Raw genomic sequence first — 51,530 nt, forward strand, 5'->3', positions numbered from 1 at the left:
CTACGTGCCGAACGCGTACGTCGCGGGCGGCCGGGTCACCTCGATCGACATCGCGCCGGACTGCAACGCCCTGCTCTGCCGGGCGTACGTCACGCCGGCCGGGGGCGGCGTCTGGGGCACCCTGAACGTCCTCGCGCCCGAGCCGAAGTGGTTCTACCTGGGCGGGCCGCTCGGCATCAACGCCGCCGGCTCGGTCAAGATCGACCGTAACGACAAGACCGGCCTGACGATCTACGTCGGCACGGGCGAGGCCAACACCTGCGCCTCCGGCTGCGTCGCCGGCGTCGGGCTCTACAAGTCCACCAACGGTGGGGTCACCTGGAAGGGCCCACTGGGCAAGGACGCCCTGGCCGGCAAGGGGATCGGCGAGATCACGATCAAGCCCGGCGACCCGAGGACGCTCTACGTCGCCACCACCACGGCACTGCGCGGCATGTCCGGCTCCTGCTGCACCGGCGTCACCCGGCCGGTGCCCGACGCCGAGAAGTGGGGCCTCTACAAGTCCACCGACGGCGGCGCGAGCTGGAGGTTCATCCACAACGGCTCGGCCGACGCCACCCAGTGCACCGGCAACGCCGCGGAGTACGCCAACACCGCCGCCTGCTCGCCGCGTGGGGTGCGCTACGTTAAGCTCGACCCGCGCGACGCGAACGTCGTCTACGCCTCCTCGTACGCCCGGGGCGTGTGGCGCTCGGCGGACGCCGGCGCCACCTGGACGCAGATCAAGCCGTCGCTGAACCCGGCCGTCTTCCAGACCCGGGCCGCGATCGACGTGACCGCCCTGCCGAACGGCAAGACCCGGATGTACGTCTACGAGGGCAACATCGGCAACCCGTACTCGCGGCTGTTCCGCAGCGACGACGTGGCCGGCGGCGCCCCCGCGTTCGCCGACCTGACCAGCGCCAACCCGGCAGACCCGGGCTTCGCGACCTACAACCAGTGCACCGGCCAGTGCTGGTACGACGTCTTCGTGCACACCCCGGCCGGGCATCCGGACATCGTCTACACCGGCGGCGCCTACGTCTACGGCGAGACCGTCGCCCACAAGCGGGCGGTGGTGCTGTCCACCGACGCCGGGGTCAGCGGCACCGACATGACCTACGACGGCACCGACGAACTGCACCCCAACGGCCTGCACCCCGACCAGCACGCGCTGGTCACCAACCCGCGCAACCCGTACCAGTTCTTCGAGGCCAACGACGGTGGCGTGATGCGCTCCAGCGGCCAGTTCGTGGACCGCTCGGCCTGGTGCGACAACCCGGACCGCAACCTGACCACGCAGGCGCAGAAGGACCGCTGCAAGCAGATGCTGTCGCGGATCCCGTCGAAGCTGGACGGCATCAACAAGGGCATGAACACGCTGCAGTTCATCAGCCTGTCGGCCAGCCCCCACGACCACACCCTGCTCCAGGGCGGCACCCAGGACAACGGCACCTGGGAGAACAAGGGCCAGCGCACGCGCTGGGAGAACACGATGATCGGTGACGGCGGCGCGTCCGGCTTCGACGTCGGCAAGCCGGAGTTCCGCTTCCACACCTTCTACGACGCCTCGCCCGAGGTGAACTTCGACAACGGGGACGTGGGCAGCTGGATCTCGATCTCCGACCCGATCTTCGGGCACCCGGGCACCCTGTTCTACGCCCCGGTGATCAGCGACCCGAAGGTCAGCGGCACGATGTTCGCCGGCACGTCCCGCACCGTCTACCGGACCAAGACGTTCGGCCTGGGCGACCGGAGCCTGGCGGAGGCCGACCGGATCTGCAACACCTGGACCGGCACCTTCGAGGCGCAGTGCGGCGACTTCGCGCCGCTGGGCACGGTCAACCTGACCGACGCCGCGTGGGGCGACCGGGCCGGCGGCGCCGTCTCGGTGGTCGAGCGGGTCGCCACCGACTCGTCCACCGCGTACGCGGCCACCAGCACCGGCCGGGTGTTCGTGTCCCGCAACGTCGACGCCGAGCCGGCCTCCGCGGTCACCTGGACGCGGATCGACACCGCCGCCACGCCCAACCGCTTCGTCACCAGCATCCACGTCGACCCGGCCGACCCGGCCCGGGCGTGGGTCTCCTACAGCGGGTTCAACTCGAACACCCCGGCCACGCTCGGCCACGCGTACGAGGTGAAGCTTGGTGGTGCCGGCGCGACCTGGGCCGACCGGTCGTACGACTTCGGCGACCAGCCGATCACCGACCTGGTCCGCGACGACGTCACCGGCGACCTCTACGCGGCCACCGACTTCGGTGTCCTGCGGCTGGCCAGGGGCAGCACGACCTGGGTGAAGGCGGCCCGTGGCATGCCGAACGTCGAGGTCGCCGGGCTGACCGTCGTGCCCGGCAAGCGGGTGCTCTACGCCGCCTCGCACGGCCTGGGCGCCTGGCAGCTCGCGCTCTGAGGAAGTCGACCATCGGCAACGACCGGGTGAGGGGCCGCGCGAGCGGCCCCTCACCGCTGCCCGAGGCGGCCGGCCGGGCCTGGCGCACCCTCGGCGCGGCGTTCGTCCTGCTCGTCTTCGTCCCGCCGCTGCTGCTGCTGATCTCCGGCTCGCTCACCGAGCCCGGCCTGCCCCCGCCGCCCACGCCGCGGCTGGTGCCGGAGCCGGTGTCCACCGTCGGCTACCAGCAGGCCGTCGAGTGGGGCGGGCTGCTGCGGGCCTCGCTCAACTCGGTCCTGGTGGCGGTCGTCGCGGTGCCGCTGAGCGTGCTCGTCGCCGCGCTGGCCGGCTTCGCGCTGGCCCGGCTCGCCCCGCGCACCACCGGCGTCGTCGTGGCGGCCTCCCTGGTCGCGCTGATGGTGCCGGCCACGGCGCTGCTGGTGCCCCGGTTCGCGATCTTCCGGATGCTCGGCCTGACCGACACCCTGGTGCCGTTGATCGCCCCGGCGTTGCTGGGTACCTCGCCGCTCTACGTCCTGGTCTACTACCTGGCCTTCCGGGCGCTGCCGGCGGACCTCTACGACGCCTGCCTGGTGGAGGACCTCTCGCCGATGCGCACCTGGTGGCGGGTCGCCCTCCCGCTGGTCCGCCCCGTCACGGCCGGCCTCACCGCGCTCACCTTCGTGCTCACCTGGTCGAGCTTCCTCGACCCGCTGGTCTACGTCTACGACCGCGACCTGTTCACCCTGCCCCTGGCGCTGCGCTCCCTGTCGGTGCTGGACCCGACGAACTTCCCGGTGTTCCTGGCCGGCGCGGTGCTGGCCACGGTGCCGGCGCTGGCCGTCTTCGTGCTCGCCCAGCGGCGCTTCCTCCACCACGACGACCCGACGGGACGAGACTGACGATGCGACCGGAGACAGAACCGACGATGAGACCGAAGGCGCTGCTCGCCCTGCTGCTCGCCGCCGTGCTGGCCGCCACCGGCTGCGGCTCCGGCTCCGGGTCGTCCGACGACGGCCCGGTGCGGCTGCTGGTCTTCGGCGCGCCCGAGGAACTCGCCGCCTACCGCACCCTCGTCGAGGCGTACGAGAAGGCGCGCCCCGGCGCCGACGTGCAGCTCGTCGAGGCCAGCGACCGCAAGGACCTGCTGGCCCGGCTGGCCACCTCGGTGGCCGGCGGCGCCCCGCCGGACCTGTTCCTGATGAACTACCGCTTCTACGGCCAGTTCGCCGCCAAGGACGTCATCGAGCCGCTGGACGACCGGCTCGCCGCCTCCGACGCCGTCGACCCGGCCGACTACTACCCGGTGGCGTGGAACGCGTTCCGGTGGAAGGACCGGCAGCTCTGCCTGCCGCAGAACGTCTCCAGCCTCGCCGTCTACTACAACCGCACCCTCTTCGCGAAGTACGGTGTGCCCGAGCCGAAGGCCGGCTGGACCTGGAACGACCTGCTCACCACCGCGTCCGCGATGACCCGCGACTCCCGTGGCGTGGTCGTCAAGGCCACCGAGAGCGAGGGCGCGGCGCTGCGCCCCGCCGTGCACGGCCTCGGCGTCGAGCCGTCCATCATCCGGCTCGCCCCGTTCGTCTGGTCCAACGGTGGCCAACTCGTCGACGACCCGGCGAGGCCGACCCGCCTGACCCTGGACACCCCGCCCGCCCGGGAGGCGCTGAAGAACCTGGTCGACCTGCGGCTGGCGTACGGGGTGGTGCCCACCGACGAGGAGGTGGAGGCCGAGGACGACGAGTCGCGGTTCGCCAACGGCCGGCTCGCCATGCTGATGAGCTCCCGCCGCTCCACCACCACGTTCCGCTCCATCACCGGCTTCGAGTGGGACGTCGCCCCGCTGCCCGTCTACCGGGAGCAGGTCGGCGTGCTGCACTCCGACGCGTACTGCATGACCCGGGGCGCGAAGCGCAAGGACGCCGCGTGGCGGTTCCTGGAGTTCGCGATCGCCGAGGAGGGCCAGCGCATCGTCGCCGCCACCGGCCGCACCGTCCCGTCCCACATCGGAGTGTCGCAGTCGCCGGCGTTCCTCGGCCCGGCCCAGCCGCCGCGCAGCGCGAAGGTCTTCCTCGACGCCATCCCCACCGTCCGGGCGCTGCCCACGGTCTCCACCTGGCCCGAGATCGAGGACGTCACGTACGGCATCCTGGAGAACGCCATGCACCGGGGTGACCGGCTCGACGACGTGATCCGCGACCTCGACCAGCAGACCCGCCCCCTGTTCGCCCGCGGCGAGCACGGGTGAGCGACCCCGGCCTCGCCCTGGCGGGGGTCTCCGCCGCCTACCGTGGGTCGACGGTGCTGCACGAGGTGGACCTGACCGTCGCCCGGGGGGAACTGCTGGTGGTGCTCGGCCCGTCGGGGGCCGGCAAGTCGACGGTGCTGCGGGTGGTCGCCGGCCTGGAACCGGTCACCGCCGGCCGGGTCCGCATCGCCGGCCAGGACGTCACCGCCGACCGTCCCGGCCGGCGCAACGTGTCGATGGTCTTCCAGTCGTACGCGCTCTTCCCGCACCTGACCGTCGCCGAGAACATCGCCTTCGGCCTGGAGGTGCGCGACACCCCCCGGGCGGTCGCCCGGGACCGGGCCCGCGTGGCCGCCGAGACCGTCGGCTGCGCCGCCCTGCTGGACCGGCGGCCCGGGCAGCTCTCCGGCGGGGAGCGGCAGCGGGTGGCGCTGGCCCGCGCCCTGGTGCGGGAGCCGGACGTGTTCCTGCTCGACGAGCCGCTGTCCAACCTCGACCTGGCGCTGCGGGTGGAGATGCGTGCCGAGCTGCGCGCCCTGCACGACCGGCTGGGCGCCACGATGGTCCACGTCACCCACGACCAGACCGAGGCCCTGGTGCTCGCCGACCGCATCGCCGTGCTGCGCGACGGGCGGATCGAGCAGGTCGGCACGCCCGACGAGATCTGGCGCGCCCCGGCCAGCACCTTCGTCGCCCGTTTCGTCGGCTCCCCGGCGATGAACCTGCTCCCGGCCGAGGGGGTGCTCGTGCCGTCGGGCACCGCCCCGGTCCGGGCCGCCGAGGAGCTGGAGATCGGCTTCCGGCCCGAGGCGGTCACCCTCGGCGCCACCGACGGCACGGACGCCACCGTCGACCGGGTCGAGGTCGTCGGCGAGGACGCGTACGCGTACCTGACCCTCGCCGGCGGGCACCCGGTCGTCGCCCGGGTGCCGGCCGCGCGTCGGCCCGAGCGCGGCGCGGCGGTACGCGTCGGGGTGCGCTGGGCCGACGTGCACGTCTTCCACGCCGCCTCCGGCCGCCGGTACGCCCCGTGACGACGACGGACCGCCGCTCCCGCCGGCAGTTGGCGCTGATGCTGGCGCCGTACCTGGTGGGCCTGGTCGGGTTGGTGCTGCTGCCCGCCGCGGTCACCCTGGGGCTGGCCTTCACCGAGTACGACCTGCTGCGCCCGCCGCGCTGGGTGGGGCTGGCCAACCTCGCCGCGCTGGTCGACGACCCGGTGTTCCGGGTGGCGCTGACCAACTCGCTGGTCTTCGCGCTGGTGGCCGTACCGCTGCGGGTGCTCTTCGCGCTCGGCCTGGCGCTGCTGCTGCACCGCCGGGCGCTCGGGGTCGGTCCCGCCCGCACGGCGGCGGTGCTGCCGACGGCGGTGCCGGAGATCGCCTACGGGCTGCTCTGGCTGTGGCTGCTCAACCCGCTCTACGGCCCGATCAACCAACTGCTGCGCACCGGCGGGGAGAACGGCCTGACCGCGCTGGGCCGCACCCCGCCGCAGTGGCTCACCGACCCGACCGACGCCCGGGCCGCGATCATCCTGATGAGCCTGTTCACCATGGGGGAGACGTTCGTGGTGCTGCTGGCGGCCCGCCGCGCGCTGCCCCGCGACGTCTACGAGATGGCCGCGATCGAGGACGCCACCGGCTGGGACGTGTTCCGCCGGATCACGCTGCCGCTGATGGCGCCGGTGCTCGGGCTACTGGCGGTGCGCGACGCCATCCAGAGCCTGCACTTCACGTTCGTGCCGGCGTTCGTGGTCACCGACGGCGGCCCACCCCCGTACGCCACCACCTACCTGTCGCTGTTCGTCTACCGCACCGGCTTCGAGTACCTGCGCTACGGTTACGCCGCCGCGGCGACCCTGGTGATGATCCTGCTGACCGTGGCGGCGGTGCTGGTGCAGTGGCGGCTCATCCGCCGCTACCGCGCGTTCTACCGGGTGTGAGGAGCCCGGCGCGACCCCGAAATTCCCAGGCGCCGGCCCCGGGCGCCGTGACATGATCGCGCACTGCGCAAGCCGGGTGCAGGAGCGTGGGGAGGACGGCATGGAGTACGAGGTACGCCGGATCGGGCCGGAGTCGACCGCCGGGGCGGCGGCGGTGCTCGCCGACGCCTTCGACGGCTACCCGTGGATGGCCTGGACGGTGGCGGCCGACCGGCACCGGGAGCGGCTGGAGGCGATGTTCGCCGGCACGGTCGACGCGGTCGGGCTGCCCTACGGCGACGTCTGGGCAGCGGTGGGCCCCGACGGCCGGCCCGCGGCGGTGGCCGTGTGGCTGCGCCCGGACCGGCCGGTGCCGGACGAGGTCTGGGCCGGCGTCGCGGCGCGCAACGCCGAGTTGGCCGGCGACCGGCACGCGGCGCTGCGCGCCGCCGACGCGGCCTGTGCCTCGCTGCGGTCGGTCGAGCCGGCGTTCCTGCTGGCCACCGTCGGCGTGCGCCGGGTCGACCAGGGCCGGGGGCTGGGCGGCCGGGTGCTGCGGCCCGGCCTGGCCGAGGCGGACCGCGCCGGCCTGCCGGCGGTGCTGGAGACCTCGTCGGAGCCGAACGTGCGGCTCTACCAGCGGCTCGGTTTCGCCGTGACCGGGCAGGTCCAGGTGCCCGACGGCGGTCCCCACGTCTGGGCGATGCGCCGGCCGGCCGGGCGGGCCGACACCGGGACGCGGGTGTAACGGGCGCTGGCCCGGGTAGCCGCCGGGAATGGAGCTGGTCGAAGAGTCGCCGTACCGCTTCCGGATCGACCGGCACGACCCGATGCGGGTGCCGGGAGTGGTCTTCGCGTCCCGGTCGTTGCTGCCCGACGCCGGGGCGGACAAGTCGCTGGAGCAGGTCGCGAACGTCGCCACGCTGCCCGGCATCGTGGACGCCTCGTACGCCATGCCCGACGTGCACTGGGGCTACGGGTTCCCGATCGGCGGGGTGGCCGCCACCGACATCGCGCACGGCGGCGTCGTCTCGCCCGGCGGGGTGGGCTTCGACATCTCCTGCGGGGTCCGGCTGCTCGCCGCCGACCTGGACCGCGACGGGCTGCGGCCCCGGCTCGACGCGCTGATGGACGGGCTGGGTGAGGCCACCCCGCGCGGGATGGGCAAGGGCGCGGTGTGGCACCTGTCCTCCCGCTCGGAACTCGACGCGGTGCTGCGGGGCGGCTCCCGGTACGCGGTCGAGCGCGGCTTCGGCGTCGAGCGGGACCTGCACCGCTGCGAGGACTACGGCGCCGTCGGCGACGCCAACCCGGCCCAGGTCAGCGAGCGGGCGATCGAGCGCGGCGCGCGCCAGGTCGGCAGCCTGGGCTCCGGCAACCACTTCCTCGAGGTGCAGGCCGTCGAGGAGGTGTACGACGACATTGCCGCCACCGCCTTCGGGCTGCGTCCCGGCCAGGTCTGCGTGATGATCCACTGCGGGTCACGGGGGCTGGGCCACCAGATCTGCACCGACTACGTCCGCGCGATGGAGAAGGTGATGGACCGGCACAACATCCACGTGCCGGACCGGCAGCTCGCCTGCGCCCCAGTCTCCTCCCACGAGGGCCGTGCCTACCTGGGCGCGATGGCCGCCGCCGCGAACTACGCGCGGGCGAACCGGCAACTGCTGACCGACGCCGCCCGGAAGGTCTTCGCCCGGGTGACCGGCAGCCGGCTGGACCTGGTCTACGACATCTCGCACAACCTCGCCAAGATCGAGGACCACGACGTCGACGGCGAGCGGCGCGCGCTCTGCGTGCACCGCAAGGGTGCCACCCGCGCGCTGCCCCCGGGCCACGCCGACCTGCCCGACGACCTCCGCGACGTGGGACAGCCGGTGCTGATCCCCGGCTCGATGGGCACCGGCTCGTACGTGCTCACCGGCGTGCCGGGGGCACCCGCGTTCGCCTCCACCTGCCACGGCGCCGGGCGGGTGCAGAGCCGCAAGCAGGCCGTGAAGGCCGAACGCGGCCACGACCCGCGCGGCCAGCTGGAGGCGCAGGACATCGCGGTGCGCGGCGCGTCCAGGCGCGGCCTGGCCGAGGAGATGCCGACGGCGTACAAGGACATCTCGGCGGTGGTGGCGGCGGCCGAGGGCGCCGGGCTGTGCCGGAAGGTGGCCCGGCTGGTGCCGCTCGGCGTGGTGAAGGGCTGAGCCGGCGGCTCACACGTCGAGGGTCACCGCGCAGGACCAGCCCCCGCCGTCGCGGCCGAAGCGCAGCTCGTGCAGGGAGACGGCCTTCGGCACCGCGCCGACGAGTTCCACGGCGTCGGTGTCCGCCGTGCGCCAGCGGACCACCAGGCCGCCGGCGCCGTCGTCTGCCACGTCGGTGTGCAGCGGCAGCTCGCCCTCCGTCTCCAGCCGGAAGATCACCTCGTCGAGTACGGCCACCAGCAGGTCCTCGTCGTCGCCGGCCGGCGCACGGAACTCGCGCTCGCCGCCCGGCTGGGCCCCGGCGGGGTCGACGAACGTCCCGACCTGCGCGGCGACCGCCTCGGCCACGCACTCCTCCCGGGTCGGCGCCCACGCCTCGATGCGGACGTCGGCGGTGTGCGGCACGCAGCGGTGCCCGCGCTCGGGTCGTCGCTCCATGCCCCGATCATCCGTCACCGGCCCGCCGCGCGCGGGCGGGTCCGCGCAGGCCGAGGCGGGCTCAGCGCAGGTCGAGGCGGGCTCAGCGCAGGTCGAGGCGGGCTCAGCGCGGGCCGAAACGGGCTCAGCGCGGGCCGGGGCGGGCTCAGCGCAGGCCGAGGCGGGCGATGGGCTCGACGAGTTCGCGCTCCTCGTAGGCGAGGTGGGACAGCAGCGTGTCGCTGAGCAGGTCGACGGCCGCGCGGAGCTCGGCCATCCCGTCGGAGACGGAGACGAACGCGACGAGGGCGCGGTCGACCCGCTCCAGGACGTCGTGGATGGCGTGGTGCTCCTGCTCCAGCCGGTCGATCACCGGCGCGAGGCGGGGGTCGCCGGCGCGCAGGTGCGGGAAGATCCCCCGGTCCTCGAGGGTGTGGTGGGTGGTGACGACCCGGCAGTACGACTCGCAGTAGGTGCCCAGCGTCCACTTGTTCTGCCGGATCGTCATGGTGTTGATGTGCGAGCGGGCCGTGCCCGCGTCGAGCAGCCCGGCGCCCACCTGCTCGACGAGGTCGTGGAGGCGGGCGAGTTCGGCCCGCAGCCCGTCGTGCACGTCGACGAGGTGCTGCGCGCCGGCCTGGTCGTGCGGGGTGTAGGTGCGGGCGGGGTCCGGCGCGGGGCCGGTCGGCCGGGTGGTCTCGTCCCAGACCCGGATCGCGCTGCGGCGGACGCCGTCGTCCGGCGTCGGCACGACCGCGAAGGCTCCCGCCCCGGCGGGCGGGCGCTCGCCCGGCGGCTCCGCCGGGGCGGTCACCGGCACCGGTCCCGCCGTGTCGGGCGCGGTGGCGGCGGTGCGCTCGGCGGCCACGAGGTCGCGTACGGCGGGGGCGACCTCGGCGGCGAAGCGCCGCAGGTCCTCGGGGTCGTCGCTGCCCAGGATGAAGGTGCTGACCCCGTCGCCGAGCGCGAGGTCGGCGAGTTCCTCCGCCCACTGCTCGGGCGGGCCCTGCAGCGGGCCGCGGCCGACCGGGGTGAAGCGGCCGGTCACGTTGAGCAGCCGGCGGACGTCGCCGGGGGACCGGCCCGCCTCCCGGGCCGCCTCGTCGATGGCGGTGTTGCCCCGGGCGAGGTCGCCGGGCTGGAGGTAGCCCAGCGACGGCAGCCACCCGTCGGCCCGGCGCCCGGTCAGGGCCAGCATGCGCGGCTTGTACGCGCCGAGCCAGATGCCCACGTCGTGGGCGGGCGCGGGGCCCCGCTTCGCGCCGACCACCCGGTGGAACTCGCCGTCGACGCGGACGCCGCCGCGCGCGTCGACGTCCCAGACCTGGCGGATGACCTCGATCGCCTCCTCCAGGGCCCGCACGCCCTGCCCGGGGGAGAGCCGACGCCCGCCCATCGCCTCGATGGCCTCCCAGAACGCGCCGGCGCCCAGGCCCAGCTCGACCCGGCCGCCGGAGAGCAGGTCGAGGCTCGCCACGCTGCGGGCCAGGACGGCCGGCGGGCGCAGCGGCAGGTTCGTCACGTTCGCGGCCAGCCGGACGCTGCTGGTCCGGGCCGCCACGAAGCTCATCAGCGTCCACGTGTCCAGGAACGCCGGCTGGTACGGGTGGTCCTGGAAGGTGACCAGGTCGAACCCGACCTGCTCGGCCAGCACGGCGAGGCCCACCACCCGGCCCGGGTCGGCGTTGCCGGGCGTCAGGAACGACCCGAAGGTCAACGGGTGCCCGTAGTCGCCCATGTCGGCCTCTCCCCCTGTCCCGCGGCTGCGCCGAGCCGCAGGGCAGATGGTATGCCGGGCGCGGACGTCGGCCGCCCCCGACCGACGATCCCGAGGGGCGGGGCGGGCCCCGGTGGCCCGGCGGAGGGCTGCCCCGCGGCGGGGCGTTGACGCCGGTAGATAGGCCCCCTATGGTCCTTACGGACCGGACCGTTATGTGCCCCTCCCCGAGCCCGTGCTCGTCGCGCGACGGGTCGGTCCCGGAGTCCCGGGGGAGGAAGTCAATCGCCCGGGTGCTTCCGCTGCAATTCCGGATCCGACCGTTACGGCTCGACCGCCGGTGCCTCCGGCGGTCGCGGGAAGAGGAGCAGGCGCCCATGACGAACCGCCGCACGTTGATCCGCTACGCCGCCGCCCTCGCGGTGGCACCGGCCGTCCCCGCCGCCTGGCCCGCGTCGCCCGCGTCGGCCGAGCCGGCCGCCGGGGTGACCGTCGACCCCTTCGGCATCCCGCTGCGCGACGTCCTGCTCATCGGCGGGACCGTCGCACCCGGCCCGGACGGCAGGCCGGTGCTCTGGTCCGCCGTCTCCGGCGAGCCGGCCCGGCTCGCCGCCATCGACCCGGCGACCGGCCGGACGGTCTCCGACCAGGAGCTCACCGGCGCACCCGGCTCGTACGCGGTGGCCGCCGCGCCCGACGGCACCGTCTACGTCGGCGCGTACAGCACCGGCGACCTGTACCGCCGCCGGCCCGGCCCGGACAGCCCCGTCGAGAACCTCGGCCGGCCGCTGCCCTCGGAGACGTACATCTGGCGGATCGCCGTGGACGACGCGGGCGTCGTGTACGGCGGCACCTTCCCCGGCGCCCGGGTCTTCGCCCACGACCCCGCCACCGGAACGACCCGGGACTACGGCCAGGTCCTCCCCGGCGCGCAGTACGTCCGCAGCCTCGCCGTCACCGCCGACAAGGTCTACGCCGGCACCCAGCCGGACGCCCACCTCTTCGAGATCGACAAGGTCAGCGGCGAGATCCGGGAGCTGCCCCTGCCCGACGGGCTCGGCGCCGGCACCGGCCAGACGGTGTACGACCTGAACGCCCACGACGGGCGGGTGTACGCCCGGTTCGGCTCCGCCATCAACGGCCGGCTCGGCGTGTACGACATCGCCCAGGGGCGGTGGACCGACCTGATCGACAACGTGGCCGGGCTGGACGTCTCCGCGCCCGGCCCCGGCGGCCTGGTCTACCTCACCCGCGCCGGCCGGCTCACCGGCTACCACCCGGACACCGGGACGTTCACCGACACCCCGCTGGTCTTCCCGGGTCGAGTGGTCAACAACCGGGGCATCGGCTGGGTCACCCTCGCCGACCGGGACTGGCCGGGCCGCACGCTCGTCGGGCTGCTCTGGCGGGGCGACATGTTCCGCTGGAACCCGGTCACCGGCCGCGCCGACGTGGTGCAGACCGACGTGCCCGGCGAGCCCATCCCGATCGCCGCGCTGCACGTCGGCGCCTCCGGCACGGTCTGGGTCGGCGGCTACCTCAACGGCGGCCTCGCCCGCGTCGACCCCGACACCGGGGTGTCGACGTTCCAGCGCTTCGCCCAGGTGGAGAGCGTGCTGGAGACCGGCGGCCAGGTCTGGCTGGGGGCGTACCCGGACTCGCGGCTCTACCGGTACGACCCGGCGAAGCCGTGGAGCAGCCCCGAGTACTCGCCGGGCCTGCCGGGCAGCGCGGACAACCCGGCGAAGCTGCTCGACCTGAAGGCCGCCGACCAGGTGCGGGCACGGGCGCTGACCGACGCCGGGGACGCGGTGGCCTACGGCACCATGCCCAACACCACCCTCGGTGGGGCGTTGGCCGTCGTGGACAAGGCCACCGGCGCGGCGCGCGTGCACCGGCCGGTCGTGGCCGACCAGTCGATCGTCAGCCTCGCCCATGTCAACGGCCTGATCGTGGGCGGCACCTCGATCTCCGGCGGGTACAGCGTCCCTGCGCCCACCCAGACCGAGGCGCGACTGTTCGGCTGGGACGTCGCCACCGACAGCGAGGCGTTCCAGTTCGTCCCGGTGCCGGGCGCGACGGCGATCCCCGCCCTGACGGTGGACCGCAGCGGCCTGCTGTGGGGGCTGGCCGGCGGTCAGCTCTTCGCCGTCGACCTGGCCACCCGCTCGGTCACCCAGCGCATCCAGCTCGCCCCGGGGGTCGCCGACAGCCGCGCCAAGCTCGGCTACGACGCCCCGCGCCACCTGTTGTACGCGCTGGTCCGCGGGCGGCTGCTGGTCCAGGTGGACCTGGCCACCGGCGCGACGCGGCAACTGCTGGACCAGCCGACGGAGTTCCTCGCCGTACACCCGGACGGGCGGCTCTTCGTCGGGGCCGGCGAGCACCTGCACCGGGTCACCGTGACGGGCTGACCCGCCGGACGCGGACGGCGGGCCGGCGATCGAAGGAGATCGCCGGCCCGCCGCCGGTCGTGCCGGTGCCTAGAGCTGGATGCGGACCAGGTTGCGGCCGCGCAGCGCGTAGAGCGCCGAGCCGTCCGGGGCGGCGGTGAGCAGCGCCCCGCCGCCGTACCACTGCGCGTTCAGGCCGGTGACGAACGGGGTGACCGTCATCGTCGCCGGGTCGAGCTGCCACACGTCCTTGCCGTTGGTGCCGTAGATCGTCGCGCCGACCTGCACGAGGGTGCTCTGACCGGAGGCGACGGTGGTCGTCGACACGACCTGGCGGGTGCGCTGGTCGACGGCGAAGAGCACGCCGGTCTCGGTGAGGCCGATGATCCGGTCGCCGGTAACCGCGAGGTCGACGATCTGCTTCGCGCCGGGGACCGGGGTGATCTCCCAGGTCTTCGTCCGGCTCGCGAGGTCGAAGCCGGCGAGCCGGGCCTCGGTGGCGCGCGGGGTGGTGCCGAAGCCGCCGTTGACGCTGCTGCCGAGGAAGGCGGTGCCGTGCTTCACCGCCACCGACCGGATCGACTGGTCGGCGATGACGTCGCGGTGCACGTCCAGTGCACCGGTGCGGGGATCGTAGAGGCTGACCGCGCCGCCGTACCGGCCGTAGTCCGGTTCGGTGCCGACGACCAGCAGGCTGTCGGCGGGGGACCAGGTGGCGTCGAGCGGCCGGGTCTGTTCCGCGCCGATCGCGGCGACCCGGCGCGGGTCGCCGTCGGGCGCCATCCGGAAGAGGTACGCCAGCGTGTAGACCGACATCCAGATCTCGCCCGCGACGGGCGTCATGGCCTTGGCCTCGCCGGGCAGGAACCGCCGGGTGGAGGTGCCCGCCGCCAGGTCGTGCACCTGCACGCCGGCCTTGCCGGAGACATACACCCGGGGGCCGTCGGTGGCGATCGCCATGGCCAGTTCCGGCGCCGGCGGCATGCCGGCCTGGGTGAGGTCGACGCCGGTCAGCTCGCCGGTGTTCAGGTCGTAGGTGACCACGGTGTTGGTGACGACGCCGCGCAGCTGGTCGCCGGTGACGAAGATCCGGCCGAAGGAGGCGCCGTCGTAGGGCACGGCGAGGGTGCTGAGCTGCCCGGTGTCCCGGTCGTACTTGCGCAGTGTGCCGGAGGGGCGGGTGCCGAGGTAGACGTCGTTGCGCGCCGGGTCGACGGCGATGGCGGTGATGAAGCTGTCCGGCGTCTGCACCACCTCGTACCTCGACGGGTTCGCGGTGTCGATCAGCAGCATGGTGCCGGTGGGGGAGAGGGCCGCGGCGAGGAGGCCGTTCTCCAGGGCGAGGGTGCCGACGAAGGTGCGGTCGGCGAACTCGGGCGGCAGGAGTTCCCGCTTCGCGCCGGTGGCCCGGTCGATCGCGATCAGGTGGGCGTGCGCCCCGACGCCGGCGTAGATGGTCGTCGCGTCGACGGCGATGCTGCGCACGTACTGCTCGCCGGGCACCGCGACGCCGTAGTCCCGGGTGGCGCCGGTGGCGGGGTCGTAGGAGAAGACCCGCCCGCCGGGGTAGGTGCCGCCGTAGACGACGCCGTCGGGCGCGGTGTCCAGGGCCCAGATGTACCGGTCGGGGGAGACGTCGGCGACCTTGGTTACCCCGGTGCCGGTGGTGTCCACCCGGTACAGGTCGCCCGGCTCGTAGGTGCCGACGTACAGGTCGGTGCCGACCGAGGTGGTGGCCCAGGCACCGCCGCCGGTCGGCAGCTCGTAGCGCTGGTCGACCGTCTGCGCGGCCAGGTCGTAGCCGCCCACCACGACCGGGTTCACGCCGCCGGTCGCCGTGTAGATCGTCCCGTCGATCAGCTCGGAGCCGTTGACCGAGGTGACCTCGGAGGCGGGCCCGAGGTCGGTGACGGCGCCGGGCGGGGGTGCCTCGGCGTGGGCGGGCCCCGCCGGTACCGCCAGGGTGGCGGCGGCCAGCAGCAGGGCCGCGGTGAGCGCGGTACGTCGCAACACGACCTCCAGAGTCTCAGGTTTCGGTCCGGGCTCTAACCGTCACAGCCCACCACGCTGATCGCGCCGTGTCGAGCCCTCGTCGCGGAATCCGCACCGTGTGGGCGCGAGCATTCATCGGTACCTCTAGAGTTCCGGACGCCACCGTAATAGGGTGCCGGCATCGTCGAACGTGGAGGTCGCGTCGTGTCGCCGTTACGTCGTCCCCTTGTGCCCGCCGTCGTCCTGGCGCTCGCCGCCGCCCTGCTGCCCGCCGCCCCCGCCACGGCCGCGCCGGCCGCCCCCACGCCCGGCGCGGTCACCGACTTCGGGGTCCAGCAGACCGCCCTCACCGTCTTCGAGGGCCACTACGGCACCGGCGCCGCCGGCCGGCCCGTCGTCTACGGGGTCCAGATGGGCTCGCCCGGGGTGCTCAGCGTGGCCGACCCGGTGACCCGGGAACTGCTCGACACCGCCTACCTGCCCGACTCCTCCGGCGCCTGGGGCATCACCCAGGCCGGCGACGGCACCGTCTACGCGGGCAGCTACCCCAACGCCCACCTCTACTCGTACGACCCGGACACCCGGGCCACCGTCGACCTCGGCGCACCCGTGCCGGGGCAGACCGTCCTCTACGGCCTGCGCCCCGGCGCCGACGGCCGGGTCTACGGCGGCACCTACCCCGGGGCGCACGTCTTCTCCTACGCTCCGGGCGAGGGGTTCCGCGACCACGGCCGGATGTACCCCGGCGAGCAGTACGTGATCGACGTCGCGGTCGACGCGGCGCGCAACGTGCTGTGGGCGGCGGTCGGCACGGGTGGCCACCTGATCCGCCTCGACCTGACCACGGGGGAGAAGCGGGACATCTGGCCGGAGGCGCTGCGCGGCGACCCGAACCACCCGTACGACATCAACCTGGTCGGCGGGAGGCTCTTCGTCAAGCGCAGCAAGCTCCAGGCGCTCGTCCTCGACCCGGACACCGGCGCCGTCCTGGCCGACGGCTTCACCATGGGCTCCCGGGGCACCTCGCCGCTCGCCCCCGACGGCCGGTCGGTCTACTTCACCTCCGGCACCGACCTCTGGCGCTACGACCTGCCGACCGACACCGCCGGGCCGGTGCGCGACGGCGCGGGCGCGCCGGTGCGCAGCGACGGGGCGGGCATCGGCTTCGGCTTCCTCGACGGCCAGCTCTACGCCGTCGTCGGCAACTACGCCGGGCAGGCACTGCGGTACGACCCGGCGACCGGCACCAGCGAGCGCTACCGGCTGCCGTTCCCGCCGCAGGCGCTGGACATCAACAACATCACCGCAGGCCCGGACGGCCGGATCTGGACGAACCTCTACATCAACGGCAACCTCGCCGTGCTCGACCCGGCGACCGGCGCCGCGACGAACGTGGGCCGGCTCGGGCAGGCCGACGGCTTCGGCTGGCACGACGGGAAGATGTACCAGGGCGTCTACCCGTACGGCGGGGTGCTCGTCTACGACCCGACCCAGCCGTACCGCCTCGGCACCAACCCGCGCGAGCTGTTCCGGCTGCAACCCGAGGGCCAGAACCGCCCGATCGCCTTCGCCTCCGCCGGCAGCCGGGTCTACGTCGGCAGCACGCCCGACTACGGCCTCTGGGGCGGCGCGCTGACCGTGTACGACACCGCGACCGGCGCCCGCACCACCCGCCGGGACATCGTCGCCGACCAGGGCGTGATCAGCCTGGCCGTGGTCGGCGACCGGCTCTGGGCCGGCACGACGATCAGCGGCGGCGGGGGCACCGTGCCGCGCGCCACGGAGGCGAAGCTGTTCACCGCCGACCTGGTGACCGGCGAGAAGACGGCCGAGTACACCCCGGTGCCGGGCGCCGACGCGATCACCTCGGTCGTCGCCGGGCCGGACGGCATGATCTGGGGACTCGCCGACGGCGAGGTGTTCGTGCTCGACCCGGCGACCGGCGCGGTGACGCACCGCGTCGACGTGCCCGGCGGCTACTCCGGGGTGGCCGACGAACTGGTCGTCAGCGCCGCCGACGAGCACGTCTACGCCTCGCTCGACGGCTACCTGCTGAAGATCGACCCGCTGTCGAAGGCGGTGCGGGTGATCCGGGACGCCGAGACCTACCGGCTGACCCAGGACGGCCAGGGCAACCTGTGGTTCCGCAACGGGGTCAAGGCGCCCAACCGGGCGGTCCAGTACGGCTCGCACCTGCTGCGGTACGTGCCCGAGGCGGACGCCTGCCCGCGCTCCGACCTGCGCCGTCAGGTGTACGCGGGCGACGCGGCCGCCGTGCCGAACCGGTACGCCGACGGCGGGTGCACGGTCAACGACCTGATCCGCGACGAGGCCGACTGGGGCAGCCACGGCGCGTTCGTCGCGCACGTCGCCTCGGTCACCGACGGGCTCGTGGGAGCCGGCGTGCTGGACGACGCCGAACAGGACGCCATCGTGGCGGCGGCCGCCGCCTCTTCCGTCGGCCGCTAGGCGGTCTACGCGGCGTCCTGCGGGCGCCGTGGGCGGGGCCCGGGCGACGCCGTCCGGGCCCCGCCGTGCTCGACCCCGACGGGCCGCCGCGTGGCCCCGCCGTGGCGGTCGGGGAAGTCCCGGAGCCGCCCCGGAGATCCGCCGTAGCCACTGGCCGGCACCCCGATAGGAAGGCACGCTACAGGTGCCCAATCTACTGGAGGTGCCGCCGTGTCGACCCGACGACGATCCCGGGGCCGCGTCCTCATCGGCGTGCTCGCCGTGGTGCTCGTGCTCTGCTGCGGCGGGGCGGCCGTGGGCGGCTGGGCCCTGGCGCGCGGCGGCACCGACACGGTCGGGCAGGTCGACTTCGTCCGCCCGCTGGCCGTACCGCCGCTGGCGACCTCGCGGGTCGACGGCCAGGGGCGGCGGGTGTTCGACCTGCTCGCCCGCCCCGGCCGGCGTGACTTCCGCGGTGACGGCCGGTTGACCCGCACCGCCGGCTTCGACGGCGACTTCCTCGGGCCGACCCTGCGCGCCAAGCGCGGCGAGCGGGTGGTGGTGAACGTGGTGAACCGGCTCGCCGAGGAGACCAGCGTGCACTGGCACGGCATGCACCTGCCGGCCCGGATGGACGGCGGCCCGCACCAGCCGATCCGGCCCGGGGCCACCTGGTCGCCGACGTGGACGGTCGACCAGCCGGCCGCCACCCTCTGGTACCACCCGCACCCGCACGGCGCGACCGAGGAGCACGTCTACCGCGGACTCGCCGGCATGTTCATCCTCGACGACGACCGGGAGGCAGCCCTGCCGCTGCCGCGCCGCTACGGCGTGGACGACGTCCCGGTGATCGTGCAGGACCGCAACTTCTCCCGCAGCGGCGAGTTCAGGAAGACCCGCAACGTGATCGCGGGCATCGGGGTGCTCGGCGACACCCTGCTGGTCAACGGCACCGTCGGGCCGTACCTGGACGTGACCACCGAACGCGTCCGGCTGCGCCTACTCAACGCCTCCACCGCCCGCACGTACGACTTCGGCCTGGCCGACGACCGGCCGTTCGCGCTCATCGGCAGCGACGGCGGGCTGCTGCCGCGCACCGCCCGGGTGAACCGGGTGCAGCTCTCCCCGGGCGAGCGGGCCGAGATCGTGGTGGACGTCCGCCCGGGGGAGCGGGTGACCCTGCGCAGCACCCCGCCCGACCTCGGCGCCGGCGCGCTGGCCGACCGGTTCGCCGGCGGCGCGGACCGCTTCGACGTGCTGCAACTGCGCGCGGCCGGCACCCTCGCGGCGTCGCCGCCGGTGCCCGACACGCTGGTCCCGGTCGACCGGCTGGACCCCGCGTCCGTTGGCGAGACCCGCCGGTTCACCCTCACAGGCCGCGGCATCAACGGCCGCTCGATGGAGATGGACCGGATCGACTTCGTCGCGACGAAGGACGCCACCGAGGTCTGGGAGGTGGTCAACCAGGACGGCGCCCCGCACAACTTCCACGTGCACGACGTGCAGTTCCAGGTGCTGTCGGTCGGCGGTCAGGCCCCGCCGCCCGCGCTGGGTGGCTGGAAGGACACCGTCTACCTCGCGCCCCAGCGGCCCGTCCGGCTGGTCCTGCGCTTCACCGACCACACTGACCCGGACGTGCCGTACATGTTCCACTGCCACCTGCTCTACCACGAGGACGCCGGCATGATGGGCCAGTTCGTGGTGGTGGAACCGGGCCAGCGCGCCGGCATCCCACCCCGGCCCGGCACCCACGCCGGGCACGACTGAGTCTGTCGCACCCGCTGGTTAACCTGCCGGCATGATCATGGACGACGCGGACGCCACCACCGTACGGTTTCTCCGGATGATGCGGGCCACCCTGCGCGAGGAGAAGGCCGGCGAGGACACCCTGGGGCGCACGGTCGAGCTGGCCCGGGCCTGGGGGACGAGCGAGGCCGCCGACGCGCACCTGCGCGCGGCGCTGCGGCGGCTGCACGGCGAGTCCCCGGATGCCGACGACCCCCGGCAGGTGGCCGACGAGTGCGCCGGCCTCGACCCGGACGGCGTGCCGGACCAGGCCACGGCCGCGAAGGGCCGGGCAATCGGCCGGTTCGCCGCGAACGCCCGCCGGCTGCGCGAGGGCGAGATCGGCCCCGCCGAGTTCGACCGGATCGTGGGGGAGGGCCGGGAGGGCTGACGGTCGCGGGCCGGCGGCGTACGGTCGGGCGAATGCGGATCACCAAGTTCACCCACGCCTGCGTCCGGCTGGAGCACGACGGCGGCGTGCTGGTCATTGACCCGGGCACGTGGAGCGAGCCGCGCGCCCTGGCCGGCGCGGACGCCGTGCTGGTCACCCACGAGCACACCGACCACGTCGACGTGCTCCGGCTGGCCGGCCTCGGCGTGCCGGTCTTCGCGCCGGAGGGCGCGGCGCTGCCCGGCCCGGTCCCGCTGCCCGTGACCCGGGTGGGCGCCGGGCAGCGGTTCACCGCGGCTGGCCTCACCGTGACCGCGCTCGGCGGCCGGCACGCCACCATCCACGGCGGCCAGCCCGACTGCGCCAACCTGGGCTACCTCGTCGGCGACGACGTCTACCACCCGGGCGACTCGCTGCACCCGCCGGACCGGCCCGTCCGGACCCTGCTCGTCCCGGCGCAGGCGTCCTGGCTGAAGCTGACCGAGGCGATCGAATTCGCCCGGGCCGCCGGGGCGGAGCGGGTGTTCCCGATCCACGACGCCCAGCTCAACGACCGGGGGCTGGCCAGCGTGAACGGCTGGTTCGCCGAGACCGTGCCCGGCTACCGCCACCTGGCACCAGGGGAGTCCGCATGAGCGGCCGTCCTCTCGCCTGCCCGCCGTCCTCGACCCGGGAGCGGGCGCCCTGGCCGGTGGTCGGCCGAATCGCTCCGGTGCCCCCGTGCGGTCCACCGGCCGACTGCTATACGGTCGCCAGGTGAGGATCGAAGAGCACTGGTGGAACGGCGACACGTCCCAGCGCGGGCGCCGCGACGTGTACATCCGCACGGACGGGCAGCGCTGGGACGTGCAGGTGCAGATCGGCGGCGCCTCCGGCCGGTCCCGGGTGCAGGAATGCCCGGGCCGGGCATCGGCGGTCATCCTCGCCGGCGCCTGGCGGGGCAACCATCCCGCCTGGCGTGAGGTGTCCGCCTGACGGTGCCGGCGTACCGGGGCCGAGGTCGACGTCGACGAGGGGCGGCCCGTGGTGACGCCGCCGGGTCATGAGTGGGCGTTGACCCGCCCACTCCCGCCGGCGGCTGGTTACGCTCGGGTCGTCGTCGAGGTCGGGGGAGCAGCATGAGCAGCCAGACGGTCCCCACGGTGATGCCGGCGGCGTTCTTCGGGCACGGCAGCCCGATGAACGCCCTGGAGCTGAACCGGTACACGTCCGCGTGGCGCGCCTTCGGCCGGTCGGTGCCGCGACCCCGCGCGATCCTGGTGGTGTCGGCCCACTGGTACATCGGCGCCACCGCCGTCACGGCGATGCCCCGACCGAAGACGATCCACGACTTCTACGGCTTCCCGCAGGAGCTGTTCGACGTCCGCTACCCGGCGCCGGGCCTGCCGGGGCTGGCCGAGGAGATCAGCGACGTCGTCCACCCCACGTGGGTCGGCGCGGACGTCGACTCCTGGGGTATCGACCACGGCACCTGGTCGGTGCTCACCCACGCCTTTCCCGACGCCGACATCCCCGTCGTCCAGTTGAGCATCAACGCGTTCAAGGATCTGGACTACCACCTGGACCTGGGTGCGAGGTTGGCGCCGCTGCGCGAGCGCGGCGTGCTCGTCGTGGCCAGCGGCAACGTGGTGCACAACCTCGGCGGGGTGGATCCGCGCATGGTCGACGAGGGCTTCGACTGGGCGCACCGGTTCGACGAGGCGGCGAGGGAGGTCATGCTCGGCGAGCCGACCGAGGCGCCCGCGCTCGACGCCCACCGCGACTTCGGCCTGGCCGTGCCGACGCCGGACCACTTCATTCCGCTGCTCTACCTGGCCGGCCTGGCCGGGGCCGCCGGCAACGGCTCGGAGGTGCTGGTGGACGGGTACGCGTACGGATCGCTGTCGATGACCGCGTACACCGTCGGGCTGACCTGCCAGGGGCCGGGCTCGGCGGCCGGCGCGCCGCTGCTCCCGGCCGACGTACCCCCCGACTCCTCGAACATCTGACCACCCGGCCTCAGCACTCGAAGCCGCCGGCGAGCCGGTCGGGTCCTTCCTCAAGACTCGGCGCGGGCCAGCAGCAGGCCGAGCGCCACGAACGAGCCGGCGAAGCCCCGGCGCAGCCAGCGGGTCACCGCCGGCCGGGCCAGCACCGCCCGGCCGTCGCGTGCTGCTCACCCCGGCCCACCAGTTCCCGACCGGCGTGGTGCTCGGCGGCGACCGCCGCCGCCAGCTCGCGGCGTGGGCCCGGGCCGGCGGCCTGGTCGTCGAGGACGACTACGACGCCGAGCACCGCTACGACCGGCCGCCGGTGCCCGCCCTGCGCGCCGTGCTGCCCGACCACGTCGGCTACGCCGGCAGCGTGTCGAAGCTGCCCGCGCCCGCCCTGCGGATCGGCTGGCTGCTGGTGCCGTCACGCCACCGGGACGCGGCGGTCGACGCCAAGCGCAACGCCGACCTGGGCAACGCGGTGCTGCCCCAACTGGTGCTGGCCGATGACATCGGGTGCGCTGGAGCGGCAGCTGCGGCTGCTGCGTCGACGGCACGTCCGGCGGCGCGACGCGATGGTGGCCGCCGTCGCCCGGCACCTGCCGGGCGCGACGGTGCACGGGGTGGCGGCCGGGCTGCACCTGACGGTCACGCTGCCCGGCGCGGTGGCCGACACGGAGGTGGCGTCGGCCGCGTTGGAGCGTGGGGTGAAGGTACAGCCGCTGTCGTGGCACTGCCAGCGTCCCCCACCCGCCGGGCCTGGTCCTCGGCTACGCGGCCAACACGGCCTCGGCCATCGAGGAGGGCGTCGGGATGATCGCCGCGGCCCTGGGAGCCGGCCGGAACTGACCGACACCGGCAGCGAGCGGACGCGCCCGGCAGTGCGGTCGCCCGTCGACCGGAGACGACCCGCCGTGTGCGGACCCGCGCCGCCGTGGGCCTGACCCGGGGGGTTTGTCCGGTGCCCGTACGGGGACACGTCCCTGCCACCGCCATGCGTGAGAAGGAGTAGGCGTGCGTTCCTCAGCCGGCCTCGACGCCGTTTCCGGCCCACGCGGGTCATGACGTCGCCGTGTCCGCCCGACGAGTGACGGGAGCGCGGCGTCTCCGCTCGGTGACCGAGCAGTCCCGGGTCGCCACGGAGGAGCTCTTCCTCGACGTGGTGTTCGTCTTCGCGTTCATCCAGGTGACCACCCTGATGACGGCGGAGGCGGGCGAGCTCGGCGTGCTGCACGGCCTGCTCGTTCTCACCATCCTGTGGTGGTCCTGGTCGCTGTTCGCCTGGCTTGGCAACCGGGCCCAGGCGAGCTACGGCATGTCCCGGCTGGTGATCCTCTCCGTCACACCGATCATGTTCGTGCTGACGGTGACGATCAGCGAGGCCTTCACCGACGTTCCGGGCGGCACGGACACGTCGCTGGCGTTCGTGGCCTGCTTCGCCGCCGTGCGGGTGCTCTACCTGGCGCTGCGGATCTACGCGACCCCCGGCCTGCGCCGCGTCGACCTCGCCGCGCTCACCGTGCCGATGGTCGTCGCGGTCGCCCTGCTGCTGATCGCGGCGCTGCTTCCCCGGTCGGCCCTCGGCGCGGACCAGGCAAGGGCCGGGCAGGTCGTCCTCTGGCTACTGGCGATCATCGTCGACTACGGGGCCGGGCAGGTGCTCCGGGTCCCCGAGCGCCAGATCTTCTCCGCCCGGCACTGGGCCGAGCGGCACAACCTGATCATGATCGTGGCGCTCGGCGAGGTCCTGGTGTCGGTCGGCATCGCCGGAGGCGATGAACCCGGCTCACCGGGTCTGATCATCGCCTCCGCGCTCGCCGTGGTGGTCGCCGGCGCCCTCGAATGGATCTACTTCGACCTGTCCGCACTCATCGGCGAACGCGCGCTGCGGGGCGCGGACCAGGCCCGCCGGGTGACCCTCGCCAGAGACGGCTACACGTACCTGCACCTGCCGATGATCGCCGGGATCATCCTGCTCGCGCTCGGGCTGAAGCACGTGCCGTCGCTGGTCGGCGACGCCCACGCCTACCGGCGGGGTGACCCGCTCGACAGCCTGGGCCGGTACGCCATGTACGGCGGGGTGGCGCTGTTCATGCTCGCGCACGCCGCGTTCCAGTGGCGGCTCAGCCGCGCCGCCCGCGCCCTCGTGTGGCCGCGGGTCTTCGCGGCGATCCTGCTGGTGGCGCTGATCCCGGTCATCGCCCGACGGTCGGCACTCGCGGCGCTGGCGTGGCTGAGCGTGATCTGCGTCGTCACGGCGGTGATCGAGTTCTTCCTGTCCCGCCCCGAGCGGCGGCGGCTCCGCGAGGCGCTGTCGGAGGAGGACGAGTGCCCGAACGGTGAGCCGCCCACCTGATCGGTGCGGGAGCGCGGGCGACGGGCCGCATCGGTGGCCCGTCGCCCGACGCCGCGTCCGTCAGAGGGACTTCGCGACCTCGACCAACTGGTCCAGCGCCGCGCCCCAACCCTCGATGAAGCCCATCTCCTCGTGCGTCTTCTTCGCCGCGGCGTCGGCGTGGATCGCCGTGGCGGTGTACTTCGTGCCGTCGCCGGCGCGCTCGAGCCGCACGACCGCGGTGAACGGGAAGTCGTTCTCCCCGGTGGGCTGCGGACGGAAGCCGGGGCCGAGGGCGGAGGTGAAGACGAGCGTCGAGTTCTCCTCGGCCACCAGGATGCACCCGGTGCTCGGGTACTCCTCGCCCTCCGGCGAGCGCATCACCGTGTTGAACTTGCCGCCCGGCCGCACGTCGATCTCACAGGACGAGGTCGACCAGGGCTTCGGGGCAAACCACTGCACGATCAGCTCGGGAGTGGTCCAGGCCTTCCAGACCAGCTCGGGCGCGACGTCGACGGTGCGCTCCAGGACGAGGTCGAGCTTCGGGTCCACGGTGTACGCGGTCATTTCTGCTGCTCCTTCAGGTCGTAGAGAAGTGCGTCCAGTTGATCGAGGCGCCGGGTCCACACTGCGCGCTGCCCGGCGAGCCAGGCGTCGACCCGGTCGAGCGGCTCCGGCGCGAGGCGGTAGGTCCGCACCCGCCCCTTCTTCTCCGACGTCACCAGGCCGGCGTGCTCGAGGACGCGCAGGTGCTGGGTGAACGACGGCAGTGCCATGTCGAACGGACGAGCCAGGTCGCTCGTCGTCGCCGGGCCCCGGCCGAGGCGCTCCACGATCTGGCGGCGGGTGGGGTCCGACAGCGCGTGGAACACGTCATCCAGGGCGACGCCGACCTCCTCATCCCGGTCGCCAGATCGCTTAGGCATGTACCTAAGCATGATGCTGTAGGAAGCTTAGGTCAACACCTAAGTGAAATTGTTCGGGTCCGTCTCCGCTGACACTGGATCGAGGTCGCGTGCGGATGGGCCTTCGGCGCGAGCTGTGGATGGCCGACACCCCGGCGCCGCCCGAGGTGTCGGCGCCGCTCATGTCCGATGTGCTCGGTGTCACGCTAGCGTCTGCGTACGCCGACACCACCGCCACCGCTCCCGGACAGGAGAGCGCCATGCCCACACCGCTCAAGGCCGCCACCGCCCTCGTCACCGCGCTGCTGCTCGTCCTCACCGCGGCGGCCCCCGCCCAGGCCGCCACCCCGTACACCAAGACGCCCGTCTCCGGGTCGCTGCGCGCCTACAACGTCTCCGGCGTGTACGTCGCCGGCGTCTCCTCCGGCGGCTACATGGCCACCCAGTTCCACGTCGCCTACTCGTCGCGGATCCGGGGCGCGGCGGTCTTCGCCGCCGGGCCGTACCACTGCGCGCAGAACAACGTCGTCCAGGCGCTCAACGGCTGCGGCGACAACCTGTACCCGACCAACGTCACCGCCCTGCAGGCCTACACCCGGACGTGGGCCGGCTACGGCTGGATCGACCCGGTCGGCAACCTCTCCGGCGACCCGGTGTACGTCTTCCACGGCAACAACGACACCGTCGTGAAGAAGTCCGTCACCGACGACCTGGTCCGCTACCGGAATGCGGGCCAGTGCTCCGCCCTTCATGGCGGGGGTGCAAGGCCCGCGCTGAGAGGGCCGTCAAGGCCCGAGCAGTGCCTTACCGGGACGGTTCTGCTGATCGATGTACTGCTTGGCGAGGCTTAGCGGTGCGCCGCCAACGGAGCCTGCGAAGTACGAGCCCGACCACAGCTTGTTGGCTCGGTAGTAGTGGTGTGCGAGGTCGGGGAATTCCTGCCGCAGGCGGCGGGATGACACTCCTTTGAGGGAGTTGACCAGGCGGGTAACAGCGATCTTGGGCGGGTAGTTGACCAGTAGGTGCACGTGGTTGTTCTCGCCGTTGAACTCGACCAGCTCGGCCTCGAAGTCCGTGCACACGTCCCGCATGATCTGTTCCATCCGGGACAGGTGCCGGTCGCCGAACACCTTGTGCCGGAACTTCGTTACGAAAACCAAGTGAACATGCATCGCGAAAACACAGTGTCTGCCAGTGCGAATGCCTTCGAGCTGAGCCATAAACCAATGGTACGGTGGCGTCGTGCAGCTCCGGTACAACTACCGCGTGTACCCGACGCCCGGCCAGCAGATCGAGCTGGCGAAGGCGTTCGGGTGCGCTCGCGTGGTGTTCAACGACGGGCTGCGCGTACGGCAGGAAGCCCGCGAGCAGGGCTTGCCGTACGTCTCGGACGGGGAACTGTCCCAGCAGGTCATAACGCAGGCGAAGAAGACCGAGGCCCGCGCCTGGCTGGGCGAGGTCTCGGCGGTGGTGCTGCAACAGGCACTCGCGGACCTCAACACCGCGTACCGCAACTTCTTCGCCTCGATCTCGGGCAAGCGCAAGGGCCGCAAGGTGGCACCACCGCGGTTTCGGTCGCGCAAGGACAATCGGCAGGCCATCCGGTTTACGGCCAACGCCCGGTACAAGATTCTGGACAACCGTCGGCTGCGGCTGCCGAAGATCGGGGACGTGGAGGTGCGCTGGTCACGGCCCCTGCCGTCAGAACCGTCCTCGGTCACGATCATCCGGGACGCGGCCGGGCGGTACTTCGCGTCGTTCGTCGTGACCACGACCGCGGACGAGCCGCTGCCGGAGACGGACTCCGAGGTCGGCATCGACCTGGGGCTGACGCACTTCGCGGTCCTCTCCGACGGCACGAAGGTGGCCGCGCCGAAGTTCCTGCGCCGCGCGGCCCGCAAGCTCAAGCGGTTGCAGCAAGACCTCTTCCGCAAGCAGAAGGGCTCGGCCAACCGAAAGAAGGCCGTCGTCAAGGTCGCTCGCGCTCATGCGCGGGTGGCCGACACCCGGCGGGACTGGCAGCACAAGCTGTCCACGACGATCACCCGCGAGAACCAAGCGGTATACGTCGAGGACCTGTGCGTGGTCGGTCTCGGCCGGACCCGGCTGGCGAAGTCCGTGCACGATGCGGGCTGGGCCAGTTTCATCGCGATGTTGGAGTACAAGGCAGCCCGGTACGGACGAACCTTCGCCCGGGTAGACCGGTTCTTCCCCTCCACCCGCATGTGCTCCGACTGTGGACGCATCAACAACAAGATGGCGCTCAACGTCCGATCGTGGGACTGCCCCTGTGGCAGCCACCACGACCGGGACGTCAATGCCGCCATCAACGTCAGGGCCGCTGGACAGGCGGACCTCAACGCCCGTGGAGCGCACGTAAGACTGACATCCGTGCCGGCGGCGCGCAGAGAAACGGGAACCCACCCAGACGCCACGCGGCATACGCGCAGCGTGGAGGGAATCTCCGCTCTTTAGGGCGGAGAGGATGTCAATACCAGCACTTCGGCGCCGACGTGCAGTACGACAGCGGCTCGTCGGCCGGCCACGCCTGGGTCACCCCGTACGGGACGCTGGGGTGCACCGCCACCGCCTCGCCCTTCCTGAACGACTGCGGCACCGACCCGCAGAACGCTCTGCTGCGCAAGCTGCTCGGCAGCGTGCAGGCGCCGAACACGGGCCCGCTCGGCGGCACGCTCATCCGGTTCAGCCAGAACACCCACGCGGTCAACGGCTGGGCCAACGGCCTGAGCATGGACGCCAACGGGTTCGCCTACGTCCCGGCGTCCTGCGCCGCCGGGCAGTCGTGCCGGCTGCTGGTCGCCCTGCACGGCTGCCTCCAGGGCTACGGTGCGGTCGGCACCGCCTTCGTCGACCGGGCGAACCTCAACCAGTACGCCGACACCAACAACCTGATCGTGCTCTACCCGCAGGCGCGGGCCACCGCCGGCACCAACCCGAACGGGTGCTGGGACTGGTGGGGCTACCTCGGCGCGACCAACTACCCGATCAAGGGCGGCGCCCAGGTGGAGACCATCATGAACATGGTCCGCCGGCTGGACGGCTGAGCCGCCCCTCACACGCCTGAGCGGGAGCCTCGCACCGGGCTCCCGCTCAGGCCGGCTCGTCGGCGGGCGCGTCGCTGCCCACCAGGCGCGCGTCCGCCGCGGCCTGACCGTCGGCGTCCCGCGCCTCCTCGCACACCGTGGCGGCGTCCACCCAGTGCCGCCGCGCCTCGGCGGCGTCGCCGAGGGCCGCCGCCGCGTCGCCCAGGTGCAGCAACGTCCGCCCCAGCCCCGCCGTCGGCTGCCCGTCGCGCAGCCGCCGGCTCTCCGCCAGCAGCTCGTACGCCTGCCGTGCCTGACCGGGGGCGGAGGCCAGCAGCGCCGCTCCCGCGTTGAGCAGCGCGGCGGCCCGGTTGGTCGGGTCGGCCACGGACTCGTACTCGCGCAGCGCCGCCCGCCACGACTGCGCCGCGTCGAGGTGCTCGCCGAGCCCGGCGTGCACGAGCACCAGGTTGGTCAGCGCCGCCGCGTAGCCCCGGGCGTCGCCGAGCGCGCGGAAGGCGTTCGCCGCCCGCACCAGGTGGTGGTGCGCGGTCTCCAACTCGCCCCGCGCCAGCCGGGCGGCACCCATCCCGAGGTCGGTCAGCGCGTGCCCGGCCCGGTCCGCGCCGGAGCGGTGCCGCCGGGACAGCTCCAGGTGCTCCACGGCGTCGTCGAGCTGCCCCAGGTCCAGCAGCACCAGGCCGAGGTTCATCCGCGCCTGCGCGGTGCCGCGCCGGCCCCGCTCCGCCACCGCCAGGCTGAGCGCCGTCGCCGCCCCCTGCGGGTCGCCCCGGCGGCGGCGCAGCACCCCCAGCTCGTTGTGCGCCCAGCCGGCGATCTCCGGCCGGTCGTCGGCGGTGGGCGTGGCCAGCACCGTGCGGCACACCTCCTCCCACTCGCCGAGCCGCTCCGCGTGGGCGAGCCATCCGCACAGCGCCACCGCCAGCCGGAACCACCAGCGACGCACCCGCCGCGGCAGCGTCTCCGCCGCGCCCGCCGGCACCTTCACCACCGCCAGCAGCAGCTCCTGGTGCAGGTCGAACCAGCCGTACGGGTCGTCGTCCAGGGCCAGCGTCGGCTCCCGGTCCGGCGGCGAGCCGGCCACCGCGAGGCTCGCGGCGTGCCGCTCGGCGCGGCGGGCCAGGTGCCGGGTGAGCCGGGCCTGCGCGGCCACCCGCCGCCGCGCCGGCTCCGCGTGGCGCAGGTGCATCCGGGCGTACGGGCCCAGCAGCGGGCGCACCTCGTAGCGGTCGCCGGGCGCGCCGGTCACGAACCCGCCGGTGGCCAGCTCGTGCAGCAGCGCGGCCACCCGGTCCGGGCGGCGGCCGGCGAGCGCCGCGATCGTCGGCCGGTCCAGCGGCACCGGGCTGAGCGACATCAGCCGCCACAACCGCCGCGCCTCGCCGCCCAGCGCGTGGTACGCGGTGTCCCGCCCGGTCACCAGCAGGGTCGCCGGGGACGCGGCGACGTGCTGGTGCGGGGGCGTGTCGACGGCGCGGCGCAGCGCGTCGAGCACGTCGGCGTGCCGCCAGCCGTGCTGTGCCGTACGCCGACCCAGCTCCGCCACCGTGCGGGGCTGCCGGCCGCACAGCTCGACGAGGGCGCGTACCGCCGGGTCGGTGCGCGGATCCGGGCGGTGCGGCCGGGCGACGGGCGCGGCGGCGCCCGCGGCGGCGAAGAGCTCGACCGCGTCGTCGGCGTCCGGCTCGGCGAGGCCGTGCGCCACCACCCCCTCCAGGGCGTCGAGCGCGGGCGTGCCGACCAGCAGCAGTCGGCAGGCCCGCGCGGTCGGCGGCAGCAGCGGCCGGACCTGGCCGGGGTCGTCCACGTTGTCCAGCACGACCAGGATCTGTCGGCCGTCGAGCTGCCCGCTCAGCTCGTCGGCGGCGTCGGCGAGGTCGTCGGCGTGGCCCGACGCCGGCGGCCGGGTGCCCAGGATCCGGGCCAGCGCGGTGAGCACCTGGCGCGGGCCGTGCGGCCGGCCGCCCCGCCGCAGGTCCAGGTAGTACTGGCCGTCGGGGAAGTCCTCCCGGCACAGGTTGGCGGCCTGGATCGCGCAGGACGAGGTGCCCACGGCCCGCCGGCCGACCACCGCGACCGCGTGCTCCTTCGTCAGCAGGTCGATGATCGCGTCGACGTGCCCGGCCCGCCCGGTGAACCCCGCCGGCCAGGGCAGGGTGGGCGCGCCGACGGCGGGCGGGGGCTCGCCGTCGTCCTGCGTCGCGGCCTGCTGCCGCTGGCGCCGCCACTCCACGATCACGGCGGCGGCGAGGCCGAGCACGATCACCCCGGCGCTCGCGGAACCGAGCTGGGCGACCGACAGCTCGGAGAGCAGGTTGCCCGTGACGTTGCCGAGCACCGCGCTGACCGTCCCGCCGACCACGCCGCCGATCGCCAGCAGCAGGCTCAGCCGCCGCGCCCGGCGGGAGCGGCCGGCGGGCCCCTGCCCGCTCACCGGACGCCCCCGGCGACCAGGCCGGCGACGAGCTGGCGGCGGGCCAACACCACCAGCAGCACCGGCAGGATCGAGGCGATCACCGAGCCGGCGGCGAGCGCGCCGCTGTTGGCGACGAAGCCGCGGGTCTGGCCGGCGAGGAACAGCCCCAGCGGCACCGCGCCCGGACCGCTGAACAGCAGGCCCACCACCAGGTCGTTCCACACCTGCACGAACTCCAGCACGGCGACGGCGACGACGGCCGGGCGGTTGTGCCGGGAGAGCAGCCGCAGGGTGCCCCACCAGTGCCGCCCGCCCACCCGGGCCGCCCGCACCTGCTCGGCGGGCAGGTCGGCGAAGGCGTTGCGCAGCACCAGCACGGCGAACGGCACGCCCAGCGCGACGTGCACCAGCGCCAGGCCGCGCGCCGTGCCCGAGGACAGCGCCACCCCGAGCACCTCGTTGACGGGCCCCGCGATCACCTGCACCGGCACGATGCTGGCGGCCATCAGCAGCAGGCCCGTGCCCTGGGCGGCCGGCCCCGTCAGCCAGGCGAGGGGGTACGCGGCGAGCAGCGCGACGCCCAGCACCGCGGCGGTCACCGCCGTCGCCAGCACCAGCGTGAAGCCCAGCGTGCGCCACAGCTCGACGCCGGTGAGCAGCTCCCGGTAGGAGGCGAGGCTCGGTGGTCTCGACCACCAGCCTCCGGCCGCGGCGTCCACCGCGCCGTGCAGCGAGGTGGCGAGCAGCACCCCGAGCGGCACCAGCCAGGCGACCGCCGCGCCCGCGACCAGCAGCCGGGTCGACCGGCGTGGTGCCGGCGCCGCCGGGTCGGGCCCGACGGGCGCCGGGTCCCGGGGCGGAGGCCAGGCCTGCCGTACGAACAGCGCCGCGACCAGCACCCCGGCGGCCACCGCCACCAGCCAGACGACGCCGAGCGCGGCGCCCTCGCCGGTGGTGGCGCCGTTGGAGGTCTGCCAGACCCGTAACGCCAGCACCGACGCCTCGTCGCGCACCGAGCCGGGCGCCAGCACCAGGATCAGGTCGAACGTGCGGGTGGTGCCGAGCGCCACCAGGGTGAAGACCACCGCGACCGTACGCAGCAGCAGCGGTCGCCACTGCGCGTCCCAGAGCACGTCGCGGCGGTTGCCGCCGTACGCGCGGACCGCGTCGGCGAGGCTCGACGGCACCGCGTCGAGGGCGGCCCGGAACACCAGCACGGCCAGCCCGACCCAGGCCCACACGAACGCCGACATCAGCGCCACCGTGACCAGGCCGGGGCCGAGCAGGTGTGGCGCGTCCGCCGCCGACCGGCCGGTCAACTTCGCGGCGACCAGGGTGGCCAGCCCGCGCTCCGGGTCCGGGTCGTACATGAGCCGGAACGTGACCCCGGTGACCACCAGCGGCAGCGCGGTCGGCACCACCAGGATCAGCCGGACCAGCCCGCCCTCCTGCGAGCGGCGGGAGGCGGCGGCGAGCAGGTAGCCCAGGACGGTCACCACGGCCGGCACGACCAGCGCCCAGAGCACCGTGCGACCCACCACCGCGCCGGTGCCGGGCGCGGCCAGCGCGGTGCGGTAGTGCTCCGCGCCGACCCACCGGCCGTCGGTCGTGACGCTGGCGTGCAGCGTACGCAGCACCGGCCACGCCACCAGCCCGCCGAGCAGCAGCAGGGCGGGCAGCAGCAGCGTCGAGGTGGCCCCCGCCGCAGGGTAGGCCCGCCCGCGCCGGGGCGGCCCGACGTCGTCGAGGACCGCCGGCTCGCCCAGCACCCGGCTCATCGGCCCCTCCCCGCGGAGCGGGCCCCCGTGGCCAGTTGACCGGTGGCCCGCCGGACCGCCTCGCCGACGGCGACCCCGTCGGTGACGTCGGCGAAGAAGTCCTGCATGATCCGCCAGATGCCCACCCCGTCGGAGCCGGTGAACGGGCCGGGCAGCCGGTCGGAGAGGTCGAAGCGCACCACCTCGGCCGTGCGCAGCTCGGCGGCGAGGCGGCGGCGCACGGCGTCGCGGTAGCCCGCCAGCGGCACGGACACGTTGGGGGAGAGGTAACCGCCGGCGCGCAGCCACGGCTCGAACGCCGTCCCGCCGCTGAGCCAGCGCGCCAGCTCCGCGCCGCGGGCCGAGCCGGCGAAGGCCACCGCCGCGTCGCCGCCGACGATCAGCGGTTTGTCGGCCAGCCGGGCGCCGGGGAACCGGAACGTCTCCGGCCGCTCCGGGCCCCGGCGGAACCGGCTGGCGACGTCGTCGACGAAGTCGGCCTCGAAGAGCATCGTGGCCCGCCGGTGGTACACCACCTGGATCACCGACTCCTCGTACTGGGTGAGCAGGGCGCGGCGCCCGCCGCCGGGGAACGCGCCGTCGACGCGCCACAGCTCGGCGAGCCGGTCCAGCGCGACCTGCACCGGCCGGGCCCGCCAGTCGGCCTCACCGTGGGCCAGCGCCTCGTAGAAGCCGGGCGGAGCCACGTCGGCGAGGACGTTCTCGAACCAGTCGGTGAGCACCCAGCCGTCGGCCGCGCCGACGGCCAGCGGGGCGGGGCCGTCGCCGGCCCGGGCGCGCGCGCCGAGCCGCCGGGTGAGCGTGACGAGCTGGTCCCACGTGCGTGGCGGCTCGGGGAGCATCGACGGGAAGTACCAGAACAGCGACTTGTGGGCCGCCTTCACCCAGACGCCGTAGCGCCGCCCGTCGGCGGAGAGCAGGTCGGCCATGCCGGGCGGGAGGGCGTAGCTGGCGGCCGGGGTGAGCTCGCGCAGCCAGCCGCGCCGGGCGTACTCCACGACCAGCCCCGACCTGGGCAGGATCGCCACGTCGGGGCTGGTGCCGGCGAGCTGGCGGGCGCGCAGGAACGCGTCGATGTCGTTGCCGGCGCTGATCACCTGCACGCCGGCGTCGTAGCCGGCCACCACCTCGCGGAACCGGGCGAGCTCCCCGCCGCTCCACACCACCGCGACCTGGACCGACGGCTCCGCCCGGGAGCAGCCGGCGGCGGCGGTCGCGCCCGCCGCCGCGGCAGCCCGCAGCAGGGCACGGCGGCGCAGCCGCCCCGATGCGGTCACGCGACCACCTCGGCGGCGACCGGCACGTCGGCCAGCGCGCCCGGATCGCAGGTGCACACCAGCACGGCCGCCCCGGAGGTGTCCGGCGGGGACAGCCGCCCGACCAGGTCGGTGAGCCGCCCGCCGCCGGCCGGCCCGGTCGGCAGGTCGATCACCAGCACCTCGGGCAGGCAGGCCACCGCCCGGGCCAGCGCCACCCGGAACCGTTGCGCCTCCGACAGCAGGTGTGGCCGCAGCTCCAGGGTCGGCGCCAGCTCCAGCCGGTCGACCACCGTCGCCGTCCAGTCGTCGGCGACCTCCCGCACCCGCTCCCGCCGGCGCTGGCCGTAGGCGATGTTGCGGCGCACGGTCAGGTGGGGCAGCAGCGCGCCGCCGGCCGGGACGTAGGCGATCCGGCGGCGCGGCGGCGGCATCCCGGTGACGTCCCGACCGCCGACCAGGACCTGACCGGCGACCGGCGCGGCCAGCCCGGCCACCACCCGGGCGACGGCGGTGCCGACCGGCGGGTCGGCCACCAGCGCGACCGAGGCGCCCGCGGCGACGTGGAGGGTCACCGGCGCGGCGTCGGGCACGGCGACGAGTTCGCGCAGTCGTAACGTGGCCATCACCTCCGGTGACCCGGGCAGTCACCCCCAGGGTGGCACAAACCGGCGACCCGCGGTGCCCCGCAACCCTCCCCTGTGGAGTCACCGCGGGTTCATGCCACCACCTCCGGCGGCACCGCCTCCAGCACGTCGAAGCGCAGCCCCAGGGACGGCGGGGTGAGCAGCAGCTGCCGTCGCCGCTGGGTCCACAGCACCGGTCGGCCGTCGGTGGCCCGGGCCAGCATCGCCCGCCGCTCCACCCGTACGCCGTCGGCCGGCACCGCCGCCGGTTCCAACTGGTGGGTGGGGTGCGTCCCGCCGGCGGCCGGGTCGACCAGCAGGTCACTCTCGGCCTCGGGCAGCAGCACCGCCGTGGGCCCGGACAGGTCCACCCCGCGCCCCTGCACGTACCGGCGCCGGCCGGCGACCTCCTCCACCACGTACGGGTGCCAGTGCCGGGGCACCCTCGTCATCGGCCGGTACGCGAACCCGGGCCGGCCGGAGGCGTCCAGGTGGGCCGGGGGCTCGGCCGGGGCCTCCTCGTCGCCGAGCACCCCGCGCCCGCGCAGCCGCTGCTCCACCGCCCAGACCAGGTTGGCGTCCTCGTCGGTGCCGATCACCACCTCGTCGAGCACCGGGCCGACCAGCGGTGTGGCCGCCGTGGCCCAGACCACCAGGGAGCGGCTGTCCAGCCCGTCGGTGGCGAAGAGGCTCCAGTCGGCGGGCGGCGTCACCGGCCAGTCCTCGCCGAACGAGTCGTGCACCACCACCTCGTCGAGGGTGACCACGTGCCCGGCCAGACCGGGCACCGCGAAGGCGAACCAGTCGTCGGAGTGGTTGACGATCAGGTCGATCAGCAGCAGCGTCGCCAGGTGGGAGCGGTCCGGCGGGTAGCCGGCGACATCCACCGCGGCGTCCTCGATCTGCCACCAGCGGGGCAGCGGCGCGCCCGGGTAGCGGACCCGCCGGGGCACGGTGGTCGCCGCGTCGACCGGCACGGGCGGATCGGGCAGCGGGCGGTCGGCGTCCACCGCGTACCAGTCGAGGTCGCCGCCGTCGTGCCGGCGCAGCGCCAGGGTCACCCCGTCGGCGGTGAAGTCGGCGTCGTAGGCCAGCTCCGCCGGATCCCACAGGTCCACCGGCTCCGGCTCCGGCGGGCGCAGCCCGGCGAACCACGCCACCGGCAGGCCCAGCTCGCCACGCCGCCGCCACAGCTCGCGGCCGTCCACGCCGGTGCCGTCCAGCACGTCGTACGGCACCGGCAGCGCCGTGAGCAGCAGGGCCGGGTCGGCCGGCAGGGGGGTCCCGGCCGCCCCGGCCGCCGCCGCGACCGACCGGCCCGCCGCGATCCGCCGGCCGGGCGTCCACCAGTCACCCGGCTCGGACTCGACGATGGCCTCGGCGGGGGTGGTGCGCGGGTCCAGGTGTGGCTGCCCGCCCAGCGGGTCGACGGGAGTGAGCCGGGCCCGGTAGCTGACCCGCACCGGGGAGGCCGCGTCCTCGCCCTGGTGCTCGCCGAGCTGCCACTGCCGGCCGAGCAGCCAGGCCGGGTCGGCGACCTCGGCGGCGAAGCCACGGGTCAGATCCGACCCGGCCTGGTCCGCCTCCAACCGTCGTACCGTGTCGAAGACCAGTGCCATCGCCGGTTCACCTCCGGGTCGCGTCGAGCGGGACCCCCGTGGGTCCGTCGGCGGGCAGCAACCCGGCCGGCAGCAGCCCGCGCAGGCCGGGGGTGAGGTCGGCCGGCCGGGCGACCCGGGCCCGGGCCAGTTCGCGGACGTCGGCGAGGAGCTCCACCAGGGTCTCGGGGTCGAGTGGCCGCGACAGGTCCGGCGGCACGGCGAGCAGGATCGCCTGCGGCGCCCGGGCGGCCGGGGCGTCGAAGCCGAAGGTCGCCGCCGTGGCCTGCGCCGCCTCCGGGACCACCTCGGTGAACCGGTCGAGCACGGCCACCGCGACCGGCGCCCCCGGCGGCGTGACGGTGAGGTCCAGCGTCGGGTCGGCGTACGCGACGACCAGCCGTCGCCCGTCGGGGCCGCTGCTCTGCCACGGGTCGCCGGGCTTGTTGCTCCAGCCGGTCAGGGCCGGCCCGGCGGCGGCGGGCGTGCCGTCGGCGAGCTGGTGTGCCTCCAGCCTGGCGAGCGGCTCCCGGACGGCGGCGACCACCGGCAACCAGTCCGCGTCGAGCGTCCCGTCGCCGGTCAGCGCGGGCAGCGCCGAGCGGGGCAGCCGGGCGGTCACCGCGAGCTGGCCGGTCGGGCTGACCAGCGCGGCGAGCTGCCCGACCAGGTCGTCGCGCGTCAGCTCCGCCGCCGGGGAGGGTGACCCCGGGCCGGCCGGCGCGGTGTCGGCGGCGGCGTCGAGCCGCGCGTCGAGCAGCTCCCGCACCCGGACGGCCTGCGCCACCAGCCGCCGCTGCGCGGCCTCCGCGCCCGACGCCGCCTCCGTCGGCGCCGGGTCGGGGGCGAGGCCCCAGGCGCGGGCGGCGGTGACCAGGCGGGCCAGCACCGCCGGGTCGGCGCCGCCGATGCCCCCGTCGCCCGCGGTCAGCGCCAGCTCGGCGGCGACCCGGGCGGCCAGGGCCGCCGCCGTGTCCCGGACCCGGGCGTAGCGGGCCAGCAGGTCGGCGTGCGCGGTGGCGGGCGGGTCGGCGGAGTCCGGCCGCTCGGCCGTCGCGTCCGGGTCGGCCGGGCGGCGCCCGATCAGGGCGACCAGCCGCGCGGCGGCCTCGTAGCGGGCGACGCCGTCGCCGCCGGTCAGCGTGGCCGCGGCCGGCTCCGCGCCGAGCGCGGCGGCACCGGCGTCGACGGCGAGGCGCTCCAGGTCGGTGCGCGCCAGGGCCAGCGCGTCCGCCGGCCCGAGCCCCAACGCGTCGAGGGTGACGGTGGCGACCAGCCCACCGGCGGCGACCTCGAACGTCCAGTCGGGGCCGACCTGGGTGGCCAGGAACGCGGCGGTCGCCGGGTCGGCCAGGGCCGCCGGGGCTAGGGTGGCCCGGTCGGTCGGGTCGGCCGGCAGTGCCGCGTCGGCGACGTGCGGCAGGACGACGACCACGCCGGTGCCCACCGCCCGCCCCTCCCGGGGGGTGCGCAGCAGCCCCAGCCGCGGCGGGCGGGTCAACCCGGCGGCGGCGTCGAGCGCTGCCCCGGCCACCTCGGCCCGGCCCTCGGTGACGTGGTGCACGGCCTCGGCGACCAGCAGGTCCCCGTAGGCGTCCATGGCGACGCGCAGCCGGTCCAGGCCGGCCAGGCGGGCCGGGTCCAGCCCGAGGTCGCCCGGCGGGGCGGCCAGCACGGCCAGCCCGTCGCAGACCCGCCGCCCGGCGTGCTCGGTGCGGACGGGGTAGTCCCGGCGCAGCCGCTCCACGTCGGCCGGCGTGCCCACCACCCGCTCCACCTCACGGCCGAGTGCCTCGGCCAGGTGCGCGCCGACCCGGACATGTTCGGCGATCCGGTCGGCGTCGCGGACCGACCGGGACGTGAGGTCCAGGTCCCAGCGGGGCGACGGGTCGCTGACCGCCCTGTCCCGCAGCACCGTGGCGGCGAGACCCTGCCCGGCCGACGGCGCGTGGATCAGACCGGCGGCCGTGGGCCCGGGGGCGCCCGGCCGGGGCCGGTCCACCCAGCCGTACGCCCCGAGCCGGGGCTTGGCCGCCTGCTGTTCCACCAGGTCGTGCAGCCGCCGGGTGGGCGGCCCCAGCAACCACGGGTCGACCCGGTACGCGGCGGTGTCGACGGTGGCGCGCAGCAGCCGTTCCAGCCGGGGCGGCTCGATCTCGCCGAGCGTGAGCAGCCCGTCGACCACCCGCTCGTAGGCGCGGGCCTGCGGGGTGGGCCCGTGCAGCGCGGCGGCTGGGGTGTTGGCGATCCAGCCCTGGAGCCGGCCGGCGGTGGCGGCGTCCCGGGCCACCGGCTCCGGGCCGGGCGGGGCCTCGCCGGCCAGCGCCCGCCCCACGTCGCCGATCGCCACCTGCAACGACCGGACGGCGAGCCGCAGCAGCAGGCTGTCCAGCGGGTACTCCCTGAGCAGTTCCTCCAGGATCGCGCGGTTCGCGTACGCCCACGGCTGCTCCTCCGCGACCTCCAGCAGCCGCTTCAGCACGTCGGCGACGCCGGTGCCGGCGGGCAGGCCGTCCGGCGTCACGAGCGGGATCTCCAGCCGGCGGGGCGCGCCCGTGGCCCCGTAGCGGCGGTGCGGCGCCAGGCCCAGCCACTCGGCGTCGGGGTGCCGGCGCCGCCAGGCGGCGTCCAGATCGGACCAGGACGCGCCGTAGCCGAGCAGGAGCAGCACCAGCCACCACAGCTCCAGCGGCCAGGCCCGGCGGTGCCGGAACAGCGGCGAGGTCGGCACCTGACCGATCAGGTCGAGCAGGTCCTCGGTGGACGCCCCGACGACTGTGCCCCGCTGCTCGGCGGCGGCGGCGTACTCGGCGCGCAGGTGGGACAGCGGCTCGACCAGGCCCGCCTCGACCGGCGGGTCCTTCGGCTCGGGCACCCACCGGCGCAGCACCGTGGCCGGCAGCAGCCCGTAGGGCTGGGGGCCGACGCGCAGCGTCGGGAACGGCCCCTCGGGCAGCAACGCGCCGGGTGCCCACTCGGCGGCGGCGCCGGTCGGCAGCGCCCACACGTCCGCCCCGGCGAAACCCCACAGCGCCGGCCAGAGCCCGGCCACCGCCGCGCCCGCCCAGCGCCGGTGCGGCTCCGACGTGCCGGGCAGGGCGCCGAGCAGCCCCGGGTCGCCGGTGAGTGTGGCGGAGACCAGCCGGTCGGTGTCGGTGGGCGCACCGGTGAGCACCCCCCACCAGGCCGCCGGGTCCCCGGTGACGGGCGCGGCGGGCGCGCCGTCCACCGTGTTCGTCGCCGAGCCGGGGGCCAGCAGGGACAGCCGTCCCTCGTCACGGTGGCTGCCGAACAGCGCGCCCGGGTCGCCGTCGCCGAGACCGGTGACGTAGAGCGCGTCGATGTCGGACGGGTCGCCGTCCAGCGGCACCTTCCCGGCCAGGCCCGCCTCGACGGCCTCGTCCCAGTTCTCCCACCACCGCCGGTCCGCCGGTGCGTCCGGGTCGGGAAAGTCGACCGCGAGCCGGCCCCGGTCGACGGTGAGGGTCAACACCTGCGCCGGCGGGCCGCCGCCGCGGGCCAGCCAGACGTGCAGCGTGTCCGGGAACTCCTCGATCCGGGGGAAGGCCGGCTCGCTGCGTAGCTCGCCCGTGCCGACCGGCCGCAGCGCGGTGGTGCCGTCGGGGGCGGTGACGACCAGCGTCCGGACCAGCCAGACCGCCCGTGCCCCGCCGACGTGGACGGTCAGCTCGCGCCAGGCGACCTCGCCGCCCCCGGCGTCGAGGTAACGCCGCACCGCCTCGACCTCGCCCGGCGACACCCGCGGGTCGTGCCGGGCGAACCAGGGCTCGTCCGGCACCACCAGCAGGCGCAGCAGGCCGGGGGAGAACCGGGTCTCGATCCGCACCGGCAGCAGCACGCCGACGACTGGTTCCGCCATCACGGTCCTTCCGGGTCGAGGTGGTCGCCGCGGATGAGCACCCGTACCGGGCGGGCGAAGCTGGTCCGCGCCCAGGTCTCCGGCACCGGGGAGGTCGAGGCGTCGTTGGCGAAGCGGTAGCCGGCCGGGGGTTCCTCGAAGACCAGCCAGTGCCGCAGCACGTCCGCCGGGTCGAACCCCTGGAAGCCGAAGAAGGTCACGTCGGTGCCGATCCGCCCCTGGAAGCTGGGCAGCACCCGGACCGCCCCGGCCGGCGGGTCCTGCCCGAAGTCGACCGTGCCGGCGTGCTCGGCGGTGACCAGGTAGACCACGGTGGCCGGATAACGGAGGAACAGCCGTCCCTTGATCACCACGACCAGGTCCCGGCCCGAGGCGCCGGCCGGGCGGTGCGCCGGGGTGCCCAGGCCGCTGTCGTCCGGCCAGTTCCCGATGCCGGTGATGTCGTCGACGCGGGCGCCGGTGCCGGTGTCGGCCCGGCTCCAGAACACCCGCAGCGGGGTGCAGCCGGTGGCCACCGGGATGTTGCGCCACCGCAGCTCGCCGAGGAGCTGGGTGTTCAGCCCGGTCAGCAGGGCGTCGACGAAGCGCGGGTTGGTCTCCACCGCGATCACCGAGTTCTCCGGCAGCGCGCCCACCCCGGGCAGCAGCCACTCGTCGAAGGCGTCGCGCAGGTCGGCCCAGACCGGTCGGTCCAGCCCGACGCAGACCTCCGGCGGGGCGAGCGGCTGCGCCGGGTCGAGACCGTCGATGGTGGACAGCACGCGTACCCGGGCGGCGGCGTCGGGGCCGGTCGGGTCGAACGCGGCGGCCACCCCGGCGGCCAGCGCGTCCAGGTCGACCGGGCGGCACGGCGGCTCCACCGGCTCCGGCTCGGCCAGCCCGTCCAGCAGCGCCGGCAGGTCGTCCTCGCCGGCCGGCTTCGGCCAGCGTTCCAGCAGCTCCCACAGGGCGGCGGCGAGCCGTTCCAGCTCCCGCTCGGCGCGGTCGTCGACGGTCGCGGCGGCGGCCAGCAGGGCGAGGGCCTCGGCCCACGGCGCCGGTGACCCGGCGTGCGCCGCCCGGGCGAGCCGCTCCGCCACCGTGTGCGCCAGGTCGTGCAGCTTCGGGTGGGCGGCCTCGGCCAACTCCTTCGCCCGCCCGGCGGCGGCGTGCAGGTCCACCTCACCGGTCTCCGCCGCCCGGCGTCGACGTTCCTCCAGGTCGTCGAGGTCGATGCCGAGGTCGTCCAGCGGGAGCCCGTCGGCGCTCGGGCGCGGCGGGCGCGGGCACCGGTTGGCGGCCTTGAGCACCTCGCCCGCCGGCACCCCGCCGGCGGCGGTCAGCGCGGTGCGCGCCGGGCCGGCGCGCAGGATCCGCCGGGCCGCGCCGGAGAACAGCCCCGCCGGCAGCGGCCGGTCCGCGGCGGTGGCGAGCGCGGCCACCGTCCCGTCCGGGGTGACCACGCGGCGCAGCGCCGGCCCGAGCAGCCAGAGCCGCTCGTACGCGTCGGCGGGCGTCCGCCGCCGCCACAGCCCGCCCGCGGCGTTCAGGCCGAGCACCAGGTCCCGGATCCGCTGCCGCGCCTCCGCGAGGGCGCCCTGGTGGGCGCGGGCCTCGGCGGCAAGTTCCTCCTGGAGGCGGATGCCCAGCTCCAGCCCGAGCCCGGCCACCCCGCGGTCCCGGGGGTCGGTGTTCAGGCTGTCGCCCCAGGTGGTCTCCTCCGGGGCACCGGCCCGCCACGCCTCGCCGTAGCGGGGCAGCCCGACGATCGGCCGGCCCCGGTCGTCCCGTGCCGGGGTGCGCAGCGCGTCCAGGTCGTCGTGGACCGCGCCGGGCAGCGCCGCGTCGGTGCCGCCGAGCGGGGCGAGCGCGCCGCGTACCGCCAGGTCGTCGGCGGCGGGCACGCGGGGGTAGTCCAGCGGAGCCCGGCCGGTATCCGGGTCGGCGGCGCCGGGACGCAGCGCGGCGGCCAGGTCCTCGAAGCTTCCCGCCGGGGTGGCGGTGCGGAACCGCCAGGTGTCGTAGCAGGGCACGGTGGCCGGACCGGTGCCCGTCCACCGCGGCTGCCCCGCCGGGTCGTACGCCGGCACCAGCGCCGCGACGTAGTCGGTGCCCGGGGCGAGGGGCCGCCCGGAGAGCAGCCGGGCGATCCGCCTCCCGGCGGTGTCCACCTGAAGGTGCGCCCACCGGTACGCCGTCGCCCCGGTGCCCAGCGGGTGCAGCGCCTGCACGGCCGGGCTGAGCGTCACCTGGTCCCCGGCAAGGGTCAGCTCGTCGCCGTCCAGCCCGACGACCAGCACCAGCCAGGGGTGCTGCGCGCCGGCGCCGGCGGCCGGGCGGGGTGCCGGGGTGTACCGCCACGGCAGGGTCGCGTCGGCGAACTCCACGTGCGGGCAGCGGTCCGACTCGTGGTCGACGGCGCCGGGCGTCGGGTAGCGGCGGGTTATCGCCCCGGGGGCGAGGCGGACCACGTCGGCCGGGCCGGCGAGCAGGAACCGTACCGTGCCGGTGGCGGCCGTGGTGGTCGCGCCGGCGGCGTCGGTGCCGGTGAGCGTGACGGCCGTCTCGACCCGGGGCCGCCCGTCCTGCACGCCGGTCGCCAGCGCGGCGATCCGCTCCCGCGACCACCCGTGGAAGGTGAGCTGTTCGTCGGCCATCCGCGCCGCCCCTCTAGAAGCTCATCGCCGGCACGGGGTCGGTCGCCGCGACGGCGGCCCCGACGCCGCCCACGGTGGCCAGCTGATGCGCGTGCGCCTGGGACAGCCCGGTGGTCACCGCGCCCCCGGCGCCGTGCACGGCCCAGGTCTCGTCCCGCACGCCCACCGCCGGGGTGACCGGGTCGCGTTCGGGCCGACCGGTGCGGCCGGCCGCCGCGGCGAGCAGCCACCGGGGCAGCGCGAGAGCGGTGACCAGCACCGGCGGGGCGGGCAGCCGGATCTGCTTGACGGTGACGGTGAGCACCGTGGACGGCCCGGCGTCGGCGCCCTCGCCGCCCAGGCGGACGCCGGCGGTGAGCCGTTCGAAGGCGCGCCGGTTCAGCGCGTCGGCGTCGGAGAGATCGGCGAAGCCGCCCGGCGCGAACCAGTCGACCTCGGTGCCGGTGACCTGCGGGCCGGTGGCGGTGACCGTCTCCGGCCGGGTCAGCGGCGCGCCCTCGAAGCGTTGCAGCAGCAGGTCCAGCGGGGCGCGTTCCTGGGTCCAGACGGCCTGGCCCAGCGGCGGGACCACGGGCAGCGCGGCGGTGCGGGCCGGCTCGACGACCACGGCGGCGTCGGTCGCGCCGGTGCTGCGCAGGTTGGCCGGGTCGGCGAGTTCCCCGGCGAGCTCGGCCACGGCCGAGGCGACCGGCGTGACGGCCGGCGGCGTGGACGAGCCGAGGGTGATGGTCTCCTCGAAGGTGATCTCGAAGAACAGGATCTCCAGGGTGACCCTGCCGTGGAAGACCACCGGGCCGGGACCGGAGATGCTGCCGGTGAGGTCCAGCCCGGCGAGGGTGCGGCTGCGCCAGCGCACCCTCACCGAGGCGTGGATGGCGAAGTCGAAGTGGAACGGCTGGAACCGGATCAGCGCGTCGAAGCCGAGGAAGCCCCGGATGTTGAACGGCCCCAGGTTGACGATGACCTCGACGGCCGCGCCGAACTGCAGCGTGTTCGTGGTGACCGCGAAGTAGCCCTCGAAGCGGAAGTAGAGCAGGTCGTCGGGCTCGCCGCGGGTCATGGCGATCCGGGTCAGGCTGGCGGGGAAGACCAGGGGCGCCGGGTTGTACGCCGGGTGGAAGCCGCCGACGGTCAGCACCACGTACGGCTCGGCGCCGTAGCTGAGCCGGAACGCCGCGCCGCCGGTCAGTTCGAGGATCTCCAGCAGGTGGCTGTCGATCAGGACCGCGTCGAAGGCGACCAGTTGCTGCGCGAAGTCGACCACGCCCAGGATGTCCAGCCGGATCTGTAGGTAGGGCCGCCCGCCGGACGGGTTCTCGATCCCCGCGCGCGCCGAGCCGAGGATCACGATCTTGCGCGGGCCGGGCAGCTCGATGAACACGCCGATGTCGAAGCGGACCAGCTCCGCCCAGGACAGTTGCAGCGTCGGCCCGACCACGATCACGCCGGGCGTGGGCGGGAAGACCGCGGCCAGGTCGGCCAGGAGCACCGGGGCGTTGCGGACCGGGTCCTCCGGGGCCAGGATCCGCCCGACGGTGCCGGAGGCCATCCGGGCACGCAGCGCGTCCACGTCGGTCTGCCGGTTCAGCGCGAGCAGCCCGCCGACGGAGGAGAGTGCGAAGCCGAAGCCGAGCTGGATCGGCGGGAAGCTGGCCCGCAGCAGGATCAGCAGCGCGTAGCCGGGCGCGCCGCCGGGCAGCCGGGTGTCGAGCAGGCCGACCGCCTCCACCCCGACCACGCCCAGCTTGAGCGCGAGGACGCCCGAGTAGCGGCCGGCCGGCTCGTCGAAGCCGATGAAGCCGCCGCCGGTGACCGGCCCGGCGTTCACGACCATGCCGAGCCCGGTGGGCGGCAGGAAGCGGAAGGTCAGGTCGACCGGGCCGAGGTTGCCGTCGCGGACGGCCAGGTCGGCGCCGACGCCGATGCCGGCCACGCTCGCCGCGAACGGCCCGAGGTCGATGCCGCCGGTGAGGCGGACCTCCAGGGTGATGCCGGCCGCGCCGGGGCGCAGGGCCAGGTCGAGCCGGTCCAGGCGCAGCGGGCCCAGGCGCACCGCCAGGGGTACGGCGAGCACCAGGCCGGCGCCGCCGCGCAGGGTCAGCCCGTCCACCGGGTCCCAGTGCAGCCCGAGGTCGAAGTCGACCTCCAGGGTGGCCGGCAGCACGCTGGACAGGAAGCCGTCGGCGCCGCCGAAGGCGATCACCAGGCGGCCCGCGGCGACCTCGGCGTCGACGATCAGTCGGGCGCTCACCCCGCCCCCGTCCGCGGCGAACGCGGCGCCGACAGCGGCCCGGACGGCGGTGGCCGTGAGCCGGGTGCCGTCGGCCTCACCGAAGAGCACCATCGGCCCGGGGCCGGCGGGCAGCCGCTCCACCGACACGGTCAGCTCCCCGGCGACCCCGGGCGCGGGGGCCTGCGGGCGCAGCGTGGCGGGCGGTTCGACGCGCAGGGCGGCGCCGAGGTCGAGGCTGCCCTGGCCGCGCAGGTGTACCGCCCAGGCGTCGCCGATCGGCAGGGGAATGTCCAGCCCGCCGAAGTCGAACACGTCGAGGGTCAGCTCCAGCGGGGTGGGCGTGCCCGGGGGCAGTCCCTCCACGGCGTGCAGCCGGAACAGGAACGCGGCCAGCTCGGGACGGCCGCCGGGCCCGGCGAGCACCACCGCCGGCACGCCGACGGCGGTCAGCCAGTCGCGCAGCCGGGCGAGCAGCAGCGCGGCGTCCAGGGTGGGCTCGCCCCAGCCGTACACCTGGCGCAGCGCGGCGGCCGGGTCGTCGAGCAGCACCCCGAGCCGGTCCAGCCGGAGCCCGCGCCGCAGGTACGCGGGCCGGTCCCCGTCGGCGGGCACGGCGACGTTGTCGACCAGCCCGAACAGGGCGAGGGCGCGGCCGAGCGCCGGCCGACGGTCCAGCAGGTAGCTGGCGGCGGTCCAGTCGACCAGGCGTTGCGGCAGGTCGGCGAGGATCGCGGCCAGCGGCGCGCTGACCGCACCGCCCCCGGTGTACGCGGACTGCACCGCGCCGGCCAGGGCCCGGACGGCGTCGACGGCCTCGACGATCAGCGGCAGCAGGTCGCCCAGGGCGGCGGCGATCGCGGCGCTGTCGTCGTCGGCGATCGCGTCGACCAGCGCGGTGACCGCCGGCGGGAGAGCGGCGAGGGTGGCGCCGGCGGTGCCGGCGGCGGCGACCACCCCGGGCGCGCCCGCGACCGGGCCGGGCAGCGGCAGGCCCAGCTCGGCGAAGAGGTCGACCAGTTGCCCGGCGGCCAGCCGCTCGGTGACCGGGTCGAGCAGCCGGGCCAGTTCGACGGCGAGCTGCTCGGCGGTCCCGGCCATCAGCGCCCACCCCCCGGACCGGTGCCGCCGCGCCGCCCGCCCGGCGGCCAGTCTGCGGACGTGGTCCGCCCCGGCGGTGCGCCGCCTACGGACGTGGTCCGCCCCGGCGGTGGGCTACCGGCGGATGCGGTCCGGCGCGGGACCGGCGCCCGCTCCGGCCCGAAGAACAGGCGCAGGGCGGCGACGAGCGGTCGGATCAGCCCGACCCGCACGGCCGTGCGCGCCCGGCGGTGCCGCCGCAGCAACCGGGCCACGGCCGGGCTGAAGCTGTAGTAGACCCGGTCCAGCACGTCGGCGGCCCGCGCGCCGCGCGGCGTGGCCCGCAGCCGCTCGTCGCGCAGGTGCCGCAGGTAGCGCACGTCCGGATGATCGGGACGGCCCAGCGTGGCCGTGGCGATCAGGCACGGCCCGCCGCCGCCTCCGCCGGTGGCGGGCAGCGGGGATGAGGCGGCCACCTTGAGCAGGGCCGTCACCGCCGCGTGGATCTCCCGGTTGATCTTGCGGAAGTGGCCGGGCGGATCGGCGTAGTTGCAGTGGAAACCCTGCTCCTCGGCGTGTCCCGCCTCGAGGCAGTACGCGAAGATCGGCTGCCGGTTCGGCAGCGCGAACTGCCGGCTGCACGCGTAGTCGTCGCTGCACCCGGAGTTCGGCCCGCCGCCGACGGGGAGGTAGAGGAACGCGCTCTGCCCGACCGTGTACTCGGAGTGGGCCCGCTGGGTCGTGGAGGCGGGGGCGGCGGGATCAACCCCGGCCGAGCGGAGGATCTCGTCGTGCATCGCCGTGGCGATCATCCGCGACCGCGAGCGGATCCGGTGCGGCGGGTCGTCGGGGAGGTATTCCTTGTAGTCGGTCCGGCCCGGTGGCAGCGCAGGGTCCCCGGCGATCAGCCCGTCCCGGGTCCCGGCGAAGGCGGGCGCCCGCCAGTGCATCGCCGGGTCGTCGCCGTCCTCCTCCAGCCCCCAGGAATAGAGGATGTTGCGGCCGAACATGTGCACGTCCGCGTAGTAGTGGATCGGCAGGGTGTCCAGCAGGGACTCCAGGTGGCGGGTCTCCACCTCGGAATGCGCCGACGGGCCGCGGTAGGTGTCGTCGGCCGGCGACGTGGAGGCCGGGTCGGAGCCGTACCGGGCGCGGTAGAGCGCCACGTCGTAGTAGTCCTCGAATCGCCAGATGATGTCGAAGTTGCGGTTCAGGTCGACGCCGATCTCGCCGCCCGCCTGCGGGCTGCGGTTCTTGCGCCAGCCCGGCTCGCTGAGGTGGGTCAGGTCGTGCTCCCGCCCGTCGGGGTTGAGCAGCGGCAGGATGTAGAGGTCGAGCTTCGTGACGATGTCGTTGACGTCGGCCGCCGCGATCCGCCAGGCGCGGTAGCGGATCGGGGCGCCGACCAGCGGGGTGACGGTCATCGCCGGGAAGACGATGTCGGTGCCCGACGTGTACGACACCAGCAGGTTGCGGGCGAGGGTGACCAGCGCGTCGGGCGGCGCCCACTCGCGGGCGTGCACCCCGCCGACGATCAGCGCCGCCGGCCGGTTCGGGCCGCTGCCGTTGGCGATCCTGACGTAGCTGTGCGACCGGCCCCCGGCGGTCTCCGTCGGGAAGACCGTCCGGGTGCACAGCGCGGGGAAACTGGCGGCGAGGTCGGCGAGCGCGTCCTCGATCTCCTGCGCGCGCAGCGGCGCGGTGATGGCCGGGTACGGCGGGGGCACCTCAGCGCTCCCCGGTGCTCTCCGGCGGGGCCGACGCCTCCGGTGGCGGGGCGAGGCGCTGCGCGACCTCGGCATGGAAGGCGTCGAACTGGCCGGACGACATCATCACCCGCACCTCGGCGCCGCGCGCCTCCAACTCGGGAATCAGCTCCTCCGGCGCGTACGCCGAGATGCGGTAGCGGTCCGCGCCCAGTGACGCGGCGCTCGGGTCGATCAGGTCGAGCCCCGCCATGCCGCGCAGTCCGCGCAGCACCTCGGCCGTGCCCTCGATCTGGATGAGCCCCACGATCGCCTCCCGGCCTGCTGACGCGGCGGTCGAAGCCTTCCCCCTGCTCACTCAACGACGCCACCGACCGGCAGGCAATACGCCGAGTGGTCGAAGGATCGCCGCAGGGTGTCGGATTGCCGTCGCGGCGGGGGCCTGTCGGACTCCCCGCCGCGCCGTTGTCGGGCCGCCGGACGCGGCCGGAAGGTCAGGAGGGCGGCGACGACACCTCGGGAACGGGGCGCGGGGCGTAGAGGGCGGCGAGGTCGGCGGCGGTGGCGGCGAGCCGCTCGCGCAGCGCGGCCGGGGCCAGCACCTCCACGTCCGCGCCGAGCCGCAGCAGGTCGCCGTGCGCGTGGGTGAGCGACTCGATCGGGATGACGGCCGTCACCCAGCCGGCCTCGTCGGGTGGCCCGGCGGTGGCGTCGACGGCCGCCACCACCAGCTCGCTGCCGATCTCCCGGAGCCTCTCCCGGCCCCGAGGGGAGAGCCGGACCGTGGCGTCGTCGCGGTGCAGGTGGGCCCGGAAGCGCACCACGTGCGCCCGCCACCAGGCGGGCAGGTCGAACCCGTCCGGCCGGGCGAACCCCTCGTCCAGAGCGGTCAGCGACAGGACCTGGTTGACCCGGTAGGTGGCCGGCTCGTCCCGGCCGCGTCGGGCGGCGACCGCGTACCACCGGCCGCCCTTGAGGACCAGCCCGTAGGGCTCCAGCACCCGGTCGACCTCCCCGGCCCAGCTGCGGTAGCGCACCGCGATCCGCCGCTGCCGCCAGACCGCCTCGGCCACCTCGGGCAGGTGCGGCGAGGCGTCGCCGTCGGCGTACCAGTTGGGGGTGTCCAGGTGGAACCGTTCCTGGATCCGCGCGGCCCGGTCGGCCAGCTCGGGCGGGAGCGCGGCGTGCAGCTTGAGCTGGAGCGCGGCCACCGCCGCCCCGTAACCCAGCTCCGCGGCGGGCCCGGGCAGGCCGGCGAGGAAGAGCCGCTCCGCCTCCTGCGCGGTCAGCCCGGTCAGCCGGGTACGCCAACCCTCGACGAGCTGGTAGCCGCCGGCATGCCCCGCCTCGCCGTAGAGCGGAATGCCAGCCGCGTGCAGCGACTCGACGTCCCGGTAGACGGTGCGGGTGGACACCTCCAGCCGCTCGGCGAGCTGCGCCGCGGTCATCCGCCCGTGGGCCTGGAGCAGCATCAGCAGGGAGAGGAGTCGACTGGCCCGCACTCCGCTGACACTAGCTGTCAGTGAAGTGTCCGTACCGTCCCGGCATGGCATTTCGCGACAAGGAACTGCGGACGCCGGGACCTCTCACGGTCGCCGGCCGTCAACTCAAGCGCTACCACGTCGACCAGCCGGAACGGCGGATCGAGCCGGAGGTGGAACCGGCCGCGTACGCGGTGCTGCCCCGCCTGCTGCCGGCCCGCGACGGCGACGGCACCCCGCCGGCGGGCTGGGTGGTGCTGCACCGGGGCGCCGACACGGGGGCGTACCTGCTGGCGTACAGCTGGGTCTGGGACAACGTGGTCGAGGTGCGCATCGCGGCGGCCGGCCAGCCCGCCCTGGGCTGCCCGGACGACGACCCGACCCGCTTCGTCGACCTGACCCGCCCGTGGGCGGGCTGCGTCTGGGAGCTGGGCGTGCTGGAACACGAGCGGGCCGCCTGGGCCCGGCACGTGCTGGCGCCGGAGCGCCCGGACCTCGCCGGCTGGCTCGCCGACACCCGCGTCGAGGGGCCGGTGGGCCGCTGATGGGCGACTTCGACTTCCTCGTCGGCACCTGGGACGTGGCCAATCGGCGCCTGCGCGAGCGGCACGTCGGCAGCGACGACTGGGACGAGTTTCCCGGCGTCTCCGTGGCCCGCGGCTTCTTCGGCGGCGCCGGCAGCTTCGACGAGATCACCTTTCCCACCCGGGGCTTCTCCGGCGCCACCGTGCGGATCCTCGACCCGGCGGCCGGCACCTGGTCGATCTACTGGATGAACAGTCGGCGCGGGGTGCTGGAGCTGCCGCCGGTGGTGGGCCGGTTCACCGACGGCGTCGGCACGTTCTTCGCCGACGACGTCGACGAGGGCCGGCCGATCCGGTGCCGGTTCGTCTGGTCGGGCGTCACCGCGACCTCCTGCCGCTGGGAGCAGGCGTTCTCCATCGACGGCGGGCGCACCTGGGAGACCAACTGGACGATGGACTTCACCCGGAGGCCGGGCGGCTGACCGGGCCCGGCGGGCTCAACCGGCGGCGACGCCGAGCCGGTGGGGCATGTCCCAGCCCTCCGCGAGCCGGGACGGGTGCACGTTGTGCCCGCCGCCGAAGAACTCGCAGAACTTCATGATCAGCGGGTCCCAGCGCAGCGGGTCCACGTGGCTCGTCCCGGGGATGACCAGTTCCTCCTCGACGTACGCGCGCAGCACCTCGACCTGGAAGGCGGTCGCCCGTACGTCGGCCCCGGCGAACGGGTGGGCCGCGACCACCCGGCACTCCAGCTGGACCGGGCACTCCGCGACCCGGGGTGCCCGGACCAGTTCCGAGGGCTGCGCGGTCAGCCCGGCCAGGGCGAACTTGTCCGGCTCGTGCCGGTAGCCCTGGCGCAGCTTGTACTCCGGCACGTCCGGCCGGCCCGTGGTCAGCGCGATCCGGTCGACCGCGTCGACCATCGCCGAGGACGGCAGGTTGAGCACACACTCGCGCTCGCGCAGCAGGTTGGCGGTCGTCCGGCCGCTGTCGCCGAGCCCGAGCATGGCGTGCTGCCCCAGCCACCACGCCGACGACATCGGCGCGAGGTTCGCCGTGCCGTCCGGGTTGCGCGAGCTGACCAGGACCACCGGCGTCCCGAAGTAGAGCACCTTCAGACCGGGAACCACGTGCACACTTCCGCCTTCCACCGTCGGACGGGGCCACGGCGGCGGCCCCGTCCTCGACTCTGCGGCACCGCCGGGGGCCGATGCTGGCGGCGATCGGACGTCGCGTTTCCGACCACCCGAGGCGGGAGCCGAAGCGGGGTCAGGTCGGCGGGGGAGCGGTGCTGCGGTAGATCGCGGCCAGCCAGACGTCGAGCAGCACGTCGACCACGTCCCGTTCGGCCACGGCCGGGCCGTCGCCGGCGAACGTGGCGTACCAGACGCGCTCGTTCATCGAGTTGAGCGCGATGGCCAGGTCGCGGGCCGGCACGCCGTCGGGAGCCGCGCCGCGGCGGCGCTCGGCCTCGATCGCGGTCTCGATCGCCTGCACCCAGCGGTCCAGCACGCTCGCCCACACCCGGCGCACCTCGGCGTTGGTGCCGCGCACCTGGGCGCAGGCCAGCACCACCGCCCGGTGGGCGCCGAACGTCTCGTGGAACCGGTCGATCAGCTCCCGCCAGCGCGCCCGCGGATCCTCGGCCAGCCGCTCCAGCACGTCGCTGGCCGCGGCGTCGACCTCCTCGGTGACCCGGTCCAGCAGCGTCAGCAGCACCGCGTCCTTGGAGGGGAAGTAGAAGTAGAAGGTGGGCCGGGAGATGCCCGCGCCCCGGGCCAGGTCGTCGACGGAGACGTCGGCGACGGCCCGCTGCCGCAGCAGCCGCTCGGCGGTGGCCAGGATGGCCGACTCGCGTTCGTCCCCCGCCGACCGGGCCCCGCGGCGTCCGCGCGTGGCGGCGCTCCCGGCGGCCGTACGGGCGGGCGTCATCAGGCTCCTTCCGTGGATACCCCGGCCTTCAGGCCGGGGAGGAAACGGAACCTCCCTGCGAGGCAGGTCAGGAGTAGCCGGTTCGCCGTCAAGGCGGACAGGCTTCCCGCGCGACCCCGCAAGATTGGTTCCGAACTATCGAGCTATCTTCGTGAACGTGACCTCACGGGTGAAGCGGGCGTACAAGTTCCGCTTCTATCCGACTGCGCAGCAGGCGGAGCTGTTGAGTCG

At 75.0% G+C, this 51,530-nt stretch carries 42 protein-coding genes (1 of these 42 cut by a window edge); 22 read left to right on the forward strand and 20 right to left on the reverse strand.

Annotated elements, in window-relative coordinates:
* From ACGF5C_RS12425 to ACGF5C_RS12455, 7 genes are all read left to right on the forward strand, one after another.
* On the forward strand, positions 1–2,392 hold the 3' portion of the coding sequence (locus ACGF5C_RS12425) for a WD40/YVTN/BNR-like repeat-containing protein (RefSeq protein ID WP_393300337.1). The gene continues 401 nt to the left of window position 1, outside the view; the window shows 2,392 of its 2,793 coding nt (coding positions 402–2,793); the start codon falls outside the window, past its left edge; the stop codon is at positions 2,390–2,392.
* A gap of 26 nt (positions 2,393–2,418) precedes the next feature.
* Entirely contained in the window at positions 2,419–3,273 is an 855-nt protein-coding gene (locus ACGF5C_RS12430; RefSeq protein WP_393300340.1) for a carbohydrate ABC transporter permease, read from the forward strand.
* 26 nt (positions 3,274–3,299) lie between these two features.
* The gene (locus ACGF5C_RS12435; protein WP_393300343.1) at positions 3,300–4,622 is read left to right on the forward strand and encodes an ABC transporter substrate-binding protein; all 1,323 of its coding nucleotides are present in this window, start codon (positions 3,300–3,302) and stop codon (positions 4,620–4,622) included.
* Positions 4,619–5,656, forward strand: a complete 1,038-nt coding sequence (locus ACGF5C_RS12440) for an ABC transporter ATP-binding protein (protein WP_393300347.1) — start codon at positions 4,619–4,621, stop codon at positions 5,654–5,656. Before ACGF5C_RS12435 ends, ACGF5C_RS12440 begins: the two co-directional genes overlap by 4 nt.
* A 38-nt stretch (positions 5,657–5,694) precedes the next feature.
* Positions 5,695–6,564, forward strand: coding sequence for a carbohydrate ABC transporter permease (locus ACGF5C_RS12445; RefSeq protein ID WP_393300479.1), 870 nt, complete (start codon positions 5,695–5,697; stop codon positions 6,562–6,564).
* A gap of 100 nt (positions 6,565–6,664) precedes the next feature.
* Positions 6,665–7,291, forward strand: coding sequence for a GNAT family N-acetyltransferase (locus tag ACGF5C_RS12450; RefSeq protein WP_393300350.1), 627 nt, complete (start codon positions 6,665–6,667; stop codon positions 7,289–7,291).
* Positions 7,292–7,319: 28 nt separating this feature from the next.
* Complete coding sequence (locus ACGF5C_RS12455; RefSeq protein ID WP_393300353.1) at positions 7,320–8,738, forward strand: RtcB family protein; 1,419 nt, start codon at positions 7,320–7,322, stop codon at positions 8,736–8,738.
* 9 nt (positions 8,739–8,747) lie between these two features.
* Here the strand turns inward: ACGF5C_RS12455 and ACGF5C_RS12460 are convergent, their stop codons facing one another.
* On the reverse strand, positions 8,748–9,176 hold the full coding sequence (locus tag ACGF5C_RS12460) for an archease (protein ID WP_393300356.1): 429 nt from the start codon (positions 9,174–9,176) through the stop codon (positions 8,748–8,750).
* Between the two features lie 145 nt (positions 9,177–9,321).
* Positions 9,322–10,893, reverse strand: coding sequence for an LLM class flavin-dependent oxidoreductase (locus tag ACGF5C_RS12465; protein WP_393300359.1), 1,572 nt, complete (start codon positions 10,891–10,893; stop codon positions 9,322–9,324).
* Between the two features lie 356 nt (positions 10,894–11,249).
* Here ACGF5C_RS12465 and ACGF5C_RS12470 point away from each other — a divergent pair, with 356 nt between their 5' ends.
* Entirely contained in the window at positions 11,250–13,286 is a 2,037-nt protein-coding gene (locus tag ACGF5C_RS12470; protein WP_393300362.1) for a hypothetical protein, read from the forward strand.
* Between the two features lie 69 nt (positions 13,287–13,355).
* Here the strand turns inward: ACGF5C_RS12470 and ACGF5C_RS12475 are convergent, their stop codons facing one another.
* The gene (locus tag ACGF5C_RS12475; RefSeq protein ID WP_393300365.1) at positions 13,356–15,278 is read right to left on the reverse strand and encodes a hypothetical protein; all 1,923 of its coding nucleotides are present in this window, start codon (positions 15,276–15,278) and stop codon (positions 13,356–13,358) included.
* A gap of 183 nt (positions 15,279–15,461) precedes the next feature.
* Between ACGF5C_RS12475 and ACGF5C_RS12480 the strand changes: the two genes are divergently transcribed.
* The 6 genes from ACGF5C_RS12480 (at position 15,462) to ygiD (ending at position 21,869) form a co-directional block, all read left to right on the forward strand.
* Positions 15,462–17,726 carry a hypothetical protein gene (locus tag ACGF5C_RS12480; protein ID WP_393300368.1) on the forward strand — a complete coding sequence of 755 codons (2,265 nt, stop codon included), beginning with the start codon at positions 15,462–15,464 and terminating at the stop codon, positions 17,724–17,726.
* A gap of 210 nt (positions 17,727–17,936) precedes the next feature.
* Positions 17,937–19,472, forward strand: coding sequence for a multicopper oxidase family protein (locus ACGF5C_RS12485; RefSeq protein WP_393300371.1), 1,536 nt, complete (start codon positions 17,937–17,939; stop codon positions 19,470–19,472).
* Between the two features lie 31 nt (positions 19,473–19,503).
* Complete coding sequence (locus ACGF5C_RS12490; protein WP_393300374.1) at positions 19,504–19,881, forward strand: hypothetical protein; 378 nt, start codon at positions 19,504–19,506, stop codon at positions 19,879–19,881.
* A 32-nt stretch (positions 19,882–19,913) separates the two neighbouring features.
* Complete coding sequence (locus ACGF5C_RS12495) at positions 19,914–20,516, forward strand: MBL fold metallo-hydrolase (RefSeq protein ID WP_393300377.1); 603 nt, start codon at positions 19,914–19,916, stop codon at positions 20,514–20,516.
* 121 nt (positions 20,517–20,637) lie between these two features.
* Positions 20,638–20,856 carry a hypothetical protein gene (locus ACGF5C_RS12500; protein ID WP_350708282.1) on the forward strand — a complete coding sequence of 73 codons (219 nt, stop codon included), beginning with the start codon at positions 20,638–20,640 and terminating at the stop codon, positions 20,854–20,856.
* 143 nt (positions 20,857–20,999) lie between these two features.
* Complete coding sequence (gene ygiD, locus ACGF5C_RS12505) at positions 21,000–21,869, forward strand: 4,5-DOPA dioxygenase extradiol (protein ID WP_393300380.1); 870 nt, start codon at positions 21,000–21,002, stop codon at positions 21,867–21,869.
* A 124-nt stretch (positions 21,870–21,993) separates the two neighbouring features.
* Here ygiD and ACGF5C_RS12510 read toward each other — a convergent pair whose 3' ends face one another.
* Entirely contained in the window at positions 21,994–22,206 is a 213-nt protein-coding gene (locus ACGF5C_RS12510) for a hypothetical protein (RefSeq protein ID WP_393300382.1), read from the reverse strand.
* Between the two features lie 151 nt (positions 22,207–22,357).
* Between ACGF5C_RS12510 and ACGF5C_RS12515 the strand changes: the two genes are divergently transcribed.
* Both ACGF5C_RS12515 and ACGF5C_RS12520 read left to right on the forward strand, forming a co-directional pair.
* On the forward strand, positions 22,358–22,795 hold the full coding sequence (locus ACGF5C_RS12515; protein WP_393300385.1) for a hypothetical protein: 438 nt from the start codon (positions 22,358–22,360) through the stop codon (positions 22,793–22,795).
* Positions 22,796–22,965: 170 nt separating this feature from the next.
* Positions 22,966–24,207 carry a low temperature requirement protein A gene (locus tag ACGF5C_RS12520; RefSeq protein ID WP_393300388.1) on the forward strand — a complete coding sequence of 414 codons (1,242 nt, stop codon included), beginning with the start codon at positions 22,966–22,968 and terminating at the stop codon, positions 24,205–24,207.
* 60 nt (positions 24,208–24,267) lie between these two features.
* Here the strand turns inward: ACGF5C_RS12520 and ACGF5C_RS12525 are convergent, their stop codons facing one another.
* Both ACGF5C_RS12525 and ACGF5C_RS12530 read right to left on the reverse strand, forming a co-directional pair.
* Positions 24,268–24,753 (reverse strand): SRPBCC family protein, encoded by a 486-nt coding sequence (locus ACGF5C_RS12525; RefSeq protein ID WP_393300391.1) that lies wholly within the window; start codon positions 24,751–24,753, stop codon positions 24,268–24,270.
* On the reverse strand, positions 24,750–25,112 hold the full coding sequence (locus ACGF5C_RS12530; protein WP_393300394.1) for an ArsR/SmtB family transcription factor: 363 nt from the start codon (positions 25,110–25,112) through the stop codon (positions 24,750–24,752). The genes ACGF5C_RS12525 and ACGF5C_RS12530 overlap by 4 nt, the downstream gene beginning before the upstream one ends.
* A 95-nt stretch (positions 25,113–25,207) precedes the next feature.
* Between ACGF5C_RS12530 and ACGF5C_RS12535 the strand changes: the two genes are divergently transcribed.
* Positions 25,208–25,942, forward strand: a complete 735-nt coding sequence (locus ACGF5C_RS12535; protein WP_393300397.1) for a hypothetical protein — start codon at positions 25,208–25,210, stop codon at positions 25,940–25,942.
* Here ACGF5C_RS12535 and tnpA read toward each other — a convergent pair.
* Entirely contained in the window at positions 25,877–26,311 is a 435-nt protein-coding gene (tnpA, locus tag ACGF5C_RS12540) for an IS200/IS605 family transposase (protein ID WP_393300400.1), read from the reverse strand. The two genes, ACGF5C_RS12535 and tnpA, sit on opposite strands and share 66 nt — an antisense overlap.
* A gap of 46 nt (positions 26,312–26,357) precedes the next feature.
* Between tnpA and ACGF5C_RS12545 the strand changes: the two genes are divergently transcribed.
* Both ACGF5C_RS12545 and ACGF5C_RS12550 read left to right on the forward strand, forming a co-directional pair.
* Positions 26,358–27,566: an RNA-guided endonuclease InsQ/TnpB family protein gene (locus ACGF5C_RS12545; protein WP_393300482.1), complete on the forward strand. Its 1,209-nt coding sequence runs from the start codon at positions 26,358–26,360 to the stop codon at positions 27,564–27,566.
* A 38-nt stretch (positions 27,567–27,604) separates the two neighbouring features.
* Complete coding sequence (locus tag ACGF5C_RS12550; RefSeq protein WP_393300403.1) at positions 27,605–28,156, forward strand: hypothetical protein; 552 nt, start codon at positions 27,605–27,607, stop codon at positions 28,154–28,156.
* Between the two features lie 46 nt (positions 28,157–28,202).
* On the opposite strand, the gene ACGF5C_RS12555 is transcribed toward ACGF5C_RS12550, so the two are convergent.
* The 11 genes from ACGF5C_RS12555 to ACGF5C_RS12605 all read right to left on the reverse strand — a co-directional run bounded on the left by ACGF5C_RS12555 (position 28,203) and on the right by ACGF5C_RS12605 (position 48,864).
* Positions 28,203–30,590 carry a tetratricopeptide repeat protein gene (locus tag ACGF5C_RS12555; protein WP_393300406.1) on the reverse strand — a complete coding sequence of 796 codons (2,388 nt, stop codon included), beginning with the start codon at positions 30,588–30,590 and terminating at the stop codon, positions 28,203–28,205.
* On the reverse strand, positions 30,587–32,350 hold the full coding sequence (locus ACGF5C_RS12560; RefSeq protein WP_393300409.1) for an ABC transporter permease subunit: 1,764 nt from the start codon (positions 32,348–32,350) through the stop codon (positions 30,587–30,589). The genes ACGF5C_RS12555 and ACGF5C_RS12560 overlap by 4 nt, the downstream gene beginning before the upstream one ends.
* Complete coding sequence (locus tag ACGF5C_RS12565; protein ID WP_393300413.1) at positions 32,347–33,627, reverse strand: extracellular solute-binding protein; 1,281 nt, start codon at positions 33,625–33,627, stop codon at positions 32,347–32,349. Before ACGF5C_RS12565 ends, ACGF5C_RS12560 begins: the two co-directional genes overlap by 4 nt.
* Positions 33,624–34,232: an ATP-binding cassette domain-containing protein gene (locus ACGF5C_RS12570; protein WP_393300416.1), complete on the reverse strand. Its 609-nt coding sequence runs from the start codon at positions 34,230–34,232 to the stop codon at positions 33,624–33,626. The genes ACGF5C_RS12565 and ACGF5C_RS12570 overlap by 4 nt, the downstream gene beginning before the upstream one ends.
* A gap of 92 nt (positions 34,233–34,324) precedes the next feature.
* Positions 34,325–35,851: a hypothetical protein gene (locus ACGF5C_RS12575; RefSeq protein WP_393300418.1), complete on the reverse strand. Its 1,527-nt coding sequence runs from the start codon at positions 35,849–35,851 to the stop codon at positions 34,325–34,327.
* Between the two features lie 7 nt (positions 35,852–35,858).
* Positions 35,859–39,710, reverse strand: a complete 3,852-nt coding sequence (locus tag ACGF5C_RS12580) for a hypothetical protein (RefSeq protein ID WP_393300421.1) — start codon at positions 39,708–39,710, stop codon at positions 35,859–35,861.
* Positions 39,710–42,346, reverse strand: a complete 2,637-nt coding sequence (locus ACGF5C_RS12585; protein ID WP_393300424.1) for a hypothetical protein — start codon at positions 42,344–42,346, stop codon at positions 39,710–39,712. Before ACGF5C_RS12585 ends, ACGF5C_RS12580 begins: the two co-directional genes overlap by 1 nt.
* A gap of 13 nt (positions 42,347–42,359) precedes the next feature.
* A complete protein-coding gene (locus ACGF5C_RS12590; protein ID WP_393300427.1) occupies positions 42,360–45,677 on the reverse strand; it encodes a DUF6603 domain-containing protein in 3,318 nt (1,105 codons plus the stop codon).
* Positions 45,677–47,383 carry a M14 family zinc carboxypeptidase gene (locus ACGF5C_RS12595; RefSeq protein ID WP_393300429.1) on the reverse strand — a complete coding sequence of 569 codons (1,707 nt, stop codon included), beginning with the start codon at positions 47,381–47,383 and terminating at the stop codon, positions 45,677–45,679. The genes ACGF5C_RS12590 and ACGF5C_RS12595 overlap by 1 nt, the downstream gene beginning before the upstream one ends.
* 1 nt (position 47,384) lies before the next feature.
* On the reverse strand, positions 47,385–47,669 hold the full coding sequence (locus tag ACGF5C_RS12600; RefSeq protein WP_393300431.1) for a hypothetical protein: 285 nt from the start codon (positions 47,667–47,669) through the stop codon (positions 47,385–47,387).
* A gap of 187 nt (positions 47,670–47,856) precedes the next feature.
* A complete protein-coding gene (locus ACGF5C_RS12605; RefSeq protein WP_393300434.1) occupies positions 47,857–48,864 on the reverse strand; it encodes a helix-turn-helix transcriptional regulator in 1,008 nt (335 codons plus the stop codon).
* A 44-nt stretch (positions 48,865–48,908) separates the two neighbouring features.
* Here ACGF5C_RS12605 and ACGF5C_RS12610 point away from each other — a divergent pair, with 44 nt between their 5' ends.
* Both ACGF5C_RS12610 and ACGF5C_RS12615 read left to right on the forward strand, forming a co-directional pair.
* Positions 48,909–49,388 (forward strand): hypothetical protein, encoded by a 480-nt coding sequence (locus ACGF5C_RS12610; protein ID WP_393300437.1) that lies wholly within the window; start codon positions 48,909–48,911, stop codon positions 49,386–49,388.
* Complete coding sequence (locus tag ACGF5C_RS12615) at positions 49,388–49,849, forward strand: hypothetical protein (protein ID WP_393300440.1); 462 nt, start codon at positions 49,388–49,390, stop codon at positions 49,847–49,849. The genes ACGF5C_RS12610 and ACGF5C_RS12615 overlap by 1 nt, the downstream gene beginning before the upstream one ends.
* A 15-nt stretch (positions 49,850–49,864) precedes the next feature.
* Here the strand turns inward: ACGF5C_RS12615 and ACGF5C_RS12620 are convergent, their stop codons facing one another.
* Positions 49,865–50,503, reverse strand: a complete 639-nt coding sequence (locus ACGF5C_RS12620; protein ID WP_393300443.1) for a flavin reductase family protein — start codon at positions 50,501–50,503, stop codon at positions 49,865–49,867.
* A gap of 133 nt (positions 50,504–50,636) precedes the next feature.
* Positions 50,637–51,299, reverse strand: coding sequence for a TetR/AcrR family transcriptional regulator (locus tag ACGF5C_RS12625; protein ID WP_393300446.1), 663 nt, complete (start codon positions 51,297–51,299; stop codon positions 50,637–50,639).
* Here ACGF5C_RS12625 and ACGF5C_RS12630 point away from each other — a divergent pair.
* Positions 51,211–51,530 (forward strand): helix-turn-helix domain-containing protein (locus ACGF5C_RS12630; protein ID WP_393300449.1); only part of this gene is annotated, 320 nt, incomplete at its 3' end. The two genes, ACGF5C_RS12625 and ACGF5C_RS12630, sit on opposite strands and share 89 nt — an antisense overlap.

Source organism: Micromonospora sp. NPDC047620 (genome assembly GCF_043205005.1).
In the GTDB taxonomy this organism is placed as follows: Bacteria; Actinomycetota; Actinomycetes; order Mycobacteriales; family Micromonosporaceae; genus Micromonospora.

What these genes read in the sequence shown, in the direction of transcription:
- ACGF5C_RS12435 (WP_393300343.1), top strand. Translation starts at nt 3,300, where the DNA reads ATGAGACCGAAGGCGCTGCTCGCCCTGCTGCTCGCCGCCGTGCTGGCC.
- ACGF5C_RS12445 (WP_393300479.1), top strand. Translation starts at nt 5,695, where the DNA reads ATGCTGGCGCCGTACCTGGTGGGCCTGGTCGGGTTGGTGCTGCTGCCC.
- ACGF5C_RS12450 (WP_393300350.1), top strand. Translation starts at nt 6,665, where the DNA reads ATGGAGTACGAGGTACGCCGGATCGGGCCGGAGTCGACCGCCGGGGCG.
- ACGF5C_RS12455 (WP_393300353.1), top strand. Translation starts at nt 7,320, where the DNA reads ATGGAGCTGGTCGAAGAGTCGCCGTACCGCTTCCGGATCGACCGGCAC.
- ACGF5C_RS12460 (WP_393300356.1), bottom strand. Translation starts at nt 9,176, where the DNA reads ATGGAGCGACGACCCGAGCGCGGGCACCGCTGCGTGCCGCACACCGCC.
- ACGF5C_RS12465 (WP_393300359.1), bottom strand. Translation starts at nt 10,893, where the DNA reads ATGGGCGACTACGGGCACCCGTTGACCTTCGGGTCGTTCCTGACGCCC.
- ACGF5C_RS12470 (WP_393300362.1), top strand. Translation starts at nt 11,250, where the DNA reads ATGACGAACCGCCGCACGTTGATCCGCTACGCCGCCGCCCTCGCGGTG.
- ACGF5C_RS12490 (WP_393300374.1), top strand. Translation starts at nt 19,504, where the DNA reads ATGATCATGGACGACGCGGACGCCACCACCGTACGGTTTCTCCGGATG.
- ACGF5C_RS12495 (WP_393300377.1), top strand. Translation starts at nt 19,914, where the DNA reads ATGCGGATCACCAAGTTCACCCACGCCTGCGTCCGGCTGGAGCACGAC.
- ygiD (WP_393300380.1), top strand. Translation starts at nt 21,000, where the DNA reads ATGAGCAGCCAGACGGTCCCCACGGTGATGCCGGCGGCGTTCTTCGGG.
- ACGF5C_RS12515 (WP_393300385.1), top strand. Translation starts at nt 22,358, where the DNA reads ATGACATCGGGTGCGCTGGAGCGGCAGCTGCGGCTGCTGCGTCGACGG.
- ACGF5C_RS12525 (WP_393300391.1), bottom strand. Translation starts at nt 24,753, where the DNA reads ATGACCGCGTACACCGTGGACCCGAAGCTCGACCTCGTCCTGGAGCGC.
- ACGF5C_RS12530 (WP_393300394.1), bottom strand. Translation starts at nt 25,112, where the DNA reads ATGCCTAAGCGATCTGGCGACCGGGATGAGGAGGTCGGCGTCGCCCTG.
- ACGF5C_RS12535 (WP_393300397.1), top strand. Translation starts at nt 25,208, where the DNA reads ATGGGCCTTCGGCGCGAGCTGTGGATGGCCGACACCCCGGCGCCGCCC.
- tnpA (WP_393300400.1), bottom strand. Translation starts at nt 26,311, where the DNA reads ATGGCTCAGCTCGAAGGCATTCGCACTGGCAGACACTGTGTTTTCGCG.
- ACGF5C_RS12560 (WP_393300409.1), bottom strand. Translation starts at nt 32,350, where the DNA reads ATGAGCCGGGTGCTGGGCGAGCCGGCGGTCCTCGACGACGTCGGGCCG.
- ACGF5C_RS12570 (WP_393300416.1), bottom strand. Translation starts at nt 34,232, where the DNA reads ATGGCCACGTTACGACTGCGCGAACTCGTCGCCGTGCCCGACGCCGCG.
- ACGF5C_RS12575 (WP_393300418.1), bottom strand. Translation starts at nt 35,851, where the DNA reads ATGGCACTGGTCTTCGACACGGTACGACGGTTGGAGGCGGACCAGGCC.
- ACGF5C_RS12580 (WP_393300421.1), bottom strand. Translation starts at nt 39,710, where the DNA reads ATGGCGGAACCAGTCGTCGGCGTGCTGCTGCCGGTGCGGATCGAGACC.
- ACGF5C_RS12585 (WP_393300424.1), bottom strand. Translation starts at nt 42,346, where the DNA reads ATGGCCGACGAACAGCTCACCTTCCACGGGTGGTCGCGGGAGCGGATC.
- ACGF5C_RS12590 (WP_393300427.1), bottom strand. Translation starts at nt 45,677, where the DNA reads ATGGCCGGGACCGCCGAGCAGCTCGCCGTCGAACTGGCCCGGCTGCTC.
- ACGF5C_RS12610 (WP_393300437.1), top strand. Translation starts at nt 48,909, where the DNA reads ATGGCATTTCGCGACAAGGAACTGCGGACGCCGGGACCTCTCACGGTC.
- ACGF5C_RS12615 (WP_393300440.1), top strand. Translation starts at nt 49,388, where the DNA reads ATGGGCGACTTCGACTTCCTCGTCGGCACCTGGGACGTGGCCAATCGG.
- ACGF5C_RS12625 (WP_393300446.1), bottom strand. Translation starts at nt 51,299, where the DNA reads ATGACGCCCGCCCGTACGGCCGCCGGGAGCGCCGCCACGCGCGGACGC.